The organism is Enterococcus sp. AMC2644, from assembly GCF_058216475.1.
Map to the genome: position 1 here is coordinate 3,009,385 of NZ_CM177095.1, position 57,671 is coordinate 3,067,055.

55 protein-coding genes, 1 other RNA gene and 1 other annotated feature (1 of these 57 running past the window's edge) are annotated in these 57,671 nt (G+C 35.0%); of the genes, 12 read left to right on the plus strand and 44 right to left on the minus strand.

What is annotated here, in order from left to right:
• The 4 genes from AC4BC5_RS14585 to AC4BC5_RS14600 form a co-directional block, all read right to left on the minus strand.
• Nucleotides 1-52 carry the 5' end (the start) of a THUMP domain-containing class I SAM-dependent RNA methyltransferase gene (locus tag AC4BC5_RS14585; protein WP_490496085.1) on the minus strand. It extends 1,112 nt beyond the left edge of the window, so the window shows 52 of its 1,164 coding nt (coding positions 1-52); its start codon is at nucleotides 50-52; the stop codon falls past the left edge of the window.
• 101 nt (nucleotides 53-153) lie between these two features.
• An RNA gene (rnpB, locus tag AC4BC5_RS14590) (RNase P RNA component class B) lies at nucleotides 154-524 on the minus strand.
• A gap of 26 nt (nucleotides 525-550) precedes the next feature.
• Complete coding sequence (gene gpsB, locus AC4BC5_RS14595) at nucleotides 551-967, minus strand: cell division regulator GpsB (protein WP_490496086.1); 417 nt, start codon at nucleotides 965-967, stop codon at nucleotides 551-553.
• Nucleotides 968-1,041: 74 nt separating this feature from the next.
• The gene (locus tag AC4BC5_RS14600) at nucleotides 1,042-1,587 is read right to left on the minus strand and encodes an SLOG family protein (RefSeq protein WP_490497566.1); all 546 of its coding nucleotides are present in this window, start codon (nucleotides 1,585-1,587) and stop codon (nucleotides 1,042-1,044) included.
• A gap of 70 nt (nucleotides 1,588-1,657) precedes the next feature.
• On the opposite strand from AC4BC5_RS14600, the gene recU reads away from it, so the two are divergent.
• Nucleotides 1,658-2,278 (plus strand): Holliday junction resolvase RecU, encoded by a 621-nt coding sequence (recU, locus tag AC4BC5_RS14605; protein ID WP_490496087.1) that lies wholly within the window; start codon nucleotides 1,658-1,660, stop codon nucleotides 2,276-2,278.
• A 2-nt stretch (nucleotides 2,279-2,280) separates the two neighbouring features.
• Nucleotides 2,281-4,674, plus strand: coding sequence for a PBP1A family penicillin-binding protein (locus AC4BC5_RS14610; RefSeq protein ID WP_490496088.1), 2,394 nt, complete (start codon nucleotides 2,281-2,283; stop codon nucleotides 4,672-4,674).
• Between the two features lie 48 nt (nucleotides 4,675-4,722).
• On the opposite strand, the gene nth is transcribed toward AC4BC5_RS14610, so the two are convergent.
• The 8 genes from nth to AC4BC5_RS14650 all read right to left on the minus strand — a co-directional run bounded on the left by nth (nucleotide 4,723) and on the right by AC4BC5_RS14650 (nucleotide 12,486).
• Nucleotides 4,723-5,370 (minus strand): endonuclease III, encoded by a 648-nt coding sequence (nth, locus tag AC4BC5_RS14615; RefSeq protein ID WP_490496089.1) that lies wholly within the window; start codon nucleotides 5,368-5,370, stop codon nucleotides 4,723-4,725.
• Between the two features lie 2 nt (nucleotides 5,371-5,372).
• Nucleotides 5,373-6,071, minus strand: coding sequence for a DnaD domain protein (locus AC4BC5_RS14620; protein ID WP_490496090.1), 699 nt, complete (start codon nucleotides 6,069-6,071; stop codon nucleotides 5,373-5,375).
• A gap of 72 nt (nucleotides 6,072-6,143) precedes the next feature.
• Nucleotides 6,144-6,527, minus strand: coding sequence for a RidA family protein (locus AC4BC5_RS14625; protein ID WP_490496091.1), 384 nt, complete (start codon nucleotides 6,525-6,527; stop codon nucleotides 6,144-6,146).
• Between the two features lie 2 nt (nucleotides 6,528-6,529).
• Entirely contained in the window at nucleotides 6,530-6,961 is a 432-nt protein-coding gene (locus AC4BC5_RS14630) for a Fur family transcriptional regulator (RefSeq protein ID WP_490496092.1), read from the minus strand.
• Nucleotides 6,962-7,407: 446 nt separating this feature from the next.
• Nucleotides 7,408-8,340, minus strand: a complete 933-nt coding sequence (gene cysK, locus AC4BC5_RS14635; RefSeq protein WP_490496093.1) for a cysteine synthase A — start codon at nucleotides 8,338-8,340, stop codon at nucleotides 7,408-7,410.
• Nucleotides 8,341-8,557: 217 nt separating this feature from the next.
• On the minus strand, nucleotides 8,558-9,439 hold the full coding sequence (locus AC4BC5_RS14640; RefSeq protein ID WP_490496094.1) for a glucosaminidase domain-containing protein: 882 nt from the start codon (nucleotides 9,437-9,439) through the stop codon (nucleotides 8,558-8,560).
• Between the two features lie 708 nt (nucleotides 9,440-10,147).
• Entirely contained in the window at nucleotides 10,148-12,142 is a 1,995-nt protein-coding gene (gene tkt / locus AC4BC5_RS14645; RefSeq protein WP_490496095.1) for a transketolase, read from the minus strand.
• Between the two features lie 101 nt (nucleotides 12,143-12,243).
• Nucleotides 12,244-12,486, minus strand: a complete 243-nt coding sequence (locus AC4BC5_RS14650; RefSeq protein WP_490496096.1) for a DUF896 family protein — start codon at nucleotides 12,484-12,486, stop codon at nucleotides 12,244-12,246.
• Nucleotides 12,487-12,659: 173 nt separating this feature from the next.
• On the opposite strand from AC4BC5_RS14650, the gene lexA reads away from it, so the two are divergent.
• On the plus strand, nucleotides 12,660-13,277 hold the full coding sequence (gene lexA / locus AC4BC5_RS14655; protein WP_490496097.1) for a transcriptional repressor LexA: 618 nt from the start codon (nucleotides 12,660-12,662) through the stop codon (nucleotides 13,275-13,277).
• A gap of 44 nt (nucleotides 13,278-13,321) precedes the next feature.
• On the opposite strand, the gene hemH is transcribed toward lexA, so the two are convergent.
• The 6 genes from hemH to AC4BC5_RS14685 form a co-directional block, all read right to left on the minus strand.
• Nucleotides 13,322-14,218, minus strand: a complete 897-nt coding sequence (hemH, locus tag AC4BC5_RS14660; protein WP_490496098.1) for a ferrochelatase — start codon at nucleotides 14,216-14,218, stop codon at nucleotides 13,322-13,324.
• A gap of 6 nt (nucleotides 14,219-14,224) precedes the next feature.
• Nucleotides 14,225-15,562 (minus strand): MFS transporter, encoded by a 1,338-nt coding sequence (locus AC4BC5_RS14665; protein ID WP_490496099.1) that lies wholly within the window; start codon nucleotides 15,560-15,562, stop codon nucleotides 14,225-14,227.
• Nucleotides 15,563-15,575: 13 nt separating this feature from the next.
• Nucleotides 15,576-16,328 carry a hydrogen peroxide-dependent heme synthase gene (gene hemQ / locus AC4BC5_RS14670; protein WP_490496100.1) on the minus strand — a complete coding sequence of 251 codons (753 nt, stop codon included), beginning with the start codon at nucleotides 16,326-16,328 and terminating at the stop codon, nucleotides 15,576-15,578.
• A gap of 160 nt (nucleotides 16,329-16,488) precedes the next feature.
• Nucleotides 16,489-17,481, minus strand: a complete 993-nt coding sequence (locus AC4BC5_RS14675) for a FecCD family ABC transporter permease (RefSeq protein WP_490496101.1) — start codon at nucleotides 17,479-17,481, stop codon at nucleotides 16,489-16,491.
• Nucleotides 17,478-18,482 (minus strand): FecCD family ABC transporter permease, encoded by a 1,005-nt coding sequence (locus AC4BC5_RS14680; protein WP_490496102.1) that lies wholly within the window; start codon nucleotides 18,480-18,482, stop codon nucleotides 17,478-17,480. Before AC4BC5_RS14680 ends, AC4BC5_RS14675 begins: the two co-directional genes overlap by 4 nt.
• Nucleotides 18,475-19,278 carry an ABC transporter ATP-binding protein gene (locus AC4BC5_RS14685; protein WP_490496103.1) on the minus strand — a complete coding sequence of 268 codons (804 nt, stop codon included), beginning with the start codon at nucleotides 19,276-19,278 and terminating at the stop codon, nucleotides 18,475-18,477. Before AC4BC5_RS14685 ends, AC4BC5_RS14680 begins: the two co-directional genes overlap by 8 nt.
• A 206-nt stretch (nucleotides 19,279-19,484) precedes the next feature.
• On the opposite strand from AC4BC5_RS14685, the gene AC4BC5_RS14690 reads away from it, so the two are divergent.
• Complete coding sequence (locus tag AC4BC5_RS14690; RefSeq protein ID WP_490496104.1) at nucleotides 19,485-20,447, plus strand: ABC transporter substrate-binding protein; 963 nt, start codon at nucleotides 19,485-19,487, stop codon at nucleotides 20,445-20,447.
• Between the two features lie 43 nt (nucleotides 20,448-20,490).
• On the opposite strand, the gene AC4BC5_RS14695 is transcribed toward AC4BC5_RS14690, so the two are convergent.
• Complete coding sequence (locus AC4BC5_RS14695) at nucleotides 20,491-24,099, minus strand: ABC transporter ATP-binding protein (RefSeq protein ID WP_490496105.1); 3,609 nt, start codon at nucleotides 24,097-24,099, stop codon at nucleotides 20,491-20,493.
• A gap of 261 nt (nucleotides 24,100-24,360) precedes the next feature.
• On the opposite strand from AC4BC5_RS14695, the gene AC4BC5_RS14700 reads away from it, so the two are divergent.
• The gene (locus tag AC4BC5_RS14700; RefSeq protein ID WP_490497567.1) at nucleotides 24,361-25,143 is read left to right on the plus strand and encodes an L-threonylcarbamoyladenylate synthase; all 783 of its coding nucleotides are present in this window, start codon (nucleotides 24,361-24,363) and stop codon (nucleotides 25,141-25,143) included.
• 50 nt (nucleotides 25,144-25,193) lie between these two features.
• On the opposite strand, the gene AC4BC5_RS14705 is transcribed toward AC4BC5_RS14700, so the two are convergent.
• Entirely contained in the window at nucleotides 25,194-26,921 is a 1,728-nt protein-coding gene (locus AC4BC5_RS14705; RefSeq protein WP_490496106.1) for an ABC transporter ATP-binding protein, read from the minus strand.
• Nucleotides 26,915-28,651 carry an ABC transporter ATP-binding protein gene (locus AC4BC5_RS14710; protein WP_490496107.1) on the minus strand — a complete coding sequence of 579 codons (1,737 nt, stop codon included), beginning with the start codon at nucleotides 28,649-28,651 and terminating at the stop codon, nucleotides 26,915-26,917. Before AC4BC5_RS14710 ends, AC4BC5_RS14705 begins: the two co-directional genes overlap by 7 nt.
• 244 nt (nucleotides 28,652-28,895) lie before the next feature.
• Between AC4BC5_RS14710 and AC4BC5_RS14715 the strand changes: the two genes are divergently transcribed.
• The 3 genes from AC4BC5_RS14715 (at nucleotide 28,896) to AC4BC5_RS14725 (ending at nucleotide 31,024) form a co-directional block, all read left to right on the plus strand.
• The gene (locus AC4BC5_RS14715) at nucleotides 28,896-29,300 is read left to right on the plus strand and encodes an RrF2 family transcriptional regulator (RefSeq protein ID WP_490496108.1); all 405 of its coding nucleotides are present in this window, start codon (nucleotides 28,896-28,898) and stop codon (nucleotides 29,298-29,300) included.
• Nucleotides 29,301-29,404: 104 nt separating this feature from the next.
• Nucleotides 29,405-30,211, plus strand: a complete 807-nt coding sequence (locus tag AC4BC5_RS14720) for a sulfite exporter TauE/SafE family protein (RefSeq protein ID WP_490496109.1) — start codon at nucleotides 29,405-29,407, stop codon at nucleotides 30,209-30,211.
• A 180-nt stretch (nucleotides 30,212-30,391) separates the two neighbouring features.
• On the plus strand, nucleotides 30,392-31,024 hold the full coding sequence (locus AC4BC5_RS14725; protein WP_490496110.1) for a L,D-transpeptidase: 633 nt from the start codon (nucleotides 30,392-30,394) through the stop codon (nucleotides 31,022-31,024).
• Nucleotides 31,025-31,128: 104 nt separating this feature from the next.
• Here AC4BC5_RS14725 and AC4BC5_RS14730 read toward each other — a convergent pair whose 3' ends face one another.
• From AC4BC5_RS14730 to AC4BC5_RS14815, 18 genes are all read right to left on the minus strand, one after another.
• Complete coding sequence (locus AC4BC5_RS14730; protein ID WP_490496111.1) at nucleotides 31,129-32,250, minus strand: aspartate-alanine antiporter-like transporter; 1,122 nt, start codon at nucleotides 32,248-32,250, stop codon at nucleotides 31,129-31,131.
• A gap of 152 nt (nucleotides 32,251-32,402) precedes the next feature.
• A complete protein-coding gene (locus AC4BC5_RS14735) occupies nucleotides 32,403-33,536 on the minus strand; it encodes an amidohydrolase (protein ID WP_490496112.1) in 1,134 nt (377 codons plus the stop codon).
• A gap of 15 nt (nucleotides 33,537-33,551) precedes the next feature.
• Nucleotides 33,552-34,283, minus strand: a complete 732-nt coding sequence (locus AC4BC5_RS14740) for an amino acid ABC transporter ATP-binding protein (protein WP_490496113.1) — start codon at nucleotides 34,281-34,283, stop codon at nucleotides 33,552-33,554.
• 5 nt (nucleotides 34,284-34,288) lie between these two features.
• A complete protein-coding gene (locus tag AC4BC5_RS14745; RefSeq protein ID WP_490496114.1) occupies nucleotides 34,289-34,960 on the minus strand; it encodes an amino acid ABC transporter permease in 672 nt (223 codons plus the stop codon).
• A gap of 11 nt (nucleotides 34,961-34,971) precedes the next feature.
• Nucleotides 34,972-35,781 (minus strand): amino acid ABC transporter substrate-binding protein, encoded by an 810-nt coding sequence (locus tag AC4BC5_RS14750; protein WP_490496115.1) that lies wholly within the window; start codon nucleotides 35,779-35,781, stop codon nucleotides 34,972-34,974.
• 14 nt (nucleotides 35,782-35,795) lie between these two features.
• Entirely contained in the window at nucleotides 35,796-36,275 is a 480-nt protein-coding gene (locus AC4BC5_RS14755) for a GNAT family N-acetyltransferase (protein ID WP_490496116.1), read from the minus strand.
• A 3-nt stretch (nucleotides 36,276-36,278) separates the two neighbouring features.
• Complete coding sequence (gene purB, locus AC4BC5_RS14760) at nucleotides 36,279-37,643, minus strand: adenylosuccinate lyase (RefSeq protein ID WP_490496117.1); 1,365 nt, start codon at nucleotides 37,641-37,643, stop codon at nucleotides 36,279-36,281.
• Nucleotides 37,644-37,658: 15 nt separating this feature from the next.
• A complete protein-coding gene (locus tag AC4BC5_RS14765) occupies nucleotides 37,659-38,966 on the minus strand; it encodes an MmgE/PrpD family protein (protein WP_490496118.1) in 1,308 nt (435 codons plus the stop codon).
• A gap of 47 nt (nucleotides 38,967-39,013) precedes the next feature.
• Nucleotides 39,014-39,256 (minus strand) — a binding site (T-box leader).
• Nucleotides 39,257-39,497: 241 nt separating this feature from the next.
• Nucleotides 39,498-39,929 carry a GNAT family N-acetyltransferase gene (locus AC4BC5_RS14770; RefSeq protein ID WP_490496119.1) on the minus strand — a complete coding sequence of 144 codons (432 nt, stop codon included), beginning with the start codon at nucleotides 39,927-39,929 and terminating at the stop codon, nucleotides 39,498-39,500.
• A gap of 148 nt (nucleotides 39,930-40,077) precedes the next feature.
• On the minus strand, nucleotides 40,078-40,362 hold the full coding sequence (locus AC4BC5_RS14775) for a cupin domain-containing protein (RefSeq protein WP_490496120.1): 285 nt from the start codon (nucleotides 40,360-40,362) through the stop codon (nucleotides 40,078-40,080).
• A 312-nt stretch (nucleotides 40,363-40,674) separates the two neighbouring features.
• Complete coding sequence (locus tag AC4BC5_RS14780) at nucleotides 40,675-42,030, minus strand: DHA2 family efflux MFS transporter permease subunit (protein WP_490496121.1); 1,356 nt, start codon at nucleotides 42,028-42,030, stop codon at nucleotides 40,675-40,677.
• 157 nt (nucleotides 42,031-42,187) lie between these two features.
• The gene (gene nfsA, locus AC4BC5_RS14785; protein WP_490496122.1) at nucleotides 42,188-42,925 is read right to left on the minus strand and encodes an oxygen-insensitive NADPH nitroreductase; all 738 of its coding nucleotides are present in this window, start codon (nucleotides 42,923-42,925) and stop codon (nucleotides 42,188-42,190) included.
• 68 nt (nucleotides 42,926-42,993) lie between these two features.
• On the minus strand, nucleotides 42,994-44,334 hold the full coding sequence (locus AC4BC5_RS14790) for a right-handed parallel beta-helix repeat-containing protein (protein ID WP_490496124.1): 1,341 nt from the start codon (nucleotides 44,332-44,334) through the stop codon (nucleotides 42,994-42,996).
• A gap of 67 nt (nucleotides 44,335-44,401) precedes the next feature.
• The gene (locus tag AC4BC5_RS14795; RefSeq protein ID WP_490496125.1) at nucleotides 44,402-45,358 is read right to left on the minus strand and encodes a glutathione S-transferase family protein; all 957 of its coding nucleotides are present in this window, start codon (nucleotides 45,356-45,358) and stop codon (nucleotides 44,402-44,404) included.
• Between the two features lie 443 nt (nucleotides 45,359-45,801).
• Nucleotides 45,802-45,930 carry a hypothetical protein gene (locus tag AC4BC5_RS14800; protein ID WP_490496126.1) on the minus strand — a complete coding sequence of 43 codons (129 nt, stop codon included), beginning with the start codon at nucleotides 45,928-45,930 and terminating at the stop codon, nucleotides 45,802-45,804.
• A gap of 218 nt (nucleotides 45,931-46,148) precedes the next feature.
• Nucleotides 46,149-46,466, minus strand: coding sequence for a rhodanese-like domain-containing protein (locus AC4BC5_RS14805; protein WP_490496127.1), 318 nt, complete (start codon nucleotides 46,464-46,466; stop codon nucleotides 46,149-46,151).
• The gene (locus AC4BC5_RS14810) at nucleotides 46,459-48,108 is read right to left on the minus strand and encodes an FAD-dependent oxidoreductase (protein ID WP_490496128.1); all 1,650 of its coding nucleotides are present in this window, start codon (nucleotides 48,106-48,108) and stop codon (nucleotides 46,459-46,461) included. The genes AC4BC5_RS14805 and AC4BC5_RS14810 overlap by 8 nt, the downstream gene beginning before the upstream one ends.
• Before the next feature lies 1 nt (nucleotide 48,109).
• Entirely contained in the window at nucleotides 48,110-48,424 is a 315-nt protein-coding gene (locus AC4BC5_RS14815) for a rhodanese-like domain-containing protein (protein ID WP_490496129.1), read from the minus strand.
• Nucleotides 48,425-48,573: 149 nt separating this feature from the next.
• Between AC4BC5_RS14815 and AC4BC5_RS14820 the strand changes: the two genes are divergently transcribed.
• Together AC4BC5_RS14820 and AC4BC5_RS14825 are read left to right on the plus strand one after the other, a co-directional pair.
• Nucleotides 48,574-48,834, plus strand: coding sequence for a metal-sensitive transcriptional regulator (locus tag AC4BC5_RS14820; protein WP_490496130.1), 261 nt, complete (start codon nucleotides 48,574-48,576; stop codon nucleotides 48,832-48,834).
• A 267-nt stretch (nucleotides 48,835-49,101) separates the two neighbouring features.
• Nucleotides 49,102-49,929: an SDR family NAD(P)-dependent oxidoreductase gene (locus AC4BC5_RS14825; RefSeq protein WP_490496131.1), complete on the plus strand. Its 828-nt coding sequence runs from the start codon at nucleotides 49,102-49,104 to the stop codon at nucleotides 49,927-49,929.
• A gap of 213 nt (nucleotides 49,930-50,142) precedes the next feature.
• Here the strand turns inward: AC4BC5_RS14825 and iadA are convergent, their stop codons facing one another.
• From iadA to AC4BC5_RS14840, 3 genes are all read right to left on the minus strand, one after another.
• Nucleotides 50,143-51,327 carry a beta-aspartyl-peptidase gene (gene iadA / locus AC4BC5_RS14830; RefSeq protein ID WP_490497568.1) on the minus strand — a complete coding sequence of 395 codons (1,185 nt, stop codon included), beginning with the start codon at nucleotides 51,325-51,327 and terminating at the stop codon, nucleotides 50,143-50,145.
• Between the two features lie 14 nt (nucleotides 51,328-51,341).
• On the minus strand, nucleotides 51,342-53,063 hold the full coding sequence (yfcC, locus tag AC4BC5_RS14835) for a putative basic amino acid antiporter YfcC (RefSeq protein ID WP_490496132.1): 1,722 nt from the start codon (nucleotides 53,061-53,063) through the stop codon (nucleotides 51,342-51,344).
• Nucleotides 53,064-53,294: 231 nt separating this feature from the next.
• Entirely contained in the window at nucleotides 53,295-54,980 is a 1,686-nt protein-coding gene (locus tag AC4BC5_RS14840) for a hypothetical protein (RefSeq protein WP_490496133.1), read from the minus strand.
• 164 nt (nucleotides 54,981-55,144) lie between these two features.
• Between AC4BC5_RS14840 and AC4BC5_RS14845 the strand changes: the two genes are divergently transcribed.
• Nucleotides 55,145-55,918 (plus strand): helix-turn-helix domain-containing protein, encoded by a 774-nt coding sequence (locus tag AC4BC5_RS14845; RefSeq protein ID WP_490496134.1) that lies wholly within the window; start codon nucleotides 55,145-55,147, stop codon nucleotides 55,916-55,918.
• A gap of 521 nt (nucleotides 55,919-56,439) precedes the next feature.
• Nucleotides 56,440-56,823 (plus strand): RidA family protein, encoded by a 384-nt coding sequence (locus AC4BC5_RS14850; protein ID WP_490496135.1) that lies wholly within the window; start codon nucleotides 56,440-56,442, stop codon nucleotides 56,821-56,823.
• 87 nt (nucleotides 56,824-56,910) lie between these two features.
• On the opposite strand, the gene AC4BC5_RS14855 is transcribed toward AC4BC5_RS14850, so the two are convergent.
• Together AC4BC5_RS14855 and AC4BC5_RS14860 are read right to left on the minus strand one after the other, a co-directional pair.
• Nucleotides 56,911-57,282: a DUF3021 family protein gene (locus AC4BC5_RS14855; protein WP_490496136.1), complete on the minus strand. Its 372-nt coding sequence runs from the start codon at nucleotides 57,280-57,282 to the stop codon at nucleotides 56,911-56,913.
• Between the two features lie 19 nt (nucleotides 57,283-57,301).
• Nucleotides 57,302-57,544, minus strand: a complete 243-nt coding sequence (locus AC4BC5_RS14860) for a hypothetical protein (protein ID WP_490496137.1) — start codon at nucleotides 57,542-57,544, stop codon at nucleotides 57,302-57,304.
• Nucleotides 57,545-57,671 lie beyond the last annotated feature (127 nt).

The following is a 57,671-nucleotide window of genomic DNA, read 5'->3' on the forward strand; positions in this document are numbered from 1 at the left end:
CTTCTAAACCACTTGCAGCTGTAGCAACTAGCTCAAAGGTTTTTTCTTTCATAATCTACTCCTTGTAATTATATTCTTTATTTTCATAGTATTTTCATAAATAGTGATAAAAAAAACCTCCCATACGGAAGGATTCCCTGATTAACTGTGATTTTCTATAAGCCATGTTTTGTCCAATTATTTTACAGGGAGCAAAATAATTTGGATAATCATCTATCTGCAATAAAAATTGCCTCTTTGTCCCGTTCATTTCCGTTACAAAAAGCGCCCCTACCATTGTTTGGGTTGCTCGCTCGAGGGGTTTACCGCGTTCCACCAACAAGGTTTCCCATGTTGCTTCGTCACTGTGGCACTTTCAAGGATACTTGGGCATAGCAAAGCCTTAGCCTTTTTTTCCTGCCGTTACTTTAAATAAGTACCCTAGCTTATGATTTCGCTAGGCACGAACACTACAAGCATCGCAGCTTGTGCGAGCATGGACTTTCCTCAGCTTGATATAAATCAAACCGCGATTATCCGAAAATCACAGAGAATTTACTTACTGTTTCAATTAAAATTGACGTGTTTTTTCTAAATCGTCGTCATCGTTAGCTGCTTGTGTATAATTTTCATTGACTACTTTCGTTGTTGTAACAACTGGAATCTCTTGATCTAATTTTTTACCAAATACTTCTTTTTCAAGATTTGATAGACGTTTTAGAATATCAAAATTGGTTACAGTTTGACTTTTTGGTGCTTCCGCCTGTGTACGAGTCGCTTTAATTTCTTGTGTTTTACTTAATTGTGCAATTTTTGCATGTAAACGATCGTTTTCTTCTTGTAATGCCAAAAGTTCTTGATTATATGTTTCATAGTCTTTGATAATACCATCTAAAAATTCATCTACTTCAACAGGATCATAACCACGCATTTTCGTTTTGAATTCTTGTTGTAAAATATCTGTTGGACTATATGTTAAATCTGCCATATTTACACCTCATTAATTTAAATTCCGCTAGTTTTAGCTCTTCGTTCCTATTCTATCCAAAAAATTCGAATAAATCAAACACTATCGTCTTCAAAAAATGTATTTTGTAAATCATCCATAGTAATTTGGTGTAGAATAAAGTCATTTTCAGAAGCATATTCCTGCGATTCTTTTAATAAAAACTGTGTTTTACCAGGATATTCATCATCATATACTACTATCAAACCTCCAGAATGAGTCAATAAAAACTGGGAATGATTTTTTAATTGTCCTGGATGTTGATAAGGACTGTGACTGACAGCATTGACATAATTCGCTTGTGTCTTTAATTCAGTTAATAATTGTTGATTCGTTTCATTCCAATTTCCCCCGAATTCCTCAAAGGGGAAAATAATCCCTAATTTTAATTCAGGATATTCCTTTTGTAATTCAATCACGACTTGTCCTGCCCAAATCTCCACTCCCAAATTGCCACCAATTAAAACCCACTCTAATCCTTCTTCAATGTATTGTTGAAACGTGGTTTTTAGAACTTTCTTAATAACTTTAATTTTAGGATCTTTCTCTTGAAAGACGCCTAGTTCAAAGCTTCGGTAACCTGAAACAACCATCGTTTGCATTCTTTTCACACTCTTCCCTTTTCTTTCTTTTTCTCTTTTTGGTATAATGTGCCCTAGGAGTGTGAATATTATGGTTTTTCGATACCCCAATGGCCATCCTATATCCTATGATGGAACGATGAAACAAAAAATGCAAGCAAAAGAAAAAACGTCTAATTTCGCAAACCGTGGTATGCGGTTTGAAGAAGCAATCAATACAAGCAATGACTATTATCTTAATCGTGGGCAAGCAGTTATTCATAAAAAACCAACCCCCGTTCAGATTGTTCACGTGGATTACCCTCGTAGAAGTGCTGCGGTTATTAAAGAAGCTTATTTTAAAGAAGCTTCCACAACTGATTATAACGGAGTTTACCAGGGTCATTATCTTGACTTTGAGGCGAAAGAAACAAAGAATAAAACCTCGTTTCCGTTAAAAAACTTTCACGAGCATCAGATTATTCATATGAAAAATTGTTTGCAACAAAATGGCGTTTGTTTCGTATTACTATGGTTCTCAACATTAGAACGTTGTTTTTTTCTTGATAGCCAGCATCTTATTTATTATTGGGATTCGCAACATACAGCAAAAAAATCATTATCTCTTTCATTAATTGAAGAAATCGGGATTGAGATCCAACCAAAAATTGCCCCTCGTATCCCTTATTTGGATGCTGTAAACCTCTATTTACAAGAAAAGGAGAAAAATTAGTTATGGCAAATCAACAAAATTCTCGCGTTTCACGCCATAGTACCAAGGCGCCTAAATCTAGCAAGCCAAAAACACCGAAGAAAAAACCAAAAAAATCATTTGGTTCTATTCTCTTAAAAGTAATAATGGTGCTTGTTTTTCTTGCCTGCATTGGTATTTTATCAGGCATGGGACTATTTTGGTATTACGCTAAAGATGCACCAAAATTAACTGATACAGAGCTTGAATCCTCAAACTCGATTCAGTTTTTCGCTTCCAACGGTGAAGCATTCCAAGATTTTGGCATTGAGCGACGAGAAATAATTTCTGCAACTGAAATTCCTCAGAAGTTAGAAGATGCTATTGTCTCAGTCGAAGATCGCCGCTTCTACAACCATATTGGTGTCGATCCCGTTCGTATTATTGGTTCCGCTGTTTCCAATTTGATTAATGGTGGTATACAAGGTGGAAGTACTTTAACACAACAATTAATTAAGCTATCTTATTTCTCGACTAAAGTAGAAGATCAAAATTTACGGCGAAAAGCACAAGAAGCGTGGATGGCGGTTCAATTAGAACAAGAAAAATCGAAGCAAGAAATTTTAACATACTATATCAACAAAGTTTATATGTCTAACGGTGTTTATGGGATGGAAACTGCTTCTGAAATATTTTACGGAAAACCGTTAGATGAACTTTCAACTGCCCAAACAGCTTTAATTGCTGGTTTACCTAATGCACCAAATTATTACGATCCCTATGTTAATCCAGAAGCTGCAAAACAACGTCGTGACACAGTTCTAATGACTATGTTAGACAATGAGAAACTTTCGCAACAAGAATATGACGAAGCAGTTGCCACACCAATTGATGATGGACTACAAGAACTTACAGAATCAGAAAACGATTGGCGCTATTATGACAACTATTTAAAAGAGGTCTTAGCTGAAGTTGAAGAAAAAGTCGGCAAAGACAGTATGCAAAACGGTTTAGATATCTACACTAATATCGATTTAACTGCACAAAAACGTTTGTACGATATTGTTAATAGCAATCAGTATGTGCAATATCCTGATGATGAAATGCAAGTAGCTGCTACTTTAATTGATACAAATACTGGTAAAGTAACTGCGCAACTTGGCGGTCGTAACGTCGACGAAGACGTAGTTTGGGGCTCAAATTATGCCGTAAATACTGGTCGTGATTTTGGTTCAACAGTCAAACCACTCGTTGATTACGGCCCTGCTTTTGAATATTTGGATTATTCAACTGGTAAAACTATTGTTGATGAACCTTACAAATACGAAGGTTCAGATATCAGTATTAATAACTGGGACAATCAATATATGGGCACAATGACGCTACGCAAAGCCTTAGCCTTATCGCGTAATGTTCCAGCTGCAAAACTTTTTGCAGAAGTTGGTGCGGAAAATATCGAAAAATTCCTGGAAGGATTGGGAATCAAATACGATTCTTTGGAACAGTCAAATTCGATTTCCAGCAATACAAGTGTTCAGGAAGGAACAAAATATGGCGTATCCAGTCTTAAGATGGCTGCTGCTTATGCTGCTTTTTCTAATGGCGGAACCTATTATGAACCACAATATGTAAATAAAATTGTTTATCAAGATGGCACAGAAGAAGTTGATGCTTTCCATCCAGAAGGCTCACAAGCAATGAAGGACACAACAGCATATATGATTACTGATATTCTAAAGGATGTTATCACTGATGGTACTGGTACAAATGCTGCCATCCCTGGTTTATATCAAGCAGGTAAAACAGGGACTTCAAATTACACAGATAGTGAAATTTCTCAACTAGGCCCTGTCAATTCACCTTCTCCTGATATTAGTTTTGTTGGTTACACAACGCACTATTCGTTGGCTGTTTGGACAGGCTATGAAAATAAATTGACACCAGTAACAAGCGAATCATCACAAGTCGCCACAGATGTCTATCGTAACTTAATGCAATTTGTTTCAGCTTCCATAGAAAACGAAGACTGGCAAATGCCTGATGGCTTAGTCAGAGTTGGTAATGAATTATATTTAAAAGGTGCTGTAGAAAGTCAAACAGTCCCCTCTTCAGTTAAGACAACCCCTTCTTCTAAAGAAGTGACTGAGACGACTAAATCCGAAAAAGCTACATCATCAACTGAAAGTTCTAAGGAGACTGAATCCAGTTCTTCCTCTGAACCTGTTAGTGAATCAACTGCTGAATCAGTTCCTGAGTCATCTTCTTCTGTAATAGAGACAAATCCAGAAACTGGACCTAACGAAAGTAGTACACCCATAGAAACAACGCCAGAATCTGAGTCTACTACTCCGGTGCCGTCTTCAGAAGAACCACCTGCATCTTCGGCACCACCAGAAGCAACACCTCCAAATTCATCTAAACCAGTTACAAGTCAATAAAAATAAGCTCTAACTATTCCTCCGATTATGAGGTAATAGTTAGAGCTATTATTTTTTCTTCATTCGAGTTTTGCCTTCTTGACACATTTCTAATAGTGGACATAGCTCACATTTAGGGGCACGAGCTGTACAATGGTATCGACCAAAGAAAATCATTGTATGATGGGTTTTAACCCATAGTTCTCTCGGTACTTTTTTCATCAAAGTTGCTTCTACTTCTAAAACATTGGCATCTAATTTACAAATACGTAACCGTTTCGCAATACGTTCCACATGAGTATCTACTGCAAAGGCTGGAATGCCAAACGCTTCTCCTAAAACCACATTAGCGGTTTTCCGACCAACTCCTGGTAAACTTACTAATTCTTCTCGAGTTCTAGGAACCTGACCGTCAAAACGCTCTAAAATTTGTTCTGCACAAGCTTTTATATTTTTAGCTTTCATACGGTATAATCCTATAGTACGAATTTTAGCGATAATCTCCTCAATCGGTGCTTCAGCTAATGCTTCAGGCGTTGGAAAAGCTTCAAACAATCCAGGGGTCGCTTTATTAACAGAAACATCAGTCGCCTGTGCACTCAAAGCAACTGCTACAACTAATTGAAAAGGCGTTTCATAGTTTAGTTCACAATGAGCATCGGGAAACATTTCGTACATTTTATTTAATGCAATCATCGTTTTTTCTTTGCTAATCATGCTTATTCCTCTTCTAGCCAATTATGCATCGAGACACGAGGTAATTGTCGTGTAGCTGTAGGCATTTCTTTTTGTAAGATCTGTTTTTTACGACGTTTTTGTTCTTCTTCTACTTGGACTTTAGAAGTAATGTTTTTCCGTTCCCATGAAAGCAAGATCCGATCAATATAGTTCAAGCTATATGCTTGATTTAAAACAGCCTCTTTTAACGCTAATTGAATTAATTCAGGATGATAACGGTCATCTTCAATCCACTGTCCTATTCGTTGGTATTCAATTGGTGAAAGTGCACGCCCAAATTCTAGTTCAAACATTTGATAAACTGACTGTACTTGCTTTTCAAATGTTTGAGTTTCAACCTCTTGTTTTTGTTGCTTTTGCAAAAGTCCAAGTTTTTCAAAAATAACATTGAATTCATAATAGTCATTCACTCTTCCATTCAAATCTTTTTTAGATTCAATGGCTAATAATTTTTTTTGTACTAATTGATTTAACAAAAGATACAATTCATTTTGTGAATAGTCCATGTTTGCTGCAATTGGTGCTAGATCGGGAAAAAAGTCCCCCGCTTCATGGTAACGATATAATTGTAACCATAATAGAAATTCATCGTTAGACATTCCTAAACGATGATAATTATCCATTAACAGATTGGATAGAGTTGTTTGACCATGTTTTAAGTATTCTTGTAATGAAAGCATGTAAAATCCCTTCTTTATGATAAATTTTCACATAAAAAAGCTGTCTCTAAAAATAGAAACAGCCTCATGAACTTAAGCTTCTGTCATAGAAGCAATAATTTCAATTTCTACTAAAACATCTTTTGGAAGACGTGCTACTTCAACTGCTGAACGAGCAGGCAATGACTCATTAAATAAAGTACTGTACACTTCATTAAATGCAACAAAGTCATCCATATTTTTTAAAAAGCAAGTTGTTTTCACAATATGATTGGCAGTAATTTCTGCTTCTTCTAAAATTGCTGAAATATTTTTTAATACTTGAGTCGTTTGTTCTTGAATTGTTGTTCCCACAACCTCACCATTTTCTGGATTCAACGGTACTTGACCAGATGCAAATAAAAATCCGTTAGCAATTCGTCCCTGAACATATGGTCCAATTGCTTGAGGTGCCTTTTTCGTTTGAATAATATGCATGTTTACTTATTTCCCCCTTTTTGACAATCTGGACACAAGCCATAAACTTCTAAGCGATGTGAACTAATTGTATAACCAGTCAATTGTTGAGCAGCCATCTCAACGTCTTCAAGTCCTGGATAATGAAAATCTGCAATTTTTCCGCATTGTTTGCAAATAGCATGATAATGAGGATCTGTATGAAAATCAAAACGACTAGAAGCGTCACCATAGTTCATTTCTTTAACAAAACCTATCTCTGTGAATAATCGTAAATTGTTATAAACAGTTGCGACACTCATACCAGGAAATTTTACAGCAATTGCTTGGTATATATCTTCAGCAGTTGGATGTGTTTTGGCATTTGCTAAAAATTCTAAAATGGCAATCCGTTGTGGTGTGATGCGAATATTTTCTTCTTTCAAATGGTTCAATGCATCATCAAAAGTCGTCACAGGATTCCCTCCATTCTTCTATCTTTTTTTATCATACTATGACTTCCACTTTTTTTCTAGCAATTTATATCAAAAAAACCTATTCTTGCACCAATTGACATGCTCCCTCTATATAGACACTGAAATATAAAAGTCTTGTTGAGATAGTTGATAGTAGTAAAGCAACTTTTCAATAATGGTCGTTGCCAATATTGATTGAAACCTACGACACCGATAAACATAAATAGAAAGTTGCTACTTGCTGCATAATATTATGGATAAAATGTTCTTGGTAGCGCTCATCAAAGATTTACGCCAACCAAACGCTGTCGTGGCTAATCAGTAAAAAAGTAAAGAACTGTCTGCAAAAAAATCACAAACAGTTCTCTAAAAATTTTATCACATTTCCGTATTCACTTGACGGTATATTAATTAAATAAGAATAGTTTCCTATTTTTATCTATCAATTAAGCTTCATCAAACTGATATAAAGCAGTTGATAAGTAACGCTCGCCATTATCAGGAATAATCGCTAAGACTTTCTTACCTGCTCCTAGTGTTTGAGCAACACGCAATGCCGCATTGATGGCAGCTCCTGATGAAATACCAACAAGAATCCCTTCTTGTACACCAACATCACGCGATGTAGCCATTGCATCATCACTCGATACTGCAAGTACCTCATCAAATATATTTACATCTAAAACTGCAGGAACAAAACCTGTCCCGATTCCTTGAATTTTATGCGGACCAGGTTGGCTTCCACTCAAAATAGCTGATTCTGCTGGCTCAACTCCATAGATTTTAATATCTTGGTATGCAGCCTTTAAAGTACGCCCTGCTCCTGTGATTGTACCACCTGTTCCAATACCGGCAACAAAAGCATCCAAACCTTGTTCACCAAAAGCTTCAACAATCTCTTTCCCGGTAGTTACTTCATGAATAGCAGGATTTGCTGGATTGTCAAATTGTAATGGCATAAAATAGCCATTTTCAGCAGCTAATGCTTTTGCTTTATTAATAGATCCAGAGATGCCTTCTGTTCCAGGAGTAAGAATTAATTCTGCTCCGTATGCTTGCATCAACTTACGACGTTCAATACTCATTGTTTCTGGCATTACTAACACTACACGATAACCCTTTGCAGCTCCAATCATAGCTAAACCAATCCCTGTATTTCCAGAAGTTGGTTCAATAATTGTAGCGCCAGCTTTTAGCGCACCATCTTTTTCTGCTTGTTCAATCATACTTAAAGAAATACGATCTTTCACACTGCTACCTGGGTTAAATGATTCAAGCTTCACATAAATATCAGCTGATCCTTCAGGTACAATATTATTTAATTTTACGATAGGGGTATTGCCAACAAGCTCTGTAATTGATTGATAAATCTCACTCATTCCGACTCTCCTCCTTTATTTATACCTTATTGTAGCGAATTCATAGCTGCATAGCAAATTCTTTTATAACCAATAAAAGAGAAAACTTTCAATTTATCTTTCGTGATAGCTAGTTTCTATCATTTTTCATGCTTATCAATTAAACAAAAAAACAATTTAAGTAGAGTAAAATCCCCTTCTTAAATTGTTATGATTGTTTTTATTATTCACCTAAAATTTAAACAACTAATTGCTGTCCTGCTACAATAAAGCCATCAGACAAGCCATTATTAGCCATTAATTGATCCACAGAAATGCCATAAGCAGTTGCGATTCCCCACAATGTATCACCTGCAACGACAGTATACGTGCCCCCACTGGTATACGTTGTTGATTCAGGTTCTACATAAGCTGTTTCTGTATACGCTGTTTCTGAGACATAAGTTGCTTGCTCAGGTTCTGTATAAGTAGTTACTACCTGTGAAGGAGTATCAAAACTAGTTAAATTATATGTTTCAATTAACCAGTTTAATTTTTGGTTATATGTTGGGTCTGTAGCATAACGGCCAGTTAAATAAGCCGTTGCATCATAAAAACTAGTCGTTTGACTTTTCCATGTACCGCTATAATGAGAAATTCCTGTTGAATAGCTTGTACTTCTTAATAAAGCTGCATGATCTTGTAAAGATTCCCAATAAGAACCATAAACTCTAAATGGTTCATTCATAGAGACCCATTGCCCATTAATATATTCTTGTGTTCCTAACCAAATAGAGGGTTCAGAACCATACGCTTTAATACCAAACAAATTATAGTTTGGAGCAGAAGACAGTAACGATGTTCCATTGCCACTTTCTAATAACGCTTGGGCAATCATTACAGACGCATACAAATCATTACTAGCAGCAATTTGTTGCGCTGTTGCACCAATCTGATTGATTAATCCTTGAGCACCATTTTCAGTAGCATATTCTTGTGCTTCCACTTGTTGAGGAACCATTGCCATAGTAGTCGGAGCTAACACTAATCCTGTGCCTAATAAAGGTAATACTGTTTTTCGATTTAACGTATATTTCCTTTGTAATTTTTGATGGCGCTCACTACGTGTTTTGTAAGTCATAACATCCTCCTAAAAAGCTTTTCGAAAACTATATGAAAAAACATACAATCTGATATTAAGCTTATTGTATGATAAAACGCGAATGAAAACAATTTTTTTGTTTAAGTTTTTTTTAAAAAAGTAAAAAAAATGCTCTTTTATCAATTTTCAAAAGAAATAAAAAAGAGCGCTATCCGTTTCTTAGAGTGGATAGAATTTACCGCACTCTTTTTGTGTACATAATTAAACAAATTTCTTGAAATCCATTAGAATCAAGTCGATAAAAACTAATCTAAGGAGGAATCAAGATACCCATCCCGCATTTTATCAGAGAACTTTTTGGTATTTTGGATGTTAATCTTACTCTTTATGCAAGCGAAATAGAAAAGTAGCTTGGAAATTATACAAGAGAGCGAATGAAAGGCGAAATTTTTCAGATATTTGATGGCGTACATTCTTATACACCCGACTGTTACGAAAAGCGAGGGGAAAGAAATGAACAGACAGTGATTAAGTAGAGCTTGAAGACTATCATAATCCAGTTAAACAAAGTGTATCAGAATACCTCGCATCTCTTTGCTTACAGCAACAAAAAATAAGGTCAAGCAGTAAGAAACACTGTTTGACCCAAAGATTCTATTCTGGCTAGTAAAAATTATCTAACTATTTACCTACACTTGTTGTTAAAGAACCAAAAAAAGAGGGCTTAATTCGCCCTCTTCGTGTAAATTAAATTGATTTAAATGTGTTAACTACATTTTCAACTGTAAAGCCAAACTCAGCTAATACTTTATCACCTGGGGCAGATGCTCCAAAGTGGTCGATAGTAATAGTTTTTCCGCGACATTTCACGTATTTTGCCCAACCAAATGATGAACCAGTTTCAATCGCCACACGTTTTTTCACACCAGGAACTAAGACAGATGCTTTGTATTCAGATGATTGTGCTTCAAATAAATCAAAACTTGGTAAAGATACAACAGATACATCGATACCTTCTTCAGCTAGAACTTTTTGTGCTTCTACAGCTAAGTTAACTTCTGAACCAGTTGCAATCAGAATTCCTTCTGGTTTGTCTCCTTTTTGAGGAGAAATAACATATCCACCCTTAGCCACATTTTCATCTGCATGCTCTTTAGTACCTTCAATCACTGGTAAGTTTTGACGACTTAGTACTAAAACAGTTGGTTTGTCTGTTGAAGTCATTGCTAATTTCCAAGCTGCACGTGTTTCATTACCATCTGCCGGACGAATCACTTGCACATTTGGCATACTACGTAAGCTTGATAACTGTTCAACAGGTTCATGAGTTGGGCCATCTTCACCAACCGCTACTGAATCATGTGTTAAGACATAAGTCACTGGGATATTTTGAATAGCAGATAAACGGACTGCTGGACGTAAGTAATCTACGAAAACGAAGAAGGTTCCACCATAGACACGTGTTCCACCATGCAATTGAATCCCATTCATCGCAGCTGCCATCGCAAATTCACGAACACCGAACCAAATATTTCGTCCTTCGTATTGTCCTGGTTCGAAATCTTTCTCCGCTGCAACCATCGTGTTGTTTGAAGCAGATAAATCGGCTGATCCTCCCCATAGACTAGGAACAGCTTTGGATAACGCTTGAATCATTTCTTTACTTGATACGCGACTTGCTTGGCTTGAACCCACTTCATAAGTTGGTAATTCTGCCTCCCAATTCTCTGGAAGTTCACCAGCAAAGGCTTGTTTAAATTGACTCGCCAATTCTGGATAAGCTGTTTCATATTCTGCAAATAGTTCATTCCAAGCTGCTTCATACTCAGCACCTTTGTCGACCATTGTTTCTTTAAAACGTGCCGCCACTTCTTCTGGTACAGCAAACTCAGGATAGTCCCATCCGTACGCTTTTTTCGCTGCTTGGATGCCTTCTGCTCCTAATGGTGCGCCATGGACAGCAGAGGTACCTGCATTTGGTGCACCAAAACCAATCACTGTTTTCACTTCAATCAATGTTGGTTTGTCTGTTTCAGCTTGTGCTTCTTCAATAGCTTTTGAAATAGCTGCTAAATCTGTTCCTTCTTTTACAAGAATATGTTGCCAACCGTAAGCTTCAAAACGTTGACCAACGTTTTCTGTAAAAGCTTTTGAAGTTGGACCGTCTAAAGAAATATCATTTGAATCATATAACACAATTAATTTACCTAATTTCAAATGACCGGCCATTGAAGCTGCTTCTTGAGAAACACCTTCCATTAAATCACCATCACCACATAAACCATACGTGTAATGATCGACAACGTTAAAGTTTTCACGGTTATACGTTGCTGCTAGATGTGCTTCAGCCATTGCCATCCCAACAGTCATTGCAATTCCTTGTCCTAATGGGCCAGTTGTCGCTTCAACACCATCAGTATGCCCCACTTCTGGATGTCCAGGTGTACGACTCTCCCATTGACGGAAGTTTTTCAAGTCATCGGTTGTCACATCGTACCCAGCACAATGCAATAAGCTATATAATAACGCCGAACCATGTCCTGCAGAAAGTACAAAACGGTCACGATCGACCCAATTACGAGAAGTTTTTGGATTTACTTTCAAATGTTTTGTCCATAATGCATAGGCCATTGGGGCAGCCCCCATTGGTAGTCCTGGATGTCCAGAATTTGCTTTTTGTACCGCATCAATACTCAATGTACGTAACGTATCAACACCAAGTTGATCAATTTTATCAAACAATACTAACGCCTCCTATTTAGGTTTTTTTTACCTATATTACACATCTATTATAAAAGATACCTCTACAATTATCAACACTTTTTGCATAGGTATCTTTTATTTTACTTTCTATTGTGTAAACCTTTCGCTTTTTGAATTTGTTTTAATTTTTCAGGAGTCACATCGTTCCCTTCTGGATCGACTACTTTCATCCCCTCAATATGATGCTTCATTCCACCTCGAAAAGCTTTAATATACTCTTGTCTTAAAGCTTGTTGCTCCTCTTGTTCCTTTTCAGAAAGACCTTCTGTTTTTTTCTTTTTAGCTAGCTCATTGATTCTATCTATTTTTTCTTTGGATAACATGGTATCAAGCCCCTTTCTTCTCCATCTTATACAAAAGAATAAAAAAATACAATCAAAACAGAAAGCGAACGTTTGTTTGATTTTTTTCAAGGCGTATGTTACACTACATTTAATAATATTAGTCATATTTTCCATTTTATAATGATTTAACTATAGGAAAGAAGGTGTTCGTTTTGGCAAAACGTACAGAGAACCGACAACTTGAAGTGTTAAAATTTATTCATAATCGGGTCAGTGAAAAAGGGTACCCACCTACCGTGAGAGAAATTGGTGAAGCTGTTCAACTTTCCTCCACTTCAACCGTTCATGGTCATTTATCACGTTTAGAAAAAAAAGGCTTAATCCAAAGAGATCCTACAAAGCCCAGAGCAATTGAATTAACTCCACTCGGCTTAGAAACGATTGGTGCACAACAACAAAAAATTCCTTTATTAGGCGTGGTAACTGCTGGAGAACCTATTTTGGCGGTAGAAGAAGCTTCTGACTTTTTCCCAATTCCTCCCAATTTAATTGAAGATAACGGACAATTGTTTATGCTAACTATCCGTGGTGAAAGTATGATTAATGCTGGTATCTTGGATGGTGATCAAGTAATCGTCAGAAAACAAGATATTGCTGGAAATGGCGATATTGTGATTGCTATGACAGATGATGATGAAGCAACATGTAAAAGGTTTTATAAAGAAAAAACACATATTCGTTTACAACCAGAAAATGATTATATGGAACCTATTATTTTATCAAGCGTTAAAATTTTAGGGTTAGTTGTTGGTTTGTATCGTCACTTTTAAACAGAACCTCCAATCCAGAGACAGGATTGGAGGTTCTGTTTAGTTTAGTTTGAAAGAATTTCTGCTGCTAAACCAGCAATAAAATCAGGATGTGTATTCGGCATATCTAAGCGATGATAGATTCCACCTAATTTCTCTACTAACTCCTTACATTCTATATCATTATCATAAAGAGTCTCTAAATTATCGGCAACAAAACCAAAAGGTAAATAGATAATTTCTTCATATCCATTTTCTAATAGTTCTTCTGTCACATCTTCTACACGTGGGCCAATCCATTTATCTGCCGTACGGCCAGCACTTTGCCAAGCATGACCAAAGTCCAATGAGCCTGCTACTCGTTGAGCAATTGCTTTAGCTGCACTTTGTATTTCATCGACATATGGGTCGCCATTTAGCAATAAACGCTCTGGTAAGCTATGAGCAGTGAATAAAAATTTTTGTTTCTTATCAGAACTCAAAATAGTTTGAATTTGAGTTGACCAAAAAATTTGAAATCCTTCTTGTTGCCAAAAATGACGATGCTCAATATATGAAATTTCTGGGTAAACTGCCAACTCTTTTTCGACACGGTCATGGTATTGCTTAATAAAACTAGAATCATGTGGTGCTAGAACCATTCCATGGATTACCTTAAATCCTTGGTCTACAATTTCTTTTACTGTCTCTTCAATGAAAGGATGAATGTGACGTAAACCAGTAAATACATGATATTCGACTGTACTCGTTGCATTTAATTTTTCTTCAACAGCTAAGCGTTGGGCCTCTGTAATTTTAGCTAGTGGGGAAACACCTCCAATTTCTTCATAACGCCCAGCCAATTCATCATAAAGCTCTTGCGAAGGCTCTTTCCCATGACGAATATGGGTATAATAATCCCAAATTTCATCTGTGTTATTGGGCGTTCCATAACTCATTAATAAAACTGCTTGCTTTTGCATGATAAATTATGCCTTCTTTCTCATATAAAAAATAAATATTAGTGTAATAACCATTAAGCCAACTAGCATCTGTGAAAAACCAAGAGAACCTGTAGCATGCGCTAACACTCCTATTATAGTAATCCCAATCGTCATTCCTAGCTTTTTACAAACAGATAATAAACTCAAAGAAGCATTACGATTTCTAGGAGAAGCTTCTACTACTAACACTTGTAAAGGAACAGTCATCAATGCCCCAATAGCAATTCCAAAGAATAATAGACCAATCAAGAAGATTTGGAACGATACAACAGAAAAATACATCGTGACCAAACTAACAAAAACAAGTCCCATTGTTCCTATTGTAGAATTTGTTGCGCCTTTTCTATCTGTCCAAATACCAGCAATTTTAGAACCGATAAAAGTTCCTATTGCCATTACAGTCATCAATGATCCTGCTTTTCTCGCATCAAGATGGAAAGTCATTTCCATAAAAGAAGGTAAAAAAGCAAATAATGACATCACTAAACCTGTTGTAATTCCTCCAAGTAAACTTGTTCGATAAGCAGATACTTGCCATAACTTTCGTGAAAATAGTACAGCTAATTTTCCATTTTCTCTTGTCGTTTCTACCTTCATAAACAAGATACTAGAAATAATTAAAATTACTGCATAAATAATCAATTCTAGGATATGACCGCGAGCAAACCCTCTTGTCAATAACAAATTAAACGCTAATAAAGCTAGCACAAATAGACTATTTCCTTTGATATCAAAGGATTTTGCTTCTGAGTTTGTTACTTTTGGCACAATAAAGAATGCAAGGAAGAAAACCACAGCAATTAAACACGCCATAACAAAATAGATACTACGCCAATCATGAGTTTTGGCTAAACTAATCACACTGATAATCGGTGCTACAATTGTTGATAACGCGACTAATGCGCCAATATTTCCCACTTTTCCGCCGATTTTTCTTTCTGTGTTTGCAAAAACCAAAGAAAGTGTCAGTGTTAATAACGAACTACTACCAAAGGCTTGTAATAAACGAAATACTAAGAGCATCGGGAAAGATTGACTTAAAGCAATTCCTAACACTCCAAAAAAATAAAAGACTAATTCTGTTAAAAAGACTGTACGATAACCAAAGCGGTCAATCATGCTTCCCATAACAGGTGTCGCAAATAATAGACCTAATGTATAAATAGAAATAATCCAGCTTTTTTCAGCAGGTGCTAACATCAATTCTCTAGCCATTGAAGATAAATTGGTACTAATAATTCCTGAATCTAGTTGTGTAATAAATAAACTAATTACTAATAATGGGGCAAACCATCTTTCTGATTTTGTGGCGCGTAACTCCATTGAATAAATCCTCCTAAAGCAATCCTAAATATGTTTGTAATTGTTGTGTTGTGTTTAATGAAGTTCCTACCATAAAATAGGGAAAATCAGAGTATACACTACTTGCTTCTGAAAAGCGCATTTCATAAATAATTTTTTTGAATTCTAAGGGATCTTCTGCAAATAAAGTTACCCCCCACTCATGATCATCAAAACCAATTGATCCTGTTATAAATTGACGAATTTTCCCTGCATATTTACGTCCAATTAATCCGTGCTCTTTCATTAGCTCACGTCTCTTATCATAAGATAATGTATACCAGTTGATATCGCCTGAACGAACCTTATTCATTGGATAAAAACAGATATATTCTTCTTTCGGCAATTCTGGATAAAGATTTTTATTAGTTCTTTCCCAAGCTGTCTCAGTTTTTGGCATGCCACTATACGTACCAAGCTCAATAACAGAAACATAGCTGTGAATTGGTCGTAGATATTGGTAAATCGTCAATTTATGCCATTCATTTTCAGCAGCATTCAACTCTTTCAATTCTGGACGTAAAAGCATAAAACCAAAGTCACCCTTATGTCCCGTAACATTCCACAAATAGTGACTGCCTTTTTTTGAGTCTTCAACTTCTTGCCATTCTTTTAATAACTCAGACAATTCATTGACTATGGTTTGCTTTGTCTCAGTTGCTTCTTTTTGCCATGTTGCCCAGTCCATTTGAAAAACAAGATGTAAGCAATACCATCCATCTAAGGTTTCCACCTTTTCTGTAATCATGTAGATCCTCCCTAAAAATTAATTATATGTGTTACCGTTATTCGTTATATCATATTAAATAAAATTAAGCAGAGCTTTTGCTTGTGAAATTTTCAAATCTCAAAAGACGGATAAAAAAGGCCATAAAAATAGCATGTACAATAAATTGTACATGCTACTTTTATCGTGTAGATTCTTTTAATAATAACAATAAAAAGTAAGGCGCTCCCAGGATAGCCACAACTGTCCCAGCAGGTATTTCACCACTACCTGGTGATAAACGCCCCAACGTATCGCTAATTAATAACAATGCGCTACCAATCATAGCTGCCACGGGTATTAATTGCCAATGTTTTTTAAAACCCAATCGTCTGGTAATATGTGGCGCAATTAATCCTAAAAAGCCAATTCCACCAGTCACCGAAACAGCGGCACCGGTCAAAGCAACTGCTGCAACAATTAGTTTTATTCTTTCTCTTTGGATATTGATTCCTAATGAAATCGCAGCTGCATCACCAAACTGCAGAATATCTAATTCACGATGTTTAAATAATAACCAAGGCAGCAAAACTAATAACCACGGAAGTAAAGCTAAAACAAAAAACCAGTTACTTCCCCAAATGCTCCCTGCTTGCCACATCGTTACAAATCGATAATTTTCACTATCAAGTTTTGTAACGAGTAATAATGTGAGCGCAGAAATCCCAGTGCTGACGACCACTCCTGTTAAAACTAAACGGACTGGCATAATGCCGATTCTTTTTTTATAAGAAAAAACAAAGATCACAACAGAAGTCAATAAAGCTCCTACTAAAGCAAGTAATGGTAACAAAAAGGGGGTCACTGTTGTCGACTGCATAAAACTGATAAATAAAAGTACAAAAAAGCCAGCTCCTGCATTAATACCTAGAATCCCTGAATCAGCCAATGGATTTTGAGTCGTACTTTGTAAAACAGCTCCGCCAATTGCCAAGGCAGCTCCAGCTAAAATTGCTAAAATGATACGCGGTAAACGAAAATCAAATAATAATAAGCGCTTAGCAGAAGTACCTCCACCTTGCAGGATTTCCCAAATTTCACGCCAACTTAAAGCCAATTTCCCGTGAGTTAATGCAAATAACACAAGTAGAACAATTAAAACAAGTAATAAAGGTATAATATATCTTTTTTTCATAAACGGAGTCCTCCCTTTCGTGAAAGATACAGGAAGAACGGAATGCCAATTAGAGCCGTAATAATCCCAAAAGGTGTTTCAAACGGCGGATTGACTGAACGTGCAATTAAATCTGCCCAAACAACTAGCACTGCTCCGCCTATGCCAGATAATGGAATTAAATAGCGATAGTTCTCACCCACAAAATAGCGCACTAAATGCGGTACAATCAAACCAACAAAACTAATGGAGCCAACTACCGCTACAGATAATCCAGACAATACTAATACAATAACAGCAGCAATAATTCGTGTTTGTTGGGGTTTCTTCCCTAAACTAATTGCGGTATCATCACCAAATCGTAAAATAGTAATTGCTGGGCTATTAATAATAGCTAGTATCAGAACTATCAAAAAGAATGGCACAATTAAACGTAATTGATACCAAGAAATAGCACTAATTCCACCAATTGACCAAAAGGTGATATCTTGGCTTAAATTAAACTGTAAAGCAATCGCTTGACTGGCTGCAATAAACAAGGCACTAATTGCTGCTCCTGCTAAAGTTAGTCGTAATGAAGTCATTACTTGCTTATTCGAACTAGTGATTAAGTAGATAAAACCAACACTAATTGCTGCACCAATAAAACAGGCAATTAAAATAAATCCATAACTAGCTCCTGGAAAAAAAGCAAACATAATGGCCAATCCCAAACCAGCTCCAGCATTAATCCCTAATAATCCAGAATCAGCTAAGGGGTTTTGGGTTATCCCTTGCATTAATGCACCACTAATCGCTAAACTTGCACCTACAATTGAAGCACCTATAATTCTCGGTAAACGAACATTCATTAAGACTTGATGCAATTGCTGACTCTTATCAAAATTCAGCCAAGCGTCGACAACTGTTGGCAACGGAATCTTAACTGCTCCTATAATTAACGACAATATCATACTAATAATTAGAAACAAAAACATTAGCGTACCTATAATCCAGACATTGTACATTCTCGTGTTATTCATAAGACACACCCGTTTTTATTACTTCATACGAAAGGACTAATGGTCGTTGTGTTTTAGGGTGAATCATAATCTCAGCATCTATTTGAAATACTTCTTTTAAAACAGCAGATGTAATAACTTCTTCAGGTGTTCCTTCTTTGAAGATGCTTCCATTCTTCATCGCAATAACACTGTCAGAAAAACGCGAAGATAAATTAATATCATGACTAGTCATAATAATCGTCTTACCTTTAGTGTGATTAATCTCTTTTAAGACGTTTAGTACTTCTAGTTGATGTGCAGGATCCAAATAGGTCGTTGGTTCATCTAAAATGACAATATCAGTATCTTGAACAAGAGCCATCGCAATCCAAACCCTCTGACGTTGTCCACCAGACAAGGTAATGACCGACTGTCTAGCTAAATCAGTTAGTCCTGTAATCTCCAAAGCCCATTGAATAATATGTTGATCTTCAGCAGTTAAGTTGCCCCAACCTTTTTGGTAAGGGTAACGTCCATAAGAAATAACGTCGAATACTGATAAGTCGACTTGAGTTTCTGATGTCTGAGCTAACATGGCTAGTTCTTTTGCAATTTCCTTACTACTATATTGGTTTAATGCTTTACTATTTAATAAAACCGTGCCTCCTTGATTGGGCAAAACACGTGCTAATGTTTTTAAAAAAGTTGATTTACCACAGCCATTAGGTCCAATAATATTGGTAATTGTTCCTTCTCGAAAAGTGTAATTTAAATTCTTGCTGATTATATGGTCTCCATAACCAGTAGATAGTTGTTCTGCTTCTAAAATGCTCATTTTCTTCATTCCTTAAATATACTTAAAATCCAACTTTTTACTGAGAATCATTCTCAATATCAATGGATTCATTATAGGTTAGGCTCTTTGGTTTTGCAATTCTTTCTTTCATAAAATTATTCGATATAAAGAGAACTATATTGACTTTTTCTACTTTTTAATTGATAATGATTATCATTATCGTGATATTTTTAGGAGGAAACGTTATGCGAAAAAAAGGAATATTATTAGGGACAGTGTTGGCATTAAGCAGCTTAGTATTGTTAGGCGCTTGCGGAAATACTAATGATAAAAATACCAACGAATCAACAGCCACTTCAAGTGTAGCTAAAGACCGTGATTTAACAGATACATTAGGAAACAAGGTGACCATTCCAGCTAAACCAGAAAGAATTATTGCTAGTTATCTGGAAGACTATCTTATTGCATTAGACACTATCCCCGTTGCTCAATGGACAGTTAATGACTCTAGTATCCAAACGTATTTACAAGATAAGTTAAAAGACGTCCCAACAATTGATTTTTCTCTACCTTATGAAGAAGTGCTTGGTTTTGAGCCAGATTTATTGTTAATCGGCTACTCATCAACTGTTGAAGGTGGCAAATATGCAGAGTATTCAAAAATTGCACCTACGTATGTTGTTAAAAATGGTGAAGACGTAAATTGGCGTGATCAACTAGCTGATATTGCAACTGTATTAGATAAAGAAGATTTAGCCAAAGAGGTAGTCAACGACTATGAAACTTTAGCAAGTGATACAAAAAAAGAACTAGATGACCAAGTGAAAGAACAATCAGTTGCAGTATTATGGGTAGTCAACAACTCGATCTTTATGGTAACAGATGGTCGCTCAAGTGGGGCTGTTTTATATGGAGATTTAGGTTTAGAAGAACCAGCACTCGTTGAAGAAGTTTCTCAAGAAGCTACTGCTGACTGGAATCCTGTTTCTTTAGAAAAACTAGCTGAGCTTGACGCTGACTCGATTTTCTTAATAAACAGCGATACTTCTGCACCATTATTCCAAGAAGATATTTGGAAGAACTTAAAAGCAGTTGAAAATGATCAACTTTATGAATTTGATGGTGATTCTAGCTGGTTATATAACGGACCAATTGCTAATACAAAAATTATTGAAGATGTAAAAGCTTCTTTACTTGAAACAAAATAGACAAAAAAGTACCTCACCCTAACCTATTAGGATGAGGTACTTTTTATAGATCCACTTGCCATTGTTCTGCACGTTGGCGTTCTTGCCAAAATTGTTTATAGCGACCTTCGTTAGCAAATAATTCTTCATGAGTGCCTGACTCCACAACTTCCCCATCTTCAATGACTGCAATTTTTGTTGCATTGCGAATCGTATGCAAGCGATGAGCAACCATAATAACGGTCTTGCGTTGCGCCAATACTTGTAGTGCCTCACGAATATACAATTCATTTTCCGGATCAATACTTGCCGTAGCCTCATCCAACAAGACGATTGGTGCATCTTTAAGTAATGCTCGTGCAATACTAATTCGTTGTTTTTGACCTCCGGATAAATTCGTTCCACCATCACTAATTTTAGTATCATAACCTTCTGGAAGTTCCATAATAAATTCATGACAACACGCTAACTTAGCTGCTGATACAATCTCTTCAAAACTAGCATTCGGATTACCAAATTTCAAATTATTCATAATCGTATCTGGCATTAAATACACATCTTGAAAAACAAAGCTAATATGTTGCATTAACGTATCGTGACGCATGTCTCTAATATCAACATCCCCTATCTTAATGCTCCCTGACGTAACATCGTAAAAGCGCGCAATCAGATTCAACGTTGTTGTCTTACCACCACCAGAAGGCCCTACGAGCGCTGTAATTCCATTTTCAGGAATGGTTAAATTGAACGCTTTTAAGACTTTGTGGTTAGTGTAACCAAAAGTAATATTATTCAATGTTACATCAAACGTTTCTGGTAGTTGTTCTTGCCCTATTTCAGGCTGTGGTAAATCTTTTTCTTGAATAACTTCATCAAGATTATCTAAAGTCGTTTTCAACAAACGTTTATAAACTACGTAATCCATAATCGGTAATGTTTCATACAGTGTAGCCGTTAAAATTAAGAAGCAAATTAATGACACGCCATCAATCGTCCCAGCTGTATATTTGAGCCCACCTACAACTAAAACAATAACATAACCTAACTCAAACATAATGACATTTAATGCTGTATATGGTGATAATTTTTTATTTAATTGAATACTGCTCTTCCGGAATTCATCCATTGTTTCTTGATAGCCCAATAATTTACTGTCAGATAAACCAAACGAACGAATAACTGAAATTCCACGAATAAAATCAAGGATACGGCGATTGGCTTGCTTGCGAGCTGTTTGCAGTCGACTCATCACTTTTTGTAACTGCTGATTTGCTAATTTTGTAATGAGCAAACACATTGGAATTCCTGCAATTGCAATCAATGCTAACATCCAGTCAATCCATGTTAGTACAATCAAGGTCATAACTGGTGTAATAATCCCTTTAATCATACCAATAACAATCGCTGGCGTAAATCCTAGAAACATAGCATCTTGCTTAACATTCATTTCTAATAACGCAGCATCTTTTTTTGAAAAGTAACCTAATGGTATATTTTTTAAACGTCGACCTAAATACAAACGGATACTCGCTGTTAATTTATAATAAACCAAAAACATAATACGATTTGAATAGTAGTAGGTTATCCCTTGTAAAAGCAATGCAAGAAACATTCCTGCAACAGCTTTCCAAACATCCGTCATGCTATCCGTAAACAATAAATAAACTACGTAAGCGACAACAATCAAAGGAATGCTTATGAAAAAACTTTCAATAAAGGTCCGGCGATAACCTTCTTTTAACTCCGCTTTATTTTCAGAACTTCCAGCAACGACTAGAGATTGTTGATATACAGAGTATTCACTTAAATGACGATATGCTTCATCCTCTATTTTATTTTCCTCTGAAGTTTTAGTCAGTAACTTAGCTTTAAAAGGGAAAGGCTCAGTAGTCTCAGTTTTAGACAATAAAGCATTGCCTTCTCCTCGATAAGCTTCCCATTGTGTTTGATAAGTAGCGTAATTGGCTAATAATTCATGATGTTTTCCTCTAGCAGCAATTTTCCCATATTCAATGACCAAGATTTGATCTGCTTTTACAATTGTATGCAAGCGATGGGCGATCATAATAATTGTTTTGGGTTGCCCATTTACAGGATTCATCAACTCATTGATAGCATCTTGAATATACGCCTCGTTTTCAGCATCAATCAAAGCGGTTGCTTCATCTAATACTAAAATAGGTGCTTGTTTCAAAAATGCTCGCACAATGCTGACTCGTTGACGTTGTCCACCACTTAATTTTCCGCCACCATCTCCAACTATCGTTTGATATCCGTCTTCTAACTGCATAATAAAATCATGGCAATGGGCTTTTTGAGCAGCCGCAATTACTTCTTCATCAGTTGCTTCTGGTCGTCCCATTCGAATATTATCCATAATAGTTCCTTCAAATAAATACACATCTTGAAAGACATAAGAAACTAAATTCATTAACTCTTGACTATTAATATTTTTTACATCAATGCCACCAATTCTTATTTGTCCATTTGTCACATCCCAAAAACGCGGAATTAAACGAGCAATCGTTGTTTTTCCTGCTCCAGATTCCCCGACAAGTGCGGTCAGCGTACCTTCTGGCACAGTAAAAGTAACATTCTTTAATATATCCCGTTCATCATTATAGGAAAATGACACATCCTCAAAAGCAATCGTTACTCCTTGCGGTAAAATTGATTGTACTGGTTGTGTTAATTCTGGTTCATCTAACATCGTTGTAATTTTACGAGTAACCCCAGCTAAACGAAATGACACTTGACCATTCGAACGAAAAGCTTTGACTAGAGTATTTCCAATACCAATCGTCAACATAATGAATAAAATAAATAAAGAAAGAGAAATCACACCTGTACTATATAACCAAACTCCCATTGGAATAACAATTAATAAAGGCATTTGAGCCACAGCCGCAAAGATGGTTTTTCCTTCAAGTGTTTCTTTTTCAATTTCAACACTTAAATCTGCGGCTTTTTTTACGATCGTTGCATATTCTTCAAAAGCTTGTTCAGATTGTGAGAACACACGAATGACTTTCACTCCATAAACATAGCGTAAAACAGCATTAGTAATTAATCCTCCTACCTCAATTTGCTTGGGTACCAACGGCTTCATCTTTTTCATAACATTAGCATAGAAAAATCCTAATAATGGAATAATTAATAACGCAGCCAGAGACATTCGCCAATCCAAAATAAACATGACAAGAAATGTCAGGATTGGAATGGAAACACCTGTCGTAATATCTGGAATCAAATGCGCTATCCCTTCTTCTAATTGTTCCACATCTTCATTCATTGTGACTTTGATTTTCCCTGTATCATGGGTATCAAAATAACCTAAAGGTAACTTGGTCAATTTTTCCGCTAAAGCAATGCGAATATCATATAAAATATCAAAAGCTGCTTGATGCGCAAAATCACTTGATAATTTATAGCAAATTCCTTTTAAAATAATCGCAAGAAAGGCTATTCCTGCGTATAAAATAAAATGATTGGTGTTTTCTACTGGCTGTTCTAAAATCTCGACACAAAATAAATAAACAATACCATATGGTGCTAAACCGAAAAGTGCAGCCAAAACAGACATTACCATTGAACTATAAATAAACAATTTGCGTTTACTTAAAAAAGGTTGTAATTTCTTCAGCACAGAAGGTTGTTTTTTCTTTTTACTCATAAATGCTCCCCTTTCAATTGAGAATGGTTCTCAATAACGATTATAGCTATTCATCAAATAATTGCAACTTGTTTAGAATATTTTGTATTTTTATCTTATTAGAATAACTTCTTCTATTTTAATTGAGAACATTTTGTGGAATCCCTCTTGACTATCCTTGTAAGATATACTATCATTTGATACACTTAGAAAAATCAAAATTTTCTGAATATTATTCATTAAGAGCATAAGAAAATGTTAGTTAAGGAAGGATTGGATTACATGAGTCAAGATAAATACATTTCATGGACAGGTGCCCCTACTCAAGAGGCTATTAATTTACTACAAAGCGGAGGGAAAGTCGTTGTTTGTCCTACAAAAGTCGGTTACATTATTACGGTAGCGGATAAGGCTGGATTAGAAAGAAAATTCTCTGCAAAAAATCGTAAAAGAAATAAACCTGGGGTCGTATTATGTGGCTCACTTGAACAACTTTTTGAACTAGCTGATATGAACGAAGAAATGGCTGCTGTTTATAAAAAATGTTGGGAAGAAGATGTCCTGTTTGGCGCAATTCTCCCTTGGAAAGAATCTGGAAAACAATACATTCCAAATGATGGTTCTGACGAATTAATGACAGATACTCGTGGAACAAGTTGTTTCGTATTGAAATTTGGAGTCCCTGGTGAACAAATCGCACAAGAGCTTTGGGCAAAAGATAAAACATTATTATTTGCAAGTTCTGCCAATCCTTCAGGAAAAGGAAATCGCGGTCTTGTCGAAGGCATTGGTGAACAAATCGAAAATGAAGCTGATTTAATCATCGAAGGAAATGATTATGTCGCTTCAATCCAACCAGATAAAACAATCGAAACACGTTATGAGCAAGGAGTCATGGTCTCATTTGTAGATAAAGAAGGTAAATTAGTTCCCGAACAAGGAACAGAACGTTCAATCTCACCTGCACCTATTGTTATTCGTAAAGGTCTTGATATTGATAAAATCATGATGTATTTATCCGACCAATTCAATTCTTGGGACTATCGTCAAGGAGAATACTATTAAAAAAACGTTAAAGAACTCAACTATTCGCGAATAGTTGAGTTCTTTGCCATTTATAAGCTCCATTCAGAAGCAGAATGCATTGTTTGAAACATTCGGTAATACTTTCCTTGTTGTTTTAACAAATCGTCATGTGAGCCAGATTCAACAATGTGACCATCTTCTAATAAAATTATTTTTGAAGCATTACGAATAGTGTTTAAACGATGCGCAATAACCATAACCGTTTTTTTCGCAACTAATTGGTGAATTGATTGCTGGATAATCGCTTCATTATCTACATCTAAAGATGCAGTCGCTTCATCTAATAAAATAATTGGAGCATCTTTTAAAAAAGCGCGTGCTATCGATATCCGCTGTTTTTCCCCACCTGAAAGCCCCGCCCCACCTTCATGTAAAACAGTCTCATAGCCATCAGGCATTGCAAGAATAAACTCATGACAGTTCGCCATTTGGGCTGCTTTGATAACTTCATCTTTCGTTGCCTTAGGATTACCAATCCGAATGTTTTCAAAAATAGTATCTTGCAATAAATAAACATCTTGAAATACCATACTAATTTTACTTAATAACGCATCGGGATAAATTGACTTGATATTCTGATTACCTATCAAAATAGCTCCATACGTTGGATCCCAAAAACGAGCAAGTAGATTCAAAACAGTTGATTTTCCTGAGCCAGAAGCGCCAATTAAAGCGACCATCTCTCCTTGCTTCACCTCAAAATTCAAATCTTCAAGCACAGATTTATCCGAAAGATAACCAAAAGCGACATCTTGAAAGCGAATAGTATAATCAATTGGTTCAAAAATAGTTGTCTCATAGGAAATTTCTGGCAGATCAAGGATATTCAATAGCTTTTGTACAGCTGTTTGATAATAAGCAGATTCTAAGGATAATAATGCCCAACTAATGGCAACGTTCATAAATGAGATAGAAGCTACTAAATAAATCAATAACCCATTCATTGATAGTTGGTCATCAAAAAACTGTTGCGTCGCTAAATATACAGCTAAAGGGAAAGAGAGCATCAAAATAACTTGAACAGGTAATATATATGGAATTGCTGATAATTCTACTTTGATTGATTCTCTCTTTACTTCTGATAGACTGCGATTCAAACGTTTAAATTGGCTACCCATCATATTATAAGACTTAAACACACTAATCCCATTGACATATTCAATAATATTAGACAGCATACCAGAACGTACTTTTTTAGAATTAATCGTCACCTTTTTCAGCTGTTTTCGACCTAATTTCAAAATAAAATAAGTTAGCATAACCGATACTAATTGAATCCAGCCTACTACCGGATTAATAAAAATCAAACAAATAGCTAGATAGAGCGTTAAAATGAAATATTTAATAAAATCAGAAACCATATGTGTAATCAATGCCTCAAAATCATTTAAGTCATTGGTAACAGTATTTGTTAATTCACCAATATTATTTTTATTGAAAAATCCCATGTTCAACTTACGAATATAATCACCCATTTTAATCCTTAAATGTGCTACAATTCGCGCACCATCAGCTTGAGCTGCATAATACCCTTTATTCAAAATGAAAAAACGCACAATCATCATAACAAAAATAACTATAGTATAGATACTAATCTTAATAGTGGTTAACGAGTCATTTACCAAATCCAACAAAACTAGAAAAAGCATACTATAAATAACTGCATGAAACAAAGCATCAGCTACTAACAACTTTACAGCTTTTAGAAATAATTGGTAATCTTCCTGACCTACTAGTTGTTTGATTTCCTTTAACATACGCCTTTTCCTCCTTTTTGCCACAAATGTTGGTAGAGTCCTTCTTGAGCAAGTAACTCTAGATGTGTTCCTTGCTCCACAAGTTGTCCTTCGTCTAATACTAAAATCTGATCTACATTTTGGATTGTATACAGACGATGAGCAATGATTACCCCGGTTCGATTCAACAAGAGATTTCGCAAAGCTAATTGTATATTTTTTTCGTTTTCAATATCAGAATATGCTGTAACCTCATCTAATATCACAATTTGAGCATCTTTTAGAAGCGCTCTTGCTATCGCAATTCGTTGTTTCTCCCCTCCAGATAACTTAATACCAGACTTTTCTCCAATAACTGTCTCATAACCATTTGGTAAGGTTAAAATAAAATCATGAATTTGTGCTTTTTGACAAGCAATAAACACTTCATCTTCTGTTTTATCCATTCCTAAACGAATATTATTTATAATGGTATCATTTAACATAAAAACGTCTTGAAAAACAAAGGCAGTCTGATCCATTAATGAGTCTAATAAAAGTGAATTTATTTCTTGTCCATCAATCATAATATGCCCTTGCGAAATATCCCAAAAACGTCCAATTAACATGCCTACTGTCGTTTTTCCTGATCCAGAAGGTCCAACTAAAGCAGTTACCGTATTGGGCTTTAATGTAAAAGAGAGGTTTTCTAAAACATTTTTGTCATCATATGCAAAAGTTACATTTTGGAAAGCAACTTCTCCTTGAATATCTACTAAACGTTCAGTTCCACTCACTAAAACAGGAACTTCCATGATTTCTCTAATGTTATCGGCCCCAGTCAATAGTCGTGCTAAATTCCCACCCATCGACAAAATCTTCAAAAAAGCAGTCAAAAAGACGGTAGAAAGCAATAAAAACATTACAAAACCAGCAAAATCCAGCTTTCCTGATAAATAAAGCAACCCTCCAATTGGTATAGTCACCAATAGCCCAGATGTATCAATAATTGTTAATCCAATTGTATAGCTTTTAATTGTATCATCACAAATTTTAGTCCAATATTTTAAGTACTCATCCACAGTTTGTGTATATTTCTTAAAGTTAGTAGCACTTAAATTAAAGGCTTTAAAGACACGCATTCCATGGATATATTCTACAATCGTTCCATGCATAACCTTTAGCACTTGATTGTAATTCGTCATTGTTTCCTCGTATCCTTTAAAAATCCAAGCTTGTAACAACAAGGACACCATAAAAGGAATAACTAAAATAAGAGCTAACCAAAAGTTAATTTGCATCAAATAAATAATAACGACTAAGGGTGTAATAATTGATTCTGCTAAATCGGGAATTTGATGAGCAATAAATAATTCTAGCTTTTCAATATCCTCATCCAATGCTTTTTTTATTTGACCTGATGAACGCTCTTGAAAAAATCCCAAGCCTAATTTCCCCATGTGCTCAATAGCGTTTTCTCGAATTTTAAATAAAATAGAAAAGGCAGCAATATGCGAAAAAGCTAATCCTAATGCTAAAAATAAAATATTAATCCCTACTGTACCTAAACAAATTAGAATATACACCTGAATTTTTTCTCTATTTGGATTGGCAGACAATAACTCAACAATAATAACTTGCAATAAAATATAAGGGAAAATCTTACATAAACCAGAAACGACACTAAAAAAAACAGATAAATACATTTTATACTTATGATATCCCGCCTCTTTCAAAATAAACGCAATATTTGATTTCCTCTTTAATTCCACTCTTCTTCCTCCTATCTATAGTGAAAAACGTAACAAAACACTTCAAAAAAAACATCAAAAGACATGTGCTATTAGCTAGAAATATAATTGAGAATGATTCTCATTACCAATTATATGTACTTAAGAAAAAAAATGCAACCTCATTTTTAGTTAGTCTACTGAAAAAAATATAAGAGTTGACAACCCATTGACTTGGAAGCTATTATAGATATATAAAGTCTTTAATAAAAATGAGGGAATGTTTATGAAATATTCAAAAGCAACAGACTACGCACTTCATACAATGGTTTTATTAGCCGAAAAATATCAAGAACCACCTATCAGCGTCGTAGAATTAGCCGAATACCAAAACATCTCACCGACTTATCTTTCAAAAATATTAACTAAATTATCTAAAGAAGGTTTAGTTAAAGCAATTTCGGGTGCAAACGGCGGTTATTCTATCAGAAATGATTGGGAATTGATTTCTTTTCTTGACATTATTCAAGCAATTGAAGGCAAACAATCTATTTTTGAATGCTACGTACACGATAATCCAAAATGTGTTGTCAAAAATATTATGTATCACGCAGAAGAATTAATGGAAGATTATCTAAAGAATCAATCTTTAGAACAAGCTGTTCAACAAAAGAAAACCGTTTTTGGATGAGAGAGACTAAAAATGTCTCCCTTTTCCTTATCTGAAAATTAAAGATATAAACAATCTTTAATATCTTTTTGAATATTTTTAAAAAATGAAACGAGGTGTGACTGATGTTCTTATATTTGATTGGTATCCTTTTTTTAGGTTTCTTCGTAGGTTTAGTTGCTGGGATGTTTGGTTTAGGAGGCGGTGGCATTATTGTGCCCGCTTTATTAATTTTACTTCCTATGATTCAAGTCCCACAAACCCATGTGATGTTCATGGCAATGGGAACTGCTTTTGCTACAATGATTATCAGTACTAGTGCTTCAGCGTATACACATTATAAAAATCAGAATATCAATTTTAAACGAGTTCGTTTATTCTTACCGGTTCTATTAGTAACTACGTTGCTAGTTAGTCAATTTGTAACATCAATTAATCCTAATTTCTTGAAGTTAGCTTTTTCAACTTTTTTAATCTATCTTGGTGGTAAAATGCTCTTGCAAGTAGATAAAAAAACTGTTAAAAAACAACAAATTAATAATTTAAAAGATATTCTCTATGCTCTTTCCATTGGAACAATCGCTACTTTAGGGAGTATCTCAGGATCTGGTCTAATCATCACATATTTAAATAAAACTGGACTTTCTTTAAAAAAAGCCATTGGCACAGCTTCTTTTTGCGGGGTCTTTCTAACGACATTTGCCTCATTAGGTTTTATTTTTAGCGGACTTTCTCAAACAGATTTGCCTCCCTATTCTTTAGGCTACATTCATTTGCCAACAGTTCTTATCTTAGCTGTATTATCCATTCCTATGGCAAAAGTTGGTGTTCAATTGATGCTTAAATTACCTGATCGTAAAGTAAAAATGCTCTTTGCAATCTTTTTAATCAGTTTAAGTGCATACATGTTATTTACTACCCTATTTAATTAAAGTTAAGAGATGAAGAATTTTTTTAATGTGATACGATTGGATTATTATTGGTGGTTGCCCTACTGGTTTAAACACTGCCTTAATTTTAAAATTGTTAGCAAAATTGCCTTTGCGAATTTTGGCTCCTTCAATTAAAATAGAGCTATGTTTTTTTATCTCATAATGGAAGGAGCGTGACTAATGAAAAAAATAATTGGTTTCCTTTCTGTTTTTCTCATATTAATTGCCTGTAATTTTTATGTATTAATTAATAAAAATAAAGCAATCCCTGAACAAATTATCTATGCAAAAGAACAAGAAAAAGTTGCGAGAACAATTGCTTCAACAGAATCATCTGAGAAACTAGTGCTTGAAACAGTGACTAAAAAACAAGCAGAAAAAATCGACTGGCGAGCGCCATCGGAAGATAAGCCCTACCCTGCGTTAAAAAGCAGTGATACTTTATTAGTTGATACTAAAAAACAACGGGTCTTTATCCAGCGAGATGGTCAAACAATATACACGATGTATTGTTCAACTGGTGCTGAAGAAACACCCACACCTAGAGGAAAATTTGTGATTGAACCCGAAAAAGGGGAAACTTTTTTTAATGCCGATTCTGGCGAAGGAGCAAATTATTTCGTTTCTTTTAAAGATCATGGTGTTTATTTATTTCATAGTGTTCCCATTGATAAATCTGGAGAATATATTTCTAAAGAAGCTGAGGAGTTAGGCCATAAAGCTAATTCACATGGATGTGTACGTTTATCAGTGCCTGATGCCCAATGGTTCTACGAAAATTCAATCGTTGGAATGAAAGTCACCATCCTATAAATAGCTATTGCGTAAGTTTCTTTTGGCAGCAAAATATCCTAAAGCTATCGAAATCTCGGCAGCTCTAGGATATTTTTTTGCTTATAAATCATCACCGCTCTCTGTTATAAGAAAACGCCAATCATTTGTGTTGCTAAAACAATAGTAATCAAGGCAATTGGATACGTTGAAGCATAGGGTACAGCTACTTCGTCTGTCCCAGAAGAAGAGATTAAAACGCCTAGAGCAGGTGTACTTGTTAAGCCACCACAAACAGCTCCTAGCGCCAACAGCAAATCTAGTTTAAAGACTTTTCGTGCTATAATATAACCCACGATAATTGGCACTAATGTCATAATGGCGCCCAATAAGAATAAAACAATCCCATATTTTTGTATCGTTTCTACAAAACCTACACCAGCGCTCGTTCCTGCTCCCATTAAAAAGAGCATTAAACCAAATTCACGCATAACATTCAACGTATTTTGAGGAACAGTAATCGATACACGTCCTACAAAACGAAAGTGTCCTAAAATTAGACCAGCTAACAATGGACCTCCCGAGATACCTAGCGAAAAGGTTGCTCCTCCAGGTAACGGGATAGAAACCGCTCCAATTACTAAACCTAACAAAATAGCTAAAGAAAACGAAAAAAAGCCAACTTGATCTATTTGAATAAACTTTCGATTTTCCTTTTTTATTTCCTTAGGAGCTTTCAAATTTTTTGCCAATTTTTCTCGTTCGACCTGCATATCTGTTTTTAAAATTTTAGGAATCATTTGAATCGCAATCACTTTTCCAATGACTGCAAATGGGTAAGCAATACCATAACCAATCGATGCTAAATGATCCCCTGTTGCTTCTAAGGCAGCCGCTAATCCGGGTGTACTAGTAATCGCTCCAGTATAAAGTCCTAAAGCCAATGCGGTAGGTAAATTAAACAGTTGTAGAAATAATAAACAACTTAATACTCCTGCAAAAACAGTCAATAAGCCTAATAAAATATACACCCAAGCTTTTTGCTTAAAGTTTCTAAAAAATACTGGTCCTGCTGTATAACCCACAGACGTTACAAAAAAAATCAAACCAATATTACGAATAATTTCTGAAATCTCGTGACCAAAATGACCGAAAATCAAAGCAATTAATAAAATACCCGAACTACCTAAACGAATTCCCCAAAAACTAATACTTCCAAATGCATAACCTAACACTAAAATACTGAAAATCGTAAATAACTCTTCCATTGTCACTCTCCCATTACCAATTGAGTCCTATAACTGGCTCAATTATTAACTACTAAAACAACAAGAACCTTCTCATCTAGCAAAAGACAGGAAGATTCAATTTTTTATTTACCATAATTTAGTTTAACCGAAATGAAAAATGAGTCAATCATTTATTGTAAAACTTTTAAAACAAGCGCTTCAAAATATTTTACTGCTGGAAATAACGCAGCATCGTCCACTTGAAATTTCGGATGATGCAATTCATAAGGTCCCCCTGATCCAATCATAACAAAAGATCCAGGAATTTTTTCTTGATAGTATGCAAAATCTTCGCCAATTGCTGATTCTTTAACGATGCGAGTGTTATATCCCACGGCTTGAGCAACTTCTAAAGAAACATTTGTCCAGTTTTCATCGTTGACTACAGAAGAACAACCTGCATGCCAAATCAATTCAATCTCAATTTCATTAGCTAAAGCAATTCCTTCTAAAATTTTACGAATACGTTGTTCAATTTTTTTTCGGTTTTCTGCGCTAAAATTACGAACAGTTCCTTCTAAGTACGCACTATCAGGAATTACATTCCAAGTTTCACCACTGTGCACCTGTGTAATACTTAAAACAGCATGTGAGTCTGGTGCTAGATTACGACTGATAATTGGTTGAAACGCTTGAATAATCTGTGATAAAACAATTAAAGGATCTACCCCTTCATGTGGTTTCGCTCCGTGTGCACCTTCTGCTTTCACTAGAATTTCAAAGCGATCAACGGCTGCTGTCAATTCACCAACCTTAGTTCCTAATGTCCCTACAGGTAATGAAGGATCGTTATGAAAACCAAAAATGGCTTCCACATCGTCAAGTACTCCGGTTTCTAACACTTTAGCAGCACCTTGAGCGACTTCTTCTGCCGCTTGAAAAATCACTTTGATAGTTCCTTTTAATTGTTCTTTTTGCTGATTCAACAAAATTGTCGCTCCTAAAATAACTGATGTGTGGAAATCATGCCCGCACGCATGCATAACCCCATTATTTTCAGAAACAAAGGTAACATCTGATTGCTCAACAATTGGTAATGCGTCAATGTCTGCTCTTATAGCAACCGTTGGGCCAGTTTCCGCTCCAGTTATTTGTGCAATCACGCCTGTTTCTAAAGATGTATCAATAATTGACACGCCATGAGATAACAATAATTGATGGATATTTTCTGTTGTTTGATACTCTTGATGAGATAATTCAGGGTAACGATGCATATTGCGTCGATATTCAATTAAAAAAGTTTCTAGTTCTTGTAAATCTACCACGTTATCGCTCCTTATTTAATTAATACTATTTAAAAACTGATTCATTCGTACGTTATTAGTTGAGGAAAGTACTTCTTCTGCTGTTCCTTCATGCAAAATTTCACCATCTTCCATAAAAACTACTCGATTAGCAACTTCTTTTGCAAATTGCATTTCATGGGTAACAATTACCATAGTAGTTTCTTGTTTAGCCAGTTCGCGAATCACTTGTAGCACTTCTCCAACTAATTCCGGATCTAAAGCGGAGGTTGGTTCATCAAATAATAATGCATGTGGTTCAACAGCTAGCGCACGAGCAATACTCACTCGTTGCTGTTGTCCGCCTGACAATGTGACAGGATATTGCTTGGCCTGTGCGGATAGCCCAACTCTATTTAACAATGCTAATCCGTACGTTTCTGCCTCTTTTTTAGACATTTTTTTATTAGCGATTAAAGATTCTGTAACATTTTCTAACGCTGTTTTATTACGAAATAAATTATAATTCTGAAAAACCATCGCCGTTTGTTGACGTAGTTGATAGGCTTCCTTTTTGGTATACTTCTTCGTATCTAAAGTTACGTCGCCAATTGTAATAGTACCAAAATCCGGCTCTTCTAGTAAATTCAAACACCTTAATAGTGTTGATTTACCTGACCCTGATGGACCGATAATTGCAACAACTTCTCCTTTTTGAATATCAAGAGCGATATTTTTTAAAACTTTTTTTGAACCAAAGCTTTTTTCTAATGTTTCTACTTTAATCATTCGTATTACCTCCTGTATGGCACATTTAATTTTGCTTCAATTAATTTTTGGATATAAGCATAAATTAAGATTAATAGCCAATAAACTAATCCGACGACTAGGTACGTTTCAAAAAAACGTAAAGTAGAAGCAGCAATCATTTTCCCTTCAGCAAATAATTCCGTAATCCCTAATGTAAAAGCTAACGAACTTTCTTTAATTAAAGAAATAAAGGTATTTCCTGTTGCTGGCAAAGCATTTATGGTGGCTTGAGGTAAAATAATGCGACGATAAATGGCCACTTTTTTCATCCCTACTGATAAACCGGCTTCTAATTGACCTTTATCAACTGATTCTAGACCTGCTCGGAAAATTTCAGCTAAATACGAGCTTTCTTTCAAGCTAAGGCCAATAATCGCCGCTTGACTAGCTTCTAAATTAGTCATTGAAGGAAACAATTGAGGTAACCCATAATAAATGATAAACAACTGAACCAATGTAGGCATTCCACGGAACAACGAAATATACAAAGCGGCTAATTGGGGTAATATTGGTAATTGGCTACGCTTAATTAAAGCAATGATTAACCCAATGATAATCGCAAAAAACATTGAGACAACCGATAGAAAAAGAGTCATTGGTACAAATTTCAAGATAGATGGGACTATCTCAAACATATACGCGATATCAAAATTCATAAAGTAGCTCCTTATTTATTGGTTTTTACAGTAATATCTTCATCGAAATATTTTTCTGATAATTTTTTCAACTCACCTAACCCTGTTAACGCATCAATTTCTTTTGAAAACTCATCAGCCAATTTTTCACCTGCTTCAGTTTTTGCGAATGGGAAACTAATGTCTTCGTAAGTAATTGGATCGCCTACAAATTTTAGAGGTAAATCACTTTTTTTGATTTCTGCTGCTAAAATCGGACGTGAATTTACATAGCCGTCCACACGATTATTAACAGCATCTTGTTGGGCACCATCACGTGTTTCGTACGTACGAATTTTAATTTCTTTATTCGTATCAAATTTTTCTAAATTTTTAACATTATTTGAACCTAAAACACCAGACACAGTCTTACCTTTTAAATCTTCAGGGGTATTAATATCTGTGTTTTCAGTACTAGTCACTAATTGTACACCATAAAAACTATACGGAACTGCAAAATTGTATTGTTCTGAACGTTCTTCAGTGATTGCTACTGCATTGGCCACTGTGTCAATACGACCAGCTTCTAATTGAGCCATTAAGCCACTAAAATCAGTTGTAACCCATTCAATTTTATAACCTAAATTTGCTGCAATTTTTTCAGCTAATTCTACATCAAAACCAACTAATTTGTCGCCTTCTTTATAGCCATTTGGAAAACTTTGTCCCGTTGAACCAACTTTGAGAACTTTTTCTGCTGTAGCTGAATCGCTTGAAGCAGACGAATTTGTTTTTTGATTCCCACATGCACTTAAAATTCCTAACCCTACTAATGCAACTACTGTAATTTTTAATTTTTTCATTGTGAAACACTCCTTTATAAATCTTTTCGATAATAGATTGTGACATGTTGTTTACCTGATAATTGTTTTCGATCAATTTCATTAAAGCCAAAACGTTGGTACATCCCATTTAACCAAGGATGCGATGCAGCAGTACCTAAAGTAACAAATGGTGTACGTAACTGTTTTTTTAATATTTCTTGTTCGACTTGTTGATAGAGCTGTTTTCCATATCCTTTCCCCACATAGTTAGGATGAGTTGTAAAATGACCAATATGTGGCACACCGTATGGACCAGGTGTTTCTCCCCAAGGCATCCTCAAAGATAGAACACTCGTCAGCTCCTCATCAATCCACCCGTACGTTGGATGTGCTTCTAGCCATTTTAAGCAATCTTCTTTACTATAATCGGCAGCTTCAAATGAAATTGGGAATTCTTTAATTTGCTGATATCCATTGTGCAGTACAGAATAATAACTATCTAAATCATCTTTCGTTAATAAGCGCAATCCCATTTTTTATTTCTCCAATAAACCTTTTTGTTTTAAATAATTAATGACTTCATCAACCTTTTCTGCAGCTAAACCAATATAATTTTCAGCGACTAGCCATCCTGAAATTTCTTCTTTGTTATAGGCAGCAATAATCTCTGGTTGTTCCAACAACACCTCCACAAATTTTCTTTGTTCCTCAAAGGCTTGCATTGAGCACTCGTAAACAAGATGATGTGCCGTTTGTTTCCCAAGCTTTTTACCTACTTCAAACATGACTTTTTCAGAAAGAAGTAACCCTTTCTGCCGTTCAAGGTTGGTTTGCATTCCTTGTTCATTGACGTGAAGATCATTTAAGATGGCCTGAAAGTTAGCTAATTGAGCAGCAATGTAAATATTGATTTCCGGCAACGCAATCCACTCTAGACGCCAACTCATCGCATCTCTCTCATGTTCCACATGCATAGATTCATGAATGAGCGCAACACTTTTTAACACTGCTGGTGTTAAACTAGCTAGACCTTCAAAAGCAGCTGGATTTCTTTTATGTGGCATCGTAGAAGAGCCAATTTTACCTTTAGAAAACCCTTCCTCTAGTTCATTAATTTCTGTGCGCATTAAGTTGTAGAACTCATTGCCAATTTTACCTAAAGTACCACTAATTAATGCAATGGTTGAAGCATACTCAGAGAAGCGGTCTCGAGCTGATTGCCAACTAATTACTGGAGCACCTAAACCTAAAATTTCTAAAGTACGCTGCTCAATTTCAGTTCCTTTGGGTCCAAAAGAAGCATAAGAACCTATCGCTCCATTGATATTCCCAACAAAAACGCGTGTTTCAATTTCTTTTAATCGCTCTTGATGTCGTCCAAATTCATCCAACCAAACAGCCAATTTATAACCAAATGTGGTGGGTAATGCTTGCATACCATGGGTGCGCCCTACCATTGTTGTATATTGGTATTTTTTAGCTAATTCCGCTAGTTTTTTTGTAATCGCTCGTGTTTCCCGTAAAATAATTTCATAGGATTCTTTCAGCTGCAACATCGCACCTGTATCAACGATATCTTGAGTAGTTGCCCCATAATGAACAAACTCCCCTGCTTGTCCTGCTTGATTTTGGATTGCATTAATTGTTGCCATAAATGAATGTTTAATTTTAGCAGCTTCGGCAGCAATTTCCGTAACGGAATATTTTTCTACAGACGTAACTGCACCTATTTTTTTAGCAGCCTCCATAGGAATAATTTCTAGTTCCCCTTCAGCTTGTGCTAAAGCTGCTTCGATTTTTAAATGTTGTTGTAAACGATTTTTATCATCCCATACCTTACGCATCTCTTCTGTTCCAAAGTTATTTCGCAACATGACTAAATCAATAACATGTGATCCCATGTATTTCGCCTCCATCTAATCTATCTCTTGTAAAAGAGCCATTAATTCGTTACCTTGCTTCGTTTCAAAATTCATAATCGTTTTTTCAATTAAACTTGCATCTACTCCAGTTATTTTTTGATGAAGCTTCTGTCGCTGTTCAGCTAACGTTAGTGGGTTATCAGGTGAACCTTTAGGTGTTATGATTTTTTTCGAAAGTTGTCGACCATCTTTTAAAACAACAATGACTTTCGTATATGGAACAGTCGGTTCATCAATATACCTTCGTTTAACTTTAAGCAACTCCTGTTGTACTGTTTCTGGCAATTTTTTTACAGAAAATTGTGCTAATGAATAATCTTGGCCAGTTAGTCCTAACCAAACAATATATTCAATTGAAAAACGTCCTTCTTCTCCCGTCAAAGGCCGGTGATTGATTAATGCTTGATCCTTTCCTTGAAAGAAAACAACTTCAACATTTTTAAGTTGTTCGGCAGTTAATTGGTACTCTTGACATAAAATTTGTGCTGCTTCGGCCCCCGCCATGGCTGCCGAACAAAAAGGATACTGCTTAAACCACAAACCTGGTGATACAATTTGCCAAATCTTCCCCCAATTTTCAAATAAAACGTCTGTTTTTATTTCTCCCGCATATACAGAGAAAAAACCTCTTTCGGCAAACAAAAAATCTTTTTTAGCTACTATACCGACGTTTGCTAAATGTATTGATTCTACTGCTTGCTTTGCTGCAAAACCGGCATGTAAAGGTTTGATGGGCGTACCAAATTGCATTTGTAGACCAGCAGCTTGACTACTGGCAATACTCATGGCAGTTAAGGTCTGTTCTACTGATAGTTTTTTTAAACGAGCTAACGCACCGGTTGCTGCCAGACCACCTAAAGTTCCTGTATTATGCCAGCCATGCAAGTAGTGCTGGGGATTGACAGCCAAACCTAAGCGAGCCATAATCTCAAGTCCTATGACGTAAGCTTCCAATAACTCTCTTCCTGTATAGTTCTCTAGTTCCGTTAATAGAGTAGAGAAAATGACAGCACTAGGATGACCTCTAACGTTCCCATGCGTATCATCTATATCTAACAAATGGGCTTGAAACCCATTATATAAGGCTGAAAAAGAAGCCGTTGTAGTAGTCATATCACCAATCAATAAATGATTTCCTTGCAATTGCTCATGGTACGCTTCTTTCAACTGAAATAGCTCAGGCGAATTCTTTGCCCATAATGAAGAAGCAATATAATCAAACAAAGCTTGTTTTGCTAATTCAATCGCTTCTGTAGAAGTTTCTATTGTTAAAAAATTATGCGCAAATTTTCGAGAATTCAAAGTTTCCCCTCCATTCGAATGAAAAAGTCCTTCCAGAAATCACTTTCTGGAAGGACGAAATAATCGCGGTACCACCTTCATTTATTCTTTGTTTAATCAAAGAATCACTTAGACATGTATAAAAACATGAATAGATGTGATAACGAACATCTTCCGTTGAATGCTTGTCTTTTAGACTCGCAAACAAAAGCTCCAAGACCATTTTCCATGATTTATCATTCCTCTTTTTCACCAACCAGAGTTCTCTATCTAATGATGCTTACATGTACTTATCTTATCTACGCAACTTCTATTTCTTAATTAGCAAAAGAATAGCTTTCCTTATTAGTAAAGTCAACGAACTAAGCGATAGAAATTTCTAATCACTTGCGGTTACTTTCAAAAAATAAGTTGGTTAAAATTAAAATAAACACGATAAAAACACATGATTTTCTAATTCAAAACTCATAGATAAAAACATTCACCTAGTCAGTATCATTTGACTCATTCCGTTTTATTACTAGAAAAAGCTGATGATTTTCTCACCAGCTTTTACATTTCTATATATCCTTTTCGAAATCCTCTAACATCTTCTGTAAATCCTATATTTTCATAAAATTGATGTGCTGCTTGTCGATGACCAGAAGAAACTAAAATGGCATACGCACAACTATTCATTTGTGCAAATTCATCTAATTTTTCCATTAGTTTACGACCGATTCCCTGTCCTCTTGTTTCTTCTTTGACAATAACATCTTCAATTACTAAAAAAGGAACAGTTACTGCCTGACAACAAATCCCTAATGCAGTCCCCAATAGTTCATCCTCTTCTTTAGCAACTACTAAAAAATAATTTTCATCCTTAATCAATTTTAACGTCGTTTGCTCTGCCTCTCCTTGTGATAATTTAAAAGGAATTAATTCTCGATATAACGTTAATAATTGTGGTACATCGATTAATTCTGCTTCTTTAATGACAACCATTTTCTCACCTCACATCGCCATTGTATCATACGTATCTTTTCTTTTTTCTAAGCTTTTTTATAAAATATTACTTTTGCGATAATAGTTACTCGTTTTATTTCAAAAAAACACCTATCAACTCCCTCAGCAGTGATAGGCTAGCTAGCTTTTATTCTGATAACTGCGATTTAATTACCATTAATTCACTATCTTCTAAGGCATATAGAAAATGTGGTTCTTTTGGCAACATTCGTACAATTGTTCCAGGATAAATTTCTTCTTTAAAATCATTACCTGAGAAAACAACTCTTCCTTTAACCGGAACTACTACCACTGTATAAGGTGAATCATGGGTTGGAATTTCTTTCCCTTTTTCTAACACTAAATTGGTGACCACTTGATTTTCCGATTCAAAAATATGACTAATTTTCCCAACACCTTCGTATTTAAACATAGTTACACCTCTCTTTTCTTTTGACTAGCTGTCGCAATATAACCAATTTTTTACTACTTTTTCTAAAGCCATTTCTTAAAATTTTAAAACTTCCAGAAAATCCTTCGTCTCTCACCATACCAGACCTAATTTAATTTTTCCTAAATGAGCGAAAAAATTGTGTCCTGCCTCTTTTTTCTTCAGATCTGATGAACAAAAAAGAAAGTGAGAACGATTCTCATTTATAAAAATACGCTCATAGATGCACAATGTCAAGTTGTTAAATAAAAAAGACAATATTCCTTTTTAAGAAATACTGTCTAATTAATTAATTTATTTTCTGAAATAAGCGATACAACGGACAAATACCCCAACTAGCAACACGAATAAGACTAACATTGCTATTTGTGAACCGTTGATTGTTGCTTCCACTGTATTCGTACCCCTTTGTTGAAAAATACCAATAATCGTTGCAACAACTGCAGTCGAAACCGCACCAGAAAATTGTTGCAAAGTATTAAAAATAGTATTCCCATCCCCATATTGGTTACGTTGCAATTGATTCATTCCTGTTGTCATTATATTACTGTAACACAAACCAATTCCAATCATATACACAACATGACCTAAGACAAGCGCCATCAATAGGGGTTGTTTCAGTAATATAGTTAAAGCAGCCCAACCAATAGTTGCCAAAAACAAGCCGATTAAAATCGGTTTCTTACTGCCAAAACGATCTAATAAATTTCCAGAAATTGGCGCTAAAATTGCTCCTACTGATGCACCTGGTAACATTAATAAACCAGCGATAAAAGCATCCTTCTCCAAGACAATCTGTACGAAATTGGGTAAAACAAAAGAAACGCCTAGTAACAATGCCTGACAAATTAAAAAGCCAACTAAAAATACTCGAAATTGCTGTTGTTTTAAAATAGCTAAATGAACAAGTGGTTCTTTAGCATTTTTCGATTGATAATAAAACAGCATAAAACCAACTAAGCCAACAAATAACCAAAGCAAGGATTGCCATTGATGAATTTGATTAAGAAACATTAAAAATCCAGTAAATAACAAAATTACTCCCAACAGCCCTAAGGCATCCAAGCGACTATTTCCTTCTGGTTTAGAATCAGGAATAGCAACTATTCCCATGACAAATGAAACAGCTAAGATAGGAATTAATAATAAAAAGATATAATGCCAAGACAGATGAGCTGTTAAAATCCCTCCATAAGTCGGGCCTAAAGCTGGAGCGATAGAAGTTGTCATAGTCCCAATGCCCATCATTGTCCCTCTCTTTTCAGGTGAACTAAAAGTTAAAATAAGATGAAACATCAACGGCAAAGCAATCCCAGTACTTACCCCCTGTAAAAAACGACCAACTAATAATATCGGGAAATTGATTGCGAAAAAGTCAATTAAAAGACCAGTAATAAAAAATAGATTGGCTATTGCAAATAATGTACGAGTGGAGATATTTTTTAACAAATAATTAGAAAAAGGAACAAATATAGAAATGACTAATAAATAAATGGTTGTTACCCACTGGACTTGTCCAGTCGTTATTCCAAATTCATTAATTAAGGTCGGAAATGTTACGTTCATCGCAGTTTCAATTAAAACACCTGCAAATGACATCATCCCAGTCGCAATAATAGCTGGTAGTAGTTTGATATTTTTTTCTTGCATGTACACTCTCCTCCAATTTCATCAAAAAAAAGAGAGTCAGTTTCTAAATTAATAGAAACCGCCTCTCTTTCGACACACCTATTGTACTAAGTGTGTTATCTGTACGATTTATTGAATTTAATCATAAAATAGAATGGTTCTTTCGTCAAGTCTCTCTTTATTTTTTCAAATGAAATCCTTGTTTTTGTAAGAAATCTGCAACTTCTGGACGACGGGTATCTTTAAAATGTTCTTGAATTTTTCGACTCCAACTTGCTTGTTGAGCATTATTAATACGTTTTTGATAATAATCCTGCATGACATCATCATATTTTTGCAATGTTGCTTGGGCCATTTCTTGATAACTGTCAATGGTAACAACTGCTTCTTGAAAAAGACGAGGTTTCACCTCATTTTTTTCTTTAGGATAGCCAATGATTAAGCCAAATAACGGAATCGTAAATTTGGGTAATGCAAATAACTCAGCAATTCTAAAAATATCATTACGAATCCCTCCGATATAGCAGACACCTAAATCTTGTGATTCTGCAAAAACGACCATATTCTGCGCAGCAATGGTCGTATCAACAACTGAAACTAGTAACGATTCCATCGATGAAAAAGATTCTAAATCGCTATTTATTTGTTTCGAAATTTGATAATTACGATTTAAATCAGCAACAAACAAGTAAAAGACACCATATTCTGCACCATAACCTTTAAAATTAGCAATGGCTTCTACTTCCGTTAACTTCTCTTTGTTTCTAACTTCGATAATTGAATAGGCTTGTACAAAGTTGGAAGATGAACCACTTTGAGCTGCTTGTATTAACTGTTTTTTTATTGGTTCAGATAGTTGTTTTTCTTGAAATGAACGTACCGAGGCATGACTAGTTAATCGTTCTAAAATATCCATTCTTCTCCTCCTTATAAATGTTAGGAGCTATTTTATCGTCAATCGTCGCCTTTTTCAAACAACAAGTATTACTGATACGCACCAAAATTTATTTTTTTATCCTGTATACGTACCTTTCCATCTAAATCATAGTCGCCCACCCATTGACTAATAATTCCTGAACCACGCGCTGCGGAATGGTTATTCAAATGAAAATCATGGTTTTCTTCATCAACAAAAGCAGGTTCCTGATGAAAATTAGGAGTATGTTGAATATGCGTTAACTCCCCTTCATAAGCTTTACCCAAATAGAAGATATTGTTGATAATTTCATTAGAAGTAACTTGTGCATGCTTTTGAACTAAAATATGAACAAGATTATTCACTAAAGTATTATTATAAATTTTTATCTCAGTAGCCTTTCCTTTTTGCACATCATAACCACCAAATGCGATTCCTGCTATTTCTAAACAATCATAAATGACATTATTTCGAATGACAATTCGCTTAGTGGCTTTATCTTGATGTTCACTAGCAGCCTCAATACCAATATCTGATTTCCAAATCATATTTTGCTGAACTACAATATCACGTCCACCATCAATATAAATACTAGCAGCTGAGGCTTCACGATAAGAAGGGTTACTGCTCGTTGAATTATTCCAAAGTTCATTCTGTTCGCAGATGCCCTCTCTAGCAAAATCATTTTTACTTGCAATTCCTTCAAAGCCAATCATATCGATTCCAATATTGTCATTATCATGAATTTTATTGCGAGAGATTTTAAAGTCTTTTACATTTCCGTTCAATACAACCGTTTCACTTAAACCTAAAATATTTTGGGAAATTTCACAATTTGTAATTGCTAAATTGTAAATTGCTTGCTTACTATCCGTTCCATAAACTGCCAAAGCATGGGCATTCGCTTTTTGGGGATCAGAATTTCTAGTAGTAATTTTAGAAATTTGACATTGATTAATCACTATATCATGGCTACTACCCGTGATAAGAATTCCACTCGGAACATTTTCATTATCCGAAGAAAAATTTTCAAAGGTTAAACCATTAATCATTATATCGTGTTGATTTTTAATAACTAATAGCCCATCTAGTGGATTGGTAGTTTCTTGTTGACTACCATCAATGACTACAGATTCTTGCTGATAATTTTGTAATGTAATGGGATGATTCCTTTTACCAGAGTTTTTGACAACAATTTTTTCATGATATACTCCACCGCGAATATAAATCGTATCGCCAGCTTTAGCGCCATCAACTGCTTCTTGAATGGTGCGATAGGGTTGTTCAAAAGAACCATTTCCCTGATGACTATTAGAAGCAACATAAATTTTTTGCTTTTCAGAATGACTAAACGAACTGGCACATCCAACTAATACAATAAAGAACAAGCAACTCAAAATCATTTTCATAAGAATGACTCCTCTGTTTTAAATTAACTAAAAACACACCCGATAAAATGCTATGCGTGCCTATCAATTAGTCTAGTCGAAAATCTATTTCTGGGCCTTTAGGTACAATTTGAGTTGGATTAATAAAATCATGACTAATATAATAATGCTGTTTAATATGTGATAAATTAACAGTTTGAGCAATTTGGGGCCAATTGTATAATTCTCTTGTATAGCGCCATAAATTTTTGTATTCCCTAATTTGTTTTAAATTACATTTAAAGTGGCCTACATAGACTGCATCAAAACGCACTAACGTTGGAAATAAACGCCAGTCAGCTTCTGTAGGTTCATCGCCAATCAAAAAACGTTGATGTTCTAAAACAGCCTCAATTTCATCCAAACGGTTAAAGATATCAGCTACCGTTTTTTCGTATACTGCTTGTTTGGTAGCAAAACCGGCTTTATAAACACCATTATTAATATCATGATAAATTTTTTCATTCCACTCATCAATTTGCGCTCGTTTCTCTTCAGGTAAATAATCTCCTTGCAGAGCACCAACATTATCAAAAGCACTATTGAACATACGAATAATATCCGCAGATTCATTACTAACGATTTTATTTTGTTTTTTGTCATATAAGACTGGAACGGTCACACGACCACTATATTCCGGATCCACTTGCGCATAAATTTCATAAAGAAATTTTGCATGAAAAACTGAATCAGGAATCACACCTGCCATCTCTTCAAATGTCCACCCATTTTTAAGCATGAGTGGATTAACAACTGATAATGAAATCAGGTCATCTAATCCTTTTAAACAGCGAAATATTAATGTCCGAGATGCCCACGGACAGGCATAAGAAACATATAGATGGTAACGATTTGCCTCGGCTCTAAATCCACCCTCCCCGGTTATCCCAGGGCTACCGTCAGGCGTAATCCAATTCCGAAATTGTGAATCTTTGCGAATAAACTCACCTTTTTCATTCGTATAGCGATTGTCTTGTGACCATTTCCCATTAACTAACATTCCCATAATTCCACGTCCTTTGTAATTTATTGTAAGAATTTTTTATTGGAAGTTAAAAAGTTAAAAACGTCATGTCATTTTAAATGGTAACTAGCTTAATTTCTTTTCACAAAATACTAATTTCTTATGATTATCCCTTGCTTTTAATTTAGATTATCATACTTATTATTTCTATACAATTTTCTGTTTTTCCTTTTCACTCTTGATTCAAACCTTCTAAAAAAATTAAATATTCATATGGAAGTCAATCTTTTAGGTCTAAAATAAAACGTGGCTGCATCTAGTAATAGAACAATTATTGGACTAAAAAGCGTATATTCAAGGAAAACACAAAAATTATTCGTCTATTGTTCAGATTATTTCCTAGAACAGACAAAAAAAGGTTGCTAACTTTCTTTGGTTAGCAACCTTTTACTTAAGTTAAAGAATCTTCATTAATCCACACTTTTTTATTTATTAAAAATTTTAGGTCCTTTACGCATGTTTTTACGATCATTCTTTGGCGTTTCCATTTGTTTTGATCTGCCGCCACCTTGTTTCTTTTTGATTAATTCTAACATTTTCTCTTTTGAATTCATTGTTTCCACCGCCTTCATTTGCACGACTACATAAAATAGTACGCTTCTCATCATAACTGTCAGCGATGACTTTTTCAAGAATTCTTTACTTCACTACTGTAAATCTACGCTATTTGTAGCAAGAACTTACTTTTCATCGGAAAGAACTAAGAAAAATTTTTCAGCAGTTCTCATTTTTTCATTGTTTATTTCTACATTTGTTTTTAATTTTTACTATCTTACAAGCTAGTATTTACATCACTTATCACAACATCTCCACGCCATGCGGACATGCCACCCATGACATTAGTCAGGTCATATGTCTCTCCCAAAAACTGACAAGCTCTTGCCGAGCGAGAACCTGCTTGACAGATTACGTAATAAGATTCTTGTTTTTTCAACGGAAGCTCACTTTTTCCTAAATGACTCAAGGGAAGATTCTGGGCATTCTGAATATGACCTCTTTGAAATTCATCTGTTTCACGAACATCAATGATTGCGAGCTTTCTTTGTTTGTTTAGTTGTTCAAATTCATCCATACTAATCGAATTATACATAAATGATTTCCTCCTGTTTAACTACTTGATAAAGGGCAAATGCACCATCTAGATTTTTTGCTTTAAATCCGTGTTGCTTTAAAATTCGTTCTGCAATATAACTACGTAAACCACTTTGACAACTTACAATATATTCTTTGTCCTTATCTAATTGAGCTAATTTATGGCGCAATTCATTTAGCGGGATATGCACACTTGCTTTAAATCCTCCTTGGCTAAGCTCATCGAAAGTTCGTACATCTAACAATATTTTTCCTTTTACTAATTCTTCCGCTAGTTCATACCATTGAACAGATTCACTTAATCCTTCTGCCAGGTTCATCGCTGCATACCCCAACATATTAACAGGATCTTTTGCAGAACCAAAAGGTGGCGCATAGGTTAATTCTAATTCAGGTAAATCAAAAATTGTCAGCTTACCTTTAATCGCAGTTGCTAGTATATCAATTCTTTTATCTACACCTTTTTCACCAATTCCTTGAGCTCCATAGATTTGACCTGTTTGAGGATTAAATATTAATTTCAAGGTGATTTCAGTTGCTCCCGGAAAATATCCAGCATGATCTTTTCCATTAACATGTACAACTGCTAAAGGCAAATGAGCCATTTTGACAGCACGTTCGCTTAAACCTGTTGAAGCTGCCACTAAACCAAAAACACGGACAATTGAAGTTCCAATACTTCCTTGATTTTTTCGGGCTATTCCAGCAATAACATCTGCTACTTGTCTACCTTGACGATTTGCTGGAGAAGCTAGCGAAATTAAAGCTGATTCTCCAGTAATTTGTTGATGCACAACAATTGCATCGCCGACAGCATAAATATCAGACGCACTTGTTTGATATTCTTCATTTACAAGAATCCCGCCACGTAATCCTATTTCTATCCCTGCCTCAAGAGCTAAATTACTTTCTGGTTGGACACCAACCGATAATAAAGTTAGATCCGACATCAGCTCTTGTCCGTTTTCTAAAATGATTTTCTTACCAGCTTGTTCAAAGCGAACAGCTGCTTGAGATGTAATGACAGTTATCCCTTGATTACCCAATTCTTTTTCGACAAAAGCTGCCATTTCTTCATCTAACGAAGGTAATACTTGCGATGCTTTTTCGATAATTGTTACTTGTAATCCGCGTCTTTGTAAATTTTCTGCCATTTCTAAGCCAATAAATCCCGCACCAATAACTACTGCATGTTTAGCTTGTTCAGTTATGTTTGCCATAATTTGATCTAAATCTGGGATATTTCTTAAACTAAATACGTTTTCTGCTTCCTGTAATCCCTCAATGGGTGGAATCAAAGCTTTTGCTCCTGTAGACAAGATTAGTTTGTCATAGGTTTCAATTATTTCCTGATTTTTCACACGAATTGTTACAGTATGGTTTTCTGGTGAAATAGCAGTCACTTCATGAAATGGCCGTACGTCAAGATTAAATCGGTTTTTCAACGCTTCTGGAGTTTGTACCACAAGTTGTTCTCGTTCCGAAATTTCACCAGATACATAGTAGGGTAAACCACAATTTGCAAAAGAAACAAACGGTCCTTTCTCCAATACAATAATTTCTGCATCTTCCATCAAACGACGTAAACGTGTAGCTGCTGACATTCCACCAGCAACGCCTCCAATAATTATAATTTTCATCTTAATTTCCTTTCCTAACGCTGCCTGTCCATTGATTCATTCCACCACGAACATTGATTGCATCATAACCTTTTTTTCGTAATTTTTTAGTTGCTTGTCGACTCCTCACTCCTGATTGACAAATAATATAGAGCGGTTCTTGTCTTCCTTTATATGAATCTAGTTTACTCAAAGGAATATTTTTAGAAAACGGTATATGCCCTCTACGGTATTCACTTGAGGTTCGCACATCTAAAACTATGGTATCATCTGATATTACTTGCTTTAGCTCAGAAATAGTAATAGATGGCATCCTCTTTAAAATAAGATTAAACATTGATTACTCCTCCTTATATACCTTATGGGGTATATTAAACTATTGTTTTATCCGATTGTCAACTGTTTTTTTTCACTATCTTACATTTGACCTAAATACCCATAAGAGGTATATTAAAGAAAATATAATTTTTAAAGGCTGTGATAATTATGAAAGAAGATAAAAAGAAAGTGATTCATCGATTACGAAGAACTGAAGGGCAAATACGTGGTATCCAAAAAATGATTGAAGATGAAAAAGAATGTATCGATGTTATCACACAATTAAGTGCAGTCCGTTCTAGTATTGATCGTGTCATGGGAATGATTGTTGCAGAAAATCTCAAAAATTGTTTTGTTTCTCCCGAAAACGATCCCGAAGAACAAGCAAAAAAATTGGACCAAGCAATCAATATGATTATAAAAAAATAACAAAAAGTTGACTGATTTACAGCTCATTTTTAAACGCTCATTGCTTCAATTAAAAAGATTGAGATTCTCTTTAATTGTCTTACAAATATTTTTTCTAGAATCAATTCATTTTTTAGAATTTCCACTTAATATTTGCTTCTCTATAGAAATAGCTGATTTCTCATGCAACTAGGGAAATTGATAACAATCTAAGAAGAGTATGATAAGCTACTTTTACAAGAATCAAGCAATTAATAAATTCTGCTCAAAATTCGAAAAGAGGAAAATATGAAGAATATTGTTGTTACTGGAGGAAACCGTGGATTAGGCTATGAGATTGCTCAAGCATTAGCTAATCAAAATAGTCATATTATTATAGCTTGCAGAGATATCGAACACGGGAATTATATGTCTAAAAAATTACCTGGTAGTTCAGAAGTGCTTGCTTTAGATTTATGTTCTGAACAATCTATTTATTCATTTATAGAGCAATTGGTACAGCGCTATTCAAAAATTGATGTTCTTATGAATAATGCTGGTATTTTTGATAATTCTGGTCATAAAGTAACTTTTATGAACCAGTCATTTAATAATGTCTGGGTGACGAATACTTTAGGCCCCTATCTACTAACCAAGCAGATTGCCCCTTTGTTAAATAAAGCTCCCCATCCTAAATGTGTTTTTATGAGTAGTGTTGTTGGTCATCATAAGCGTTTAAACTTAAAGATGGTAAAAGAACAATCAAGTGTAGAAATATATAGTCAAAGCAAATATGCTGATTTATTACTTACTGAATTATTCGCAAAAGAGCAGCCAAACTGGCAAGTTCTGGCTACTCATCCTGGTTATTCAAATACAGCTATCTTTGATGGAAGAACTCCTGGGTGGAAAAAGCAAATAATACGACAGCTGACAAATATTCTTGGTCAATCTCCAAAAAAAGGAGCTCAATCAGCTATTTTAGCTATAACAGAAGAGTTTTTTTCTAGTAGTTATATTGGTCCCAAATACTTAAAAGAATTATATGGTCCCCCTCGTATTCGGGATATCCAAAAATATTACCATACAGAAGATTTAGCAACATTTAGTCAATTTCTGACAGAGATACAAAAATAAGGATGAAAAACTGGTCACAAAACTTAAAAATAGTTTTTATAACCAGTTTTATGTTCTGAAATCAATTTCCATGCAACATCTTCCTATGGATTAAAAAAACAGTTTCTAATATCCTTGGTATCCTTCATAAAAATGTTACATCTGATACAATAAGAAATATTTCAAATAAAAAAACTTCCGATACAAATATTCATGCATCGGAAGTTTTTTTACTTAACTTAAATTTCTTTCAAAAGTACCATAAACTAAAATTTCTTTCTCTTTAATCATAGTTTGACCTTTAGCAATAACTGTATCAATAACTAAATCTTGGTCAAGCAAGCAAAAGTCAGCATCTTTTCCTACTGCGATTTGTCCTTTATTCTCCAATTTCAAAATATCTGCTGGATTTTTTGTAATAGCACGAATCGCAATATCCAATGGAATCTGTTCTTTGAAAACAGCTTCTTGAATATTAATTAAAAGTGACTTGGAACTACCAACACCCAAACCAATAAATTCTCGTTTTTCGTTGAAATAAGGCAAACTCCCTTGACCATCAGAAGTCATCGTAAAGCGATCATGAGAAACACCTTCATCTAATAGACGTTTTAAACCTTTACTAAAGCGAACTTCACCATCGGTTTCCTCCCAAAAATCAGGATCTTCACTACCAGTAAAGTCAATATAGCCCCCACGTTTTGCATATGCTACACATGCTTCAAATACTTCTTGGGTACGATTGGCATGCGTTGGCCAAAACTGGCTCATTGGAATTTCTGTATTAGCCACTGTTTCTTCAATCAACTTCAAATGATCTCGGCCGTCTCCTAAATGTACATTGACTATGCCAGCTTTTCCTGAAAGCATCCCACCAACACGAGCATCTGCTACTGCACGAGTAAATTCTTCAAAAGATGGTTGTGATGAGCGATGGTCGGAAATGGCAATTTCACCAATCCCTATAATTTTGTCAATCGTTAAAAAATCTTTGATAATCGATCCAGTCACTGTTTTAACTGGTAGACGATAAGAACCCACATAGACATAGGTTGAAATCCCCTCTGCTTCTAGACCACGTGCTTTACTTATTAAAGCAGTCATATCACGACCTTCACCATCGGTACCTAAACAACCGACAACAGAAGTTACACCTGCTGTTGTTAATTGCGTTAAAGTTACTTCAGGTGTCCGATTTTGAAATCCACCTTCACCACCTCCACCTAAAATATGAAAGTGCCCATCAATAAATCCCGGTGTCAATATTTTATGACGACCATCAATTTCCTCTATTTCACAACCAGCTACTTGTAACTCAATCTGATTGTCAATTGCTAAAATTTTATTTTCTGTGTAAAGTATATCTTTAATTCCTAAATCATCTGGTGCATATACATGTGCTTGACGTATTATTTTCAACATAAGAAGCCTCCTTACTGCAAACCAATCATAACAGCAATAACAATGAAAATTGTCCCTAAAACAAATAAAAATCCTTGCATTTTGATTTGGAATTTTGCCCATTTAATCCAATCGATACGAGCAACTCCTAACACACCAATTAGACTTGCAGAAACCGGAGTAAAAGCATCCATAAAGCCTGAGCCTAACTGATAAGCCAAAACAGCAATTTGTCGGGAAATACCCAATAAATCTGCTAAAGGAGCCATGATTGGCATTGTTAGTGCAGCTTGACCAGAGTTTGAGGTAACAACTAAATTGAATAAGCTTTGGAAAATATACATTGCCCATGCACCAACAACTGCCGGAACACCTGCTAATACAGAACCAATACTATGAAGGACAGTATTCAAAGTAGAATATTGGCTTGCATCTGCTCCACCCAACACTAGTAAAATCCCTTTTGCCATACCAACAACCACAGCCGTACCTGCTAAATCTGCTGCACCACTTTGGAAAGAAGTTGCAATATCATTAATGCCCATATCATTTACTTTGAAGATCACAGCAAAAATCCCAGCTAACAAGCCCATCACAAAAAATTGAGACGCAATTTCTGGGATGTAATAGCCTTTTTGCGTTACTCCCCAAACAATCCAAATTAAAACAGCAAGCATTTCAAGCAAAATGACTTTGTGTCCTAACTTAAATGTATTACTTTCATTAACATTATTTTCAATATGTTTGCGGAAATAAGCGTCTGATTTGTAAACAATCGAAGACTCTGGATTTTTACGAATTTTTTCAGCGTAAACCATCAAATAAGCAGCAGATAAAGCTGTAACTACCACCCACATAATCAAACGGAAAGTCGCTCCAGATAAAACAGGAATCCCTGCAATCCCTTGGGCTACAGCAACGCTAAAAGGACTCATCCAGGAAGTAGCATTCCCAATTTGTGAGGCAACATAAGTTACAGTGACTGCAACGATTGAATCGTAACCTAATGCAATGACAAACGGTACCATAATCATCGAAAATGGAATGACTTCTTCAGCCATTCCAAAGGTCGCTCCACCAAATGAAAAAGCGAAAAATAGCAATGGTAAGGCCAGTCGTTCTAACCCTTTCGTACGATTAATAAACGCATAAATTCCTGCATCAATCGCCCCAGTTCGCATGATAATACCAAACGCTCCACCAACAACTAAAATTAATGCCACAATCCCTACGGCCGAACCATACTTATCTCCTGATACTAAGCCTTCAAAAATAAAATTCAAAAATCCAAAACCACCAAAGTCATCGGTTCCCCAAACTTTAGCAGTTTTATGCAATTTTTCAGAAGTATCGTAAATAGCATCTCCAAATTCTTCGTAAAGCACATCATCGGTTAAAGAAATTTCATCTAATTTTTCTTGCGAAAGTTTTTTTTCACCTTCTGCTAGAACCGTCTCCAGTTGTTCTTTTTCTACCCCTAACGCATCTAGCGCTTTTGGATTTTCCACTAGCTCTTCTAGCTGATTAAATACAAAACCATTATCTAAATTGTATGCATAACGAAAGGAGTCTTGTTCTAAAACCGTTCTTGAAGCCACTCCACCATTTGCGTCTTCATATTGAATTTCTTTCGTGCTGAATTTTCCAGCTGGAACTAAAAACGTGAGTAACCATGCAAAAATAACGACACAAAAAATAATGACATAGGTATGCGGCGTTTTTAGTTTTGTTAAATCTGTCTTGCCTTTCTTCATCCTTATCCTCCTATATATTCCATGAATAAATAATCATAAACGAATAACATTATACAATAAATAACCAAATTTGGAACCCTGTATTAAAGAAGTTTTAGATACAACAAATAAATAAAGTTTTTTTGTACAATAAGAAGCCCTGAATCCACGCTACATCCAGGGCTCTTTGATTATTTATTTGTTCTAAGTAATTCAATAGACTTCCTTGAAAGAACCTAGCTCTTTATTGGATTATTTCAAGGAGCACCTTTTATTCCAAACTTTTTTAACACTTAAATAACCACCTATACTCATCCATAAAATAAGCACTATCAAGAATAGACAGTTATAATATTTAGTGGAACAATAGGTTATTTCTAACTGATTCAGACCATCATGAGAGCGGATAGTTGGGACACCTATTGGACTTAACGCTAGCTCTCTTCTTTTTAATAATCTTTGATTTAATATTAATTTGGTCCCCTGATAAATAGTAATCGGAATCATAATTTCTTCTTCCAAACCAAACCACTCAATAATCAGTTTTCCATCTTTTACTTTTTTATTAAAACCACTGCTATCAATCATCTCTTTTCGATACAGTTCATAGTTATTTTCAGTAGTTTCTTGATAGACTGGCAAATAATCCGGGGTAGATTTATTAACTAATTGTACTAACTTTGACAAATCATTGGAATGAAAACTACTAGTAATTTCTGCTATGGTATCGCCTGTGAATCGAACATGTTTCCCTAAATATACTTCCGGTGATTGCTGATACTGAATAAACAGATGAACACTACTCACCAATACCGATTGCATTAATCCAAATAGCACTAACCATTTTTCAATTTTTTTACTCCTTTTTTGTCTTTTTTGCAGGACTAATCCCCAAAAAAGACAAACTAAAACAATAAAAGGCATAAAAAAACGAAATGGAAATTGAATAAGTTCAATAATTTTAAATGACTGTTCAGAGAGTAATTTCCAAGGAATCAAATTGGTTGAAAGAATCAGATATATAAAAGAAATACCACCAATAAATAGTGTTGTTTTTGAAAGCTCTTTTCGGTGCAGATGAGACTCTTTTATTAGCCAAATGATAATAACTAGGAAACTTATTGGACTCCATAGCCAATAAATACTTTGATAGTTTATTGTGTTCAAATACATTTCTTTATTCACAAAAGGTGCAACTAGTTGATTATCGGTATAAAGTTGATACAAGCCCAACCAAATATTTATTGAAAAAATAAAACACACTCCCATACTAGCTACGAGTTGTCTTAACAATACACTTTTTCGCCGAGATTCTAGCCATGCGTACAAAAATGCTAAAAAATAAATGTTGACTAAAAGTAAACTTGTAAACAAATGGATTTGAACCATTGCTGCTACGCTCAACCCCACTGCTAGAACCGATAATTTTTGCTTATCGAGCAATTCTTTTAACGGAATGAGGCACAACGGCAATAGGGCCACGCCCCAACTACTAAATCCTTGACGAAGAACCCAGTACTGAATGGCATACGTAGTTACAAAAAAGAAGCTAATCTGATAACGAAATTGTTTGTCAATTTGATGATGTTTTAACAACTGATTCATTGAGAAAAAGGCGGAAAAAGCGAGTATCAAATTACTACTAGTTTGATATAGAAACCAGGTCCCTGTTAACAGTAACAACAAGCCGTGCAAGTAGGCAAAGATGGGACCATAAAGTGGATTAATAATCCTGCCAGATTCTTGAAAACCATACATCGAAATAAAATATTGCCAATTTTGTTCTTTTATTTGCATTGCAGTATCATAAAAGCGATTAAAATGAAAGATACTATCCGATCCTAAAATAACTTGTTGTGAGAATAATTGTGGCAAAAACATCAGACAAATAGCTCCCAGATAACTAATTAATAATCGATTTTTTCCAAAAAAATTCATTCTATCACCTCGATAACAGCTTAGATGAATGAGATTCTTTTATAAAGAAACAAAACGAAACATCGCTGTTAAATCAGCATGTTCGATATTGTTGCGCAGAAAAACATTAGAAATTAGCGAGAAATAAATCGTAATTTGTTATACTTAAAAGGAGAAAATAGTAGTTGGGTGAGAAAATGAAAATCGGGAAAATTATTAAAGAAGAACGCTTAAAACGAGAACTAACACAAGAGCAATTTGCACAAGAATTTTTCGTAACCAGACAACTTGTATCAAAATGGGAAAACGGGAAAAGTTATCCTGATTTAGACCAGGTAGTTAAAATGAGTGACTGGTTCGAATTACCTTTAGATTACTTGTTAAAAGAAGACACTCAAATGCTTAATGAGTTAAATTTTGATACCAAATTAAAAAAGAGAGTAAAATTAACTGGTATTATTCTCGGTTTAATTTTTTTAGGTGGGCTACTAGGGGGACTTATTTTCTTTGTGCTTATTGATCAACCCCTTTTACAAGCCTCTGATATCGAAATAACGACAGTAGAAAAAAAGATCTTACCAGAAAAAATAATCATCAACCCAGTGACCAGTGAGACATGGACTCTTCCTGAAGATGTTGAATACAAAATTCATTTTAAAACTACCAAACCTTTTGTTAATCTCTCAAAATATACTGGTTTTGTTAATACATCAAATGATAACAGCATGCAAATTTTATTGGGTGGGAACAATTGGTCGTTGATTGGTGGAAAAAAGGACTCTATTATTTATATTAACTCTCAAAGAAATAATCTAAACGCACCACGTTTAAATCTTGGGAAAGATATTTATTTAATGAGCCGAAGAAAAGCTAGCTCACAAACCATAGATCAATTGGAGTTGTGGTCTGACAAAATTTTAGATTGGCAATACTTAGAAAGCCTTCCTAGCAAAGAATAAATCGACAATTTCAGTTTCAATTCACTTTTACGTATAATCTAAATACAGTTTGCCAGACGAATAAACTTTTAAAAGATCTTTAATAATCTCTAATAGATTCATTTTTTAGAATAGTTTTCCAGTTGTTTATATGAAAAATAACTGGTTTAACGAAATTAGTTGGCTTAGCAAACTAATTGTTTATTGTTAAGTCTTTAAAAAAACTCAAATTAAGAGAAGGACTTGTAGCCAAAATGTCTTTAAACTTTCTAAAAAGTTCCACTAATAGGAAGCTTAAAATCACCGTTACCAATCGAACTAACATTTGAGTAAATCTGTAAAGTTTTTTAAAAATTTTTGTTATCGTTTCAACTACATTTCTCGTTTCATTATTTTCTAACTTCTAATTGTTGAAGAACTTTCTACTGGCAATTAGTCACTAGTGAATTTTATTACTCTAGCTGGGATTTAATAGCAATTTTTTACAGTCTTTAATATAAATCAAAACTATGTTAAACTCATTTTCATAAGGAGGGATTTTTTTGACTAGAAAAATTATTACAGGAAAACAAGTAACTTCATCCGGACCCTATTCGCATGCCGTAGATGCCGGAGAATTTTTATTTTTTTCAGGGCAAACAGCATATAATGCCCTAGATTACGATGGAAATAAGCTTGATATACCTACGCAAACGCAAAAGTGTTTCGCTCATTTACAAGATGTAATGAATGAAGCTAATGTTAGTTTAAATGATGTCGTGAAAGTAAATGTTTATTTAACTAGCATGAAGCATTTTAACGAGATGAATGCAATTTATGAAAAACAATTTACCGCCCCTTATCCAGCAAGAACTTGTGTGGCTGTGCTTGAATTACCTTTGGGTGCTGATGTTGAAATTGAATGCATTGTTAAAAAGAAGGTGTGACAACAATTAAAACTGGTTGTCACACCTTCTTTTTTAGTTAATCGATAAATCTCTACAGAGTTAAATAACATGCGTAGACCTCTAATTTTAAAAATCTAAACCAACTATTTTCCGAACAACCATAATAACGCTCCACAAAATAATACCAACTACGACAAAATAAAAGAAAACTTTCAGAGCATCCATGATTGTAATTACTGAAAACCAATCGCTAATTAATAATAAAGGATAGACGGTTACTAACATAACTAAGAAATGTACCGCTGTTTTCTGTGCTAATCCCCAACTATCTAATTGATAAATAGTTGTTGCGGCTCCAACAAAAAATAAGATACATGCAACAATAAATGTGCCTTTAGCATCAGTCTCTTTACCTTGAAGCTTTAAAATAAATGAAATGCCCGCCATAATAAGAAATGGCATTCCACCACGTAGTAAACTGGACATAATTAAGTGCATAATAACTTCCTTCTTTCGTTTACCAAACATTCAGTTGCTTAGCAATTTGCTCATCTACCCGTTCATTTTTACCAATCTCACGATTAATAAAACCCTTTTTCTTACACCAAATATCTTGTAAGATTAGAGGACGCTGGTCTCTTATAACTTCAGAAACTTTTAATGGTATAGATGGATAAGCACCTTCGCGTCTCTCGTTCATCATCGAATAATTATCTTGCTCTTTTTGCCAAATAAAATACCCCTGTTGTTCGTTTCCCATAGCACTCCTCCTCTATTTGATAAATCTTCTTACCATTAATCATAGCTCATTAATAAGAAAATCCCTTCAGACTAAAGTATGAAATTTTCAATCTTCTAATCTTAAGAAGCTTCTATAAGTTAATAGT

Excerpts from the sequence above, each read along its gene's own strand:
- gpsB (WP_490496086.1), bottom strand. The coding sequence starts at position 967 with ATGGCAGATTTAACATATAGTCCAACAGATATTTTACAACAAGAATTC.
- AC4BC5_RS14600 (WP_490497566.1), bottom strand. The coding sequence starts at position 1,587 with ATGCAAACGATGGTTGTTTCAGGTTACCGAAGCTTTGAACTAGGCGTC.
- recU (WP_490496087.1), top strand. The coding sequence starts at position 1,658 with ATGGTTTTTCGATACCCCAATGGCCATCCTATATCCTATGATGGAACG.
- AC4BC5_RS14610 (WP_490496088.1), top strand. The coding sequence starts at position 2,281 with ATGGCAAATCAACAAAATTCTCGCGTTTCACGCCATAGTACCAAGGCG.
- nth (WP_490496089.1), bottom strand. The coding sequence starts at position 5,370 with ATGATTAGCAAAGAAAAAACGATGATTGCATTAAATAAAATGTACGAA.
- AC4BC5_RS14620 (WP_490496090.1), bottom strand. The coding sequence starts at position 6,071 with ATGCTTTCATTACAAGAATACTTAAAACATGGTCAAACAACTCTATCC.
- AC4BC5_RS14625 (WP_490496091.1), bottom strand. The coding sequence starts at position 6,527 with ATGCATATTATTCAAACGAAAAAGGCACCTCAAGCAATTGGACCATAT.
- cysK (WP_490496093.1), bottom strand. The coding sequence starts at position 8,340 with ATGAGTGAGATTTATCAATCAATTACAGAGCTTGTTGGCAATACCCCT.
- AC4BC5_RS14640 (WP_490496094.1), bottom strand. The coding sequence starts at position 9,439 with ATGACTTACAAAACACGTAGTGAGCGCCATCAAAAATTACAAAGGAAA.
- AC4BC5_RS14650 (WP_490496096.1), bottom strand. The coding sequence starts at position 12,486 with ATGTTATCCAAAGAAAAAATAGATAGAATCAATGAGCTAGCTAAAAAG.
- hemH (WP_490496098.1), bottom strand. The coding sequence starts at position 14,218 with ATGCAAAAGCAAGCAGTTTTATTAATGAGTTATGGAACGCCCAATAAC.
- AC4BC5_RS14665 (WP_490496099.1), bottom strand. The coding sequence starts at position 15,562 with ATGGAGTTACGCGCCACAAAATCAGAAAGATGGTTTGCCCCATTATTA.
- hemQ (WP_490496100.1), bottom strand. The coding sequence starts at position 16,328 with ATGATTACAGAAAAGGTGGAAACCTTAGATGGATGGTATTGCTTACAT.
- AC4BC5_RS14675 (WP_490496101.1), bottom strand. The coding sequence starts at position 17,481 with ATGAAAAAAAGATATATTATACCTTTATTACTTGTTTTAATTGTTCTA.
- AC4BC5_RS14680 (WP_490496102.1), bottom strand. The coding sequence starts at position 18,482 with ATGAATAACACGAGAATGTACAATGTCTGGATTATAGGTACGCTAATG.
- AC4BC5_RS14685 (WP_490496103.1), bottom strand. The coding sequence starts at position 19,278 with ATGAGCATTTTAGAAGCAGAACAACTATCTACTGGTTATGGAGACCAT.
- AC4BC5_RS14690 (WP_490496104.1), top strand. The coding sequence starts at position 19,485 with ATGCGAAAAAAAGGAATATTATTAGGGACAGTGTTGGCATTAAGCAGC.
- AC4BC5_RS14695 (WP_490496105.1), bottom strand. The coding sequence starts at position 24,099 with ATGAGTAAAAAGAAAAAACAACCTTCTGTGCTGAAGAAATTACAACCT.
- AC4BC5_RS14700 (WP_490497567.1), top strand. The coding sequence starts at position 24,361 with ATGAGTCAAGATAAATACATTTCATGGACAGGTGCCCCTACTCAAGAG.
- AC4BC5_RS14705 (WP_490496106.1), bottom strand. The coding sequence starts at position 26,921 with ATGTTAAAGGAAATCAAACAACTAGTAGGTCAGGAAGATTACCAATTA.
- AC4BC5_RS14715 (WP_490496108.1), top strand. The coding sequence starts at position 28,896 with ATGAAATATTCAAAAGCAACAGACTACGCACTTCATACAATGGTTTTA.
- AC4BC5_RS14720 (WP_490496109.1), top strand. The coding sequence starts at position 29,405 with ATGTTCTTATATTTGATTGGTATCCTTTTTTTAGGTTTCTTCGTAGGT.
- AC4BC5_RS14725 (WP_490496110.1), top strand. The coding sequence starts at position 30,392 with ATGAAAAAAATAATTGGTTTCCTTTCTGTTTTTCTCATATTAATTGCC.
- AC4BC5_RS14730 (WP_490496111.1), bottom strand. The coding sequence starts at position 32,250 with ATGGAAGAGTTATTTACGATTTTCAGTATTTTAGTGTTAGGTTATGCA.
- AC4BC5_RS14740 (WP_490496113.1), bottom strand. The coding sequence starts at position 34,283 with ATGATTAAAGTAGAAACATTAGAAAAAAGCTTTGGTTCAAAAAAAGTT.
- AC4BC5_RS14745 (WP_490496114.1), bottom strand. The coding sequence starts at position 34,960 with ATGAATTTTGATATCGCGTATATGTTTGAGATAGTCCCATCTATCTTG.
- AC4BC5_RS14750 (WP_490496115.1), bottom strand. The coding sequence starts at position 35,781 with ATGAAAAAATTAAAAATTACAGTAGTTGCATTAGTAGGGTTAGGAATT.
- AC4BC5_RS14755 (WP_490496116.1), bottom strand. The coding sequence starts at position 36,275 with ATGGGATTGCGCTTATTAACGAAAGATGATTTAGATAGTTATTATTCT.
- purB (WP_490496117.1), bottom strand. The coding sequence starts at position 37,643 with ATGGGATCACATGTTATTGATTTAGTCATGTTGCGAAATAACTTTGGA.
- AC4BC5_RS14770 (WP_490496119.1), bottom strand. The coding sequence starts at position 39,929 with ATGGTTGTCATTAAAGAAGCAGAATTAATCGATGTACCACAATTATTA.
- AC4BC5_RS14775 (WP_490496120.1), bottom strand. The coding sequence starts at position 40,362 with ATGTTTAAATACGAAGGTGTTGGGAAAATTAGTCATATTTTTGAATCG.
- AC4BC5_RS14780 (WP_490496121.1), bottom strand. The coding sequence starts at position 42,030 with ATGCAAGAAAAAAATATCAAACTACTACCAGCTATTATTGCGACTGGG.
- nfsA (WP_490496122.1), bottom strand. The coding sequence starts at position 42,925 with ATGGATATTTTAGAACGATTAACTAGTCATGCCTCGGTACGTTCATTT.
- AC4BC5_RS14790 (WP_490496124.1), bottom strand. The coding sequence starts at position 44,334 with ATGAAAATGATTTTGAGTTGCTTGTTCTTTATTGTATTAGTTGGATGT.
- AC4BC5_RS14795 (WP_490496125.1), bottom strand. The coding sequence starts at position 45,358 with ATGGGAATGTTAGTTAATGGGAAATGGTCACAAGACAATCGCTATACG.
- AC4BC5_RS14800 (WP_490496126.1), bottom strand. The coding sequence starts at position 45,930 with ATGAATTCAAAAGAGAAAATGTTAGAATTAATCAAAAAGAAACAAGGT.
- AC4BC5_RS14805 (WP_490496127.1), bottom strand. The coding sequence starts at position 46,466 with ATGTATAATTCGATTAGTATGGATGAATTTGAACAACTAAACAAACAA.
- AC4BC5_RS14810 (WP_490496128.1), bottom strand. The coding sequence starts at position 48,108 with ATGAAAATTATAATTATTGGAGGCGTTGCTGGTGGAATGTCAGCAGCT.
- AC4BC5_RS14815 (WP_490496129.1), bottom strand. The coding sequence starts at position 48,424 with ATGTTTAATCTTATTTTAAAGAGGATGCCATCTATTACTATTTCTGAG.
- AC4BC5_RS14820 (WP_490496130.1), top strand. The coding sequence starts at position 48,574 with ATGAAAGAAGATAAAAAGAAAGTGATTCATCGATTACGAAGAACTGAA.
- AC4BC5_RS14825 (WP_490496131.1), top strand. The coding sequence starts at position 49,102 with ATGAAGAATATTGTTGTTACTGGAGGAAACCGTGGATTAGGCTATGAG.
- yfcC (WP_490496132.1), bottom strand. The coding sequence starts at position 53,063 with ATGAAGAAAGGCAAGACAGATTTAACAAAACTAAAAACGCCGCATACC.
- AC4BC5_RS14840 (WP_490496133.1), bottom strand. The coding sequence starts at position 54,980 with ATGAATTTTTTTGGAAAAAATCGATTATTAATTAGTTATCTGGGAGCT.
- AC4BC5_RS14855 (WP_490496136.1), bottom strand. The coding sequence starts at position 57,282 with ATGCACTTAATTATGTCCAGTTTACTACGTGGTGGAATGCCATTTCTT.
- AC4BC5_RS14860 (WP_490496137.1), bottom strand. The coding sequence starts at position 57,544 with ATGGGAAACGAACAACAGGGGTATTTTATTTGGCAAAAAGAGCAAGAT.